54 protein-coding genes, 1 rRNA gene and 2 riboswitches (1 of these 57 only partly in view) are annotated in these 57072 nt (G+C 34.5%); of the genes, 37 read left to right on the top strand and 18 right to left on the bottom strand.

Translation table 11 applies throughout. The annotated features are described in order from the left end of the window. The first annotated feature begins 7 nt into the window (after positions 1-7). The 4 genes from rrf to LT143_RS12440 all read left to right on the top strand — a co-directional run bounded on the left by rrf (position 8) and on the right by LT143_RS12440 (position 4790). A 5S ribosomal RNA gene (gene rrf, locus LT143_RS12455) occupies positions 8-123 on the top strand. A gap of 532 nt (positions 124-655) precedes the next feature. Next, entirely contained in the window at positions 656-1912 is a 1257-nt protein-coding gene (locus tag LT143_RS12450; RefSeq protein ID WP_246943424.1) for a SpoIID/LytB domain-containing protein, read from the top strand. A gap of 308 nt (positions 1913-2220) precedes the next feature. Continuing rightward, entirely contained in the window at positions 2221-3297 is a 1077-nt protein-coding gene (locus LT143_RS12445; RefSeq protein ID WP_246943422.1) for a Gfo/Idh/MocA family protein, read from the top strand. Positions 3298-3419: 122 nt separating this feature from the next. Continuing rightward, the gene (locus LT143_RS12440; RefSeq protein ID WP_246943420.1) at positions 3420-4790 is read left to right on the top strand and encodes a hypothetical protein; all 1371 of its coding nucleotides are present in this window, start codon (positions 3420-3422) and stop codon (positions 4788-4790) included. A gap of 23 nt (positions 4791-4813) precedes the next feature. Here LT143_RS12440 and LT143_RS12435 read toward each other — a convergent pair whose 3' ends face one another. Next, positions 4814-5110: a hypothetical protein gene (locus LT143_RS12435; protein WP_246943417.1), complete on the bottom strand. Its 297-nt coding sequence runs from the start codon at positions 5108-5110 to the stop codon at positions 4814-4816. A gap of 170 nt (positions 5111-5280) precedes the next feature. After that, entirely contained in the window at positions 5281-5916 is a 636-nt protein-coding gene (locus LT143_RS12430; protein ID WP_246943415.1) for a YitT family protein, read from the bottom strand. Between the two features lie 158 nt (positions 5917-6074). Here LT143_RS12430 and LT143_RS12425 point away from each other — a divergent pair, with 158 nt between their 5' ends. Further along, entirely contained in the window at positions 6075-6521 is a 447-nt protein-coding gene (locus tag LT143_RS12425) for an Lrp/AsnC family transcriptional regulator (protein ID WP_246943413.1), read from the top strand. 24 nt (positions 6522-6545) lie between these two features. Here the strand turns inward: LT143_RS12425 and nagA are convergent, their stop codons facing one another. Continuing rightward, positions 6546-7730, bottom strand: a complete 1185-nt coding sequence (gene nagA / locus LT143_RS12420; protein WP_246943411.1) for an N-acetylglucosamine-6-phosphate deacetylase — start codon at positions 7728-7730, stop codon at positions 6546-6548. 114 nt (positions 7731-7844) lie between these two features. Here nagA and LT143_RS12415 point away from each other — a divergent pair, with 114 nt between their 5' ends. The 6 genes from LT143_RS12415 to LT143_RS12390 all read left to right on the top strand — a co-directional run bounded on the left by LT143_RS12415 (position 7845) and on the right by LT143_RS12390 (position 15327). Beyond that, positions 7845-8369, top strand: coding sequence for a type 1 glutamine amidotransferase domain-containing protein (locus LT143_RS12415; protein ID WP_246943409.1), 525 nt, complete (start codon positions 7845-7847; stop codon positions 8367-8369). Positions 8370-8638: 269 nt separating this feature from the next. Further along, a complete protein-coding gene (locus tag LT143_RS12410; protein WP_246943407.1) occupies positions 8639-11488 on the top strand; it encodes a 2-oxoglutarate dehydrogenase E1 component in 2850 nt (949 codons plus the stop codon). Further along, the gene (gene odhB / locus LT143_RS12405) at positions 11475-12734 is read left to right on the top strand and encodes a 2-oxoglutarate dehydrogenase complex dihydrolipoyllysine-residue succinyltransferase (RefSeq protein ID WP_246943405.1); all 1260 of its coding nucleotides are present in this window, start codon (positions 11475-11477) and stop codon (positions 12732-12734) included. The genes LT143_RS12410 and odhB overlap by 14 nt, the downstream gene beginning before the upstream one ends. Before the next feature lie 292 nt (positions 12735-13026). Next, complete coding sequence (locus LT143_RS12400) at positions 13027-13191, top strand: hypothetical protein (protein WP_246943403.1); 165 nt, start codon at positions 13027-13029, stop codon at positions 13189-13191. 278 nt (positions 13192-13469) lie between these two features. Next, positions 13470-14972: a malate:quinone oxidoreductase gene (locus LT143_RS12395; protein WP_246943401.1), complete on the top strand. Its 1503-nt coding sequence runs from the start codon at positions 13470-13472 to the stop codon at positions 14970-14972. Between the two features lie 175 nt (positions 14973-15147). Then, complete coding sequence (locus LT143_RS12390; protein ID WP_246943399.1) at positions 15148-15327, top strand: hypothetical protein; 180 nt, start codon at positions 15148-15150, stop codon at positions 15325-15327. 66 nt (positions 15328-15393) lie between these two features. On the opposite strand, the gene LT143_RS12385 is transcribed toward LT143_RS12390, so the two are convergent. Next, positions 15394-15837, bottom strand: a complete 444-nt coding sequence (locus tag LT143_RS12385; protein ID WP_246943397.1) for a GNAT family N-acetyltransferase — start codon at positions 15835-15837, stop codon at positions 15394-15396. A gap of 157 nt (positions 15838-15994) precedes the next feature. Here LT143_RS12385 and LT143_RS12380 point away from each other — a divergent pair, with 157 nt between their 5' ends. Then, positions 15995-17221 carry an MFS transporter gene (locus tag LT143_RS12380; RefSeq protein WP_246943396.1) on the top strand — a complete coding sequence of 409 codons (1227 nt, stop codon included), beginning with the start codon at positions 15995-15997 and terminating at the stop codon, positions 17219-17221. Between the two features lie 48 nt (positions 17222-17269). Here the strand turns inward: LT143_RS12380 and LT143_RS12375 are convergent, their stop codons facing one another. Together LT143_RS12375 and LT143_RS12370 are read right to left on the bottom strand one after the other, a co-directional pair. Beyond that, positions 17270-18508, bottom strand: coding sequence for an MFS transporter (locus tag LT143_RS12375; RefSeq protein ID WP_246943394.1), 1239 nt, complete (start codon positions 18506-18508; stop codon positions 17270-17272). 207 nt (positions 18509-18715) lie between these two features. Beyond that, positions 18716-19009, bottom strand: a complete 294-nt coding sequence (locus tag LT143_RS12370; protein WP_246943392.1) for a hypothetical protein — start codon at positions 19007-19009, stop codon at positions 18716-18718. Positions 19010-19362: 353 nt separating this feature from the next. Between LT143_RS12370 and LT143_RS12365 the strand changes: the two genes are divergently transcribed. After that, positions 19363-20169 carry a polysaccharide deacetylase family protein gene (locus LT143_RS12365; protein ID WP_246943391.1) on the top strand — a complete coding sequence of 269 codons (807 nt, stop codon included), beginning with the start codon at positions 19363-19365 and terminating at the stop codon, positions 20167-20169. A 79-nt stretch (positions 20170-20248) separates the two neighbouring features. Beyond that, a complete protein-coding gene (locus LT143_RS12360; RefSeq protein ID WP_246943390.1) occupies positions 20249-21055 on the top strand; it encodes a CPBP family intramembrane glutamic endopeptidase in 807 nt (268 codons plus the stop codon). Between the two features lie 350 nt (positions 21056-21405). Here LT143_RS12360 and LT143_RS12355 read toward each other — a convergent pair whose 3' ends face one another. After that, positions 21406-22695, bottom strand: coding sequence for an NCS2 family permease (locus LT143_RS12355; RefSeq protein WP_418909832.1), 1290 nt, complete (start codon positions 22693-22695; stop codon positions 21406-21408). 57 nt (positions 22696-22752) lie between these two features. Continuing rightward, positions 22753-22852: riboswitch (purine riboswitch) on the bottom strand. Between the two features lie 418 nt (positions 22853-23270). On the opposite strand from LT143_RS12355, the gene LT143_RS12350 reads away from it, so the two are divergent. Then, complete coding sequence (locus LT143_RS12350) at positions 23271-24437, top strand: sulfite reductase subunit alpha (protein WP_246943389.1); 1167 nt, start codon at positions 23271-23273, stop codon at positions 24435-24437. A gap of 291 nt (positions 24438-24728) precedes the next feature. Here the strand turns inward: LT143_RS12350 and LT143_RS12345 are convergent, their stop codons facing one another. Beyond that, positions 24729-25106, bottom strand: coding sequence for a VOC family protein (locus tag LT143_RS12345; protein WP_246943388.1), 378 nt, complete (start codon positions 25104-25106; stop codon positions 24729-24731). 323 nt (positions 25107-25429) lie between these two features. On the opposite strand from LT143_RS12345, the gene LT143_RS12340 reads away from it, so the two are divergent. The 6 genes from LT143_RS12340 (at position 25430) to LT143_RS20600 (ending at position 30230) form a co-directional block, all read left to right on the top strand. Beyond that, positions 25430-25621, top strand: coding sequence for a hypothetical protein (locus tag LT143_RS12340; RefSeq protein WP_246943387.1), 192 nt, complete (start codon positions 25430-25432; stop codon positions 25619-25621). 85 nt (positions 25622-25706) lie between these two features. Then, a complete protein-coding gene (locus tag LT143_RS20605) occupies positions 25707-26438 on the top strand; it encodes a DUF2161 domain-containing phosphodiesterase (RefSeq protein ID WP_246943386.1) in 732 nt (243 codons plus the stop codon). A gap of 279 nt (positions 26439-26717) precedes the next feature. Beyond that, complete coding sequence (locus tag LT143_RS12330; RefSeq protein ID WP_418909833.1) at positions 26718-28328, top strand: ribonuclease J; 1611 nt, start codon at positions 26718-26720, stop codon at positions 28326-28328. A gap of 156 nt (positions 28329-28484) precedes the next feature. Beyond that, positions 28485-28937: an SRPBCC family protein gene (locus tag LT143_RS12325; RefSeq protein WP_246943383.1), complete on the top strand. Its 453-nt coding sequence runs from the start codon at positions 28485-28487 to the stop codon at positions 28935-28937. 147 nt (positions 28938-29084) lie between these two features. Then, a complete protein-coding gene (locus LT143_RS12320; protein ID WP_246943382.1) occupies positions 29085-29282 on the top strand; it encodes a hypothetical protein in 198 nt (65 codons plus the stop codon). Between the two features lie 6 nt (positions 29283-29288). Then, on the top strand, positions 29289-30230 hold the full coding sequence (locus tag LT143_RS20600) for a GAF domain-containing sensor histidine kinase (RefSeq protein WP_336296611.1): 942 nt from the start codon (positions 29289-29291) through the stop codon (positions 30228-30230). A 215-nt stretch (positions 30231-30445) separates the two neighbouring features. Here the strand turns inward: LT143_RS20600 and pepF are convergent, their stop codons facing one another. Both pepF and LT143_RS12305 read right to left on the bottom strand, forming a co-directional pair. After that, the gene (pepF, locus tag LT143_RS12310; protein WP_246943378.1) at positions 30446-32260 is read right to left on the bottom strand and encodes an oligoendopeptidase F; all 1815 of its coding nucleotides are present in this window, start codon (positions 32258-32260) and stop codon (positions 30446-30448) included. A gap of 142 nt (positions 32261-32402) precedes the next feature. Further along, positions 32403-32879: a glutathione peroxidase gene (locus tag LT143_RS12305; RefSeq protein ID WP_246943376.1), complete on the bottom strand. Its 477-nt coding sequence runs from the start codon at positions 32877-32879 to the stop codon at positions 32403-32405. A gap of 490 nt (positions 32880-33369) precedes the next feature. Between LT143_RS12305 and LT143_RS12300 the strand changes: the two genes are divergently transcribed. The 5 genes from LT143_RS12300 to LT143_RS12280 all read left to right on the top strand — a co-directional run bounded on the left by LT143_RS12300 (position 33370) and on the right by LT143_RS12280 (position 40509). After that, complete coding sequence (locus tag LT143_RS12300) at positions 33370-34332, top strand: aldolase catalytic domain-containing protein (RefSeq protein WP_246943375.1); 963 nt, start codon at positions 33370-33372, stop codon at positions 34330-34332. A gap of 165 nt (positions 34333-34497) precedes the next feature. Then, on the top strand, positions 34498-37668 hold the full coding sequence (locus LT143_RS12295) for a DEAD/DEAH box helicase (RefSeq protein WP_246943374.1): 3171 nt from the start codon (positions 34498-34500) through the stop codon (positions 37666-37668). A gap of 82 nt (positions 37669-37750) precedes the next feature. Next, positions 37751-37936: riboswitch (Lysine riboswitch) on the top strand. Between the two features lie 113 nt (positions 37937-38049). Further along, positions 38050-38886: a transporter substrate-binding domain-containing protein gene (locus LT143_RS12290; protein ID WP_246943373.1), complete on the top strand. Its 837-nt coding sequence runs from the start codon at positions 38050-38052 to the stop codon at positions 38884-38886. A 123-nt stretch (positions 38887-39009) separates the two neighbouring features. Further along, positions 39010-39765 (top strand): amino acid ABC transporter permease, encoded by a 756-nt coding sequence (locus LT143_RS12285; protein WP_246943372.1) that lies wholly within the window; start codon positions 39010-39012, stop codon positions 39763-39765. A 12-nt stretch (positions 39766-39777) separates the two neighbouring features. Continuing rightward, on the top strand, positions 39778-40509 hold the full coding sequence (locus LT143_RS12280; RefSeq protein ID WP_336296607.1) for an amino acid ABC transporter ATP-binding protein: 732 nt from the start codon (positions 39778-39780) through the stop codon (positions 40507-40509). A gap of 220 nt (positions 40510-40729) precedes the next feature. Here LT143_RS12280 and LT143_RS12275 read toward each other — a convergent pair whose 3' ends face one another. Next, the gene (locus LT143_RS12275) at positions 40730-41203 is read right to left on the bottom strand and encodes a hypothetical protein (protein ID WP_246943371.1); all 474 of its coding nucleotides are present in this window, start codon (positions 41201-41203) and stop codon (positions 40730-40732) included. Positions 41204-41421: 218 nt separating this feature from the next. On the opposite strand from LT143_RS12275, the gene LT143_RS12270 reads away from it, so the two are divergent. Continuing rightward, positions 41422-42282 (top strand): dimethylarginine dimethylaminohydrolase family protein, encoded by an 861-nt coding sequence (locus LT143_RS12270; protein ID WP_246943370.1) that lies wholly within the window; start codon positions 41422-41424, stop codon positions 42280-42282. 45 nt (positions 42283-42327) lie between these two features. On the opposite strand, the gene LT143_RS12265 is transcribed toward LT143_RS12270, so the two are convergent. The 3 genes from LT143_RS12265 to LT143_RS12255 all read right to left on the bottom strand — a co-directional run bounded on the left by LT143_RS12265 (position 42328) and on the right by LT143_RS12255 (position 43705). Next, the gene (locus LT143_RS12265; RefSeq protein ID WP_246943368.1) at positions 42328-43188 is read right to left on the bottom strand and encodes an EamA family transporter; all 861 of its coding nucleotides are present in this window, start codon (positions 43186-43188) and stop codon (positions 42328-42330) included. Positions 43189-43401: 213 nt separating this feature from the next. Continuing rightward, positions 43402-43548 carry a YjcZ family sporulation protein gene (locus LT143_RS12260; protein ID WP_246943366.1) on the bottom strand — a complete coding sequence of 49 codons (147 nt, stop codon included), beginning with the start codon at positions 43546-43548 and terminating at the stop codon, positions 43402-43404. Positions 43549-43609: 61 nt separating this feature from the next. Further along, a complete protein-coding gene (locus tag LT143_RS12255; protein WP_246943364.1) occupies positions 43610-43705 on the bottom strand; it encodes a YjcZ family sporulation protein in 96 nt (31 codons plus the stop codon). Between the two features lie 192 nt (positions 43706-43897). Here LT143_RS12255 and LT143_RS12250 point away from each other — a divergent pair, with 192 nt between their 5' ends. Next, positions 43898-44287, top strand: coding sequence for a VOC family protein (locus LT143_RS12250; protein ID WP_246943362.1), 390 nt, complete (start codon positions 43898-43900; stop codon positions 44285-44287). Positions 44288-44415: 128 nt separating this feature from the next. After that, entirely contained in the window at positions 44416-46311 is a 1896-nt protein-coding gene (locus tag LT143_RS12245; RefSeq protein ID WP_246943360.1) for a SpoIID/LytB domain-containing protein, read from the top strand. Positions 46312-46464: 153 nt separating this feature from the next. Here LT143_RS12245 and LT143_RS12240 read toward each other — a convergent pair whose 3' ends face one another. After that, complete coding sequence (locus LT143_RS12240) at positions 46465-46683, bottom strand: hypothetical protein (protein ID WP_246943358.1); 219 nt, start codon at positions 46681-46683, stop codon at positions 46465-46467. A 415-nt stretch (positions 46684-47098) separates the two neighbouring features. Here LT143_RS12240 and LT143_RS12235 point away from each other — a divergent pair, with 415 nt between their 5' ends. The 3 genes from LT143_RS12235 (at position 47099) to LT143_RS12225 (ending at position 50883) form a co-directional block, all read left to right on the top strand. Further along, positions 47099-48793, top strand: a complete 1695-nt coding sequence (locus tag LT143_RS12235) for a M3 family oligoendopeptidase (protein WP_246943356.1) — start codon at positions 47099-47101, stop codon at positions 48791-48793. Between the two features lie 328 nt (positions 48794-49121). Next, a complete protein-coding gene (locus LT143_RS12230; protein ID WP_246943355.1) occupies positions 49122-49982 on the top strand; it encodes a hypothetical protein in 861 nt (286 codons plus the stop codon). Continuing rightward, complete coding sequence (locus LT143_RS12225; protein ID WP_246943354.1) at positions 49951-50883, top strand: D-2-hydroxyacid dehydrogenase; 933 nt, start codon at positions 49951-49953, stop codon at positions 50881-50883. The genes LT143_RS12230 and LT143_RS12225 overlap by 32 nt, the downstream gene beginning before the upstream one ends. Positions 50884-50896: 13 nt before the next feature. Here the strand turns inward: LT143_RS12225 and LT143_RS12220 are convergent, their stop codons facing one another. Continuing rightward, positions 50897-51757, bottom strand: a complete 861-nt coding sequence (locus LT143_RS12220; RefSeq protein WP_246943353.1) for a VanW family protein — start codon at positions 51755-51757, stop codon at positions 50897-50899. A 277-nt stretch (positions 51758-52034) separates the two neighbouring features. On the opposite strand from LT143_RS12220, the gene LT143_RS12215 reads away from it, so the two are divergent. The 5 genes from LT143_RS12215 to LT143_RS12195 all read left to right on the top strand — a co-directional run bounded on the left by LT143_RS12215 (position 52035) and on the right by LT143_RS12195 (position 55951). Beyond that, entirely contained in the window at positions 52035-52859 is an 825-nt protein-coding gene (locus tag LT143_RS12215; protein WP_246943352.1) for an aldo/keto reductase, read from the top strand. Between the two features lie 142 nt (positions 52860-53001). Continuing rightward, on the top strand, positions 53002-53535 hold the full coding sequence (locus LT143_RS12210) for a GNAT family N-acetyltransferase (protein ID WP_246943351.1): 534 nt from the start codon (positions 53002-53004) through the stop codon (positions 53533-53535). Positions 53536-53604: 69 nt separating this feature from the next. Then, complete coding sequence (locus tag LT143_RS12205; protein WP_246943350.1) at positions 53605-54480, top strand: proline iminopeptidase-family hydrolase; 876 nt, start codon at positions 53605-53607, stop codon at positions 54478-54480. A 167-nt stretch (positions 54481-54647) separates the two neighbouring features. Beyond that, complete coding sequence (locus LT143_RS12200) at positions 54648-55184, top strand: DinB family protein (RefSeq protein WP_246943349.1); 537 nt, start codon at positions 54648-54650, stop codon at positions 55182-55184. Next, positions 55181-55951, top strand: coding sequence for a class I SAM-dependent methyltransferase (locus LT143_RS12195; protein WP_246943348.1), 771 nt, complete (start codon positions 55181-55183; stop codon positions 55949-55951). The genes LT143_RS12200 and LT143_RS12195 overlap by 4 nt, the downstream gene beginning before the upstream one ends. A gap of 52 nt (positions 55952-56003) precedes the next feature. Here the strand turns inward: LT143_RS12195 and LT143_RS12190 are convergent, their stop codons facing one another. Together LT143_RS12190 and LT143_RS12185 are read right to left on the bottom strand one after the other, a co-directional pair. Then, on the bottom strand, positions 56004-56492 hold the full coding sequence (locus LT143_RS12190) for a GNAT family N-acetyltransferase (protein WP_246943347.1): 489 nt from the start codon (positions 56490-56492) through the stop codon (positions 56004-56006). Positions 56493-56670: 178 nt separating this feature from the next. Next, positions 56671-57072, bottom strand: the 3' portion of a protein-coding gene (locus LT143_RS12185; RefSeq protein ID WP_246943346.1) for an HAD family hydrolase. The gene runs 258 nt beyond the window's last position; only the last 402 of its 660 coding nucleotides appear in the window; its start codon lies beyond the right edge, outside the window; it ends in the stop codon at positions 56671-56673.

Here is a 57072-nt window from a genome sequence, read left to right as displayed (position 1 = left end):
GAAGTAGTTTGGTGATGATGGCGAAGAGGACACACCCGTTCCCATTCCGAACACGGAAGTTAAGCTCTTTTGCGCCGATGGTAGTTGGGACTTTGTCCCTGTGAGAGTAGGACGTTGCCAAGCAATGTAAAAACAAGCAGCTAATTATAGCTGTTTTTTTATGTTTTCTTCTTTTTTGTGGAATTACGGTGTAACATTGTGAAATAAACTAGAAAATCGTGAAATAACTAAACATTCCGTGGAAATACTTACCAAAAAGCTTGAATAACTTATATATTCTTAGAAAAAGTAAAAACAGTAAAGAGCGTTGTCTTTTCGTAGGCAATAATTAATTCCCTAACCTAAATGTGCTAAACAAATAGTAATTAGAACTACACAATACATAATAAATTACCTCTAATTGTAATTGATTCTTAATAATTTCAAACTATGAATAGAATAATTTAATTGTTCTTCAAACCTAAAAGTTAACTTCATTTGAAATTCTTCTAGTCGAGGCTTTACCTCTGCCAAAATAAACCCCAGCAGACTAAATAAAACGTGCACTAATTTAATACACCACAAACTTGTTTAGTACTTCTAACAAAATCCCGACTTTATTAGAGTAGGAAATTGATTCAGAATAATATTTATTAATTCTTAGGAATCTAATACTATGAGATATATACTAATTCTTATTATAACTGTATTCGCTTTATTTCCTAATCCTAGCCATACTTCGGCTGCAGAGAGTATTGTAAAAGTAAGACTTGAAAACTATATTAAGGAAACATCAAAAATTACTATACAATTAGAAGGAGATTATATCAGTCTAGATCCAACACTTTGCATCATTGAGGGAACTGCTTATGATTTAATCGTAAAGAATGGAGAGATGTATCTAGTTGGTGGGGGCGAAATTCAAAAAGTTAATGGAACTTTTGTGCTCGTTCCAACTGCTTATGATGAAAGTCATATTTTATCAATAAATGATCGTTCTTATTTAGGTGCATTTGAATTTCAAGTTGAAAATGGAAAATTTATTCGACCAGTTAATCAACTCCCACTTGAAGATTATCTAAAAGGTGTTGTTCCTTATGAGGTGTTTCCAAGCTGGGGGATTGAAACTTTAAAAGCTCAAGCCTTAGCTGCAAGAACTTATGCTGTCTCCCATATGAATGCTGAGATGGATGACACAATACAATACCAAGTTTATGCCGGTTATGATTGGTCACCATCTACTACTCGTGCTGTGGAAGAGACAAAAGGTGAAGTCATTACATATAAAGGAAAGTTAATAGATGCTTTCTATTCAGCAAGTAACGGGGGAGTAACGGAAAGCAATGCTAACGTATGGGGTGGAAAGTCCATATCGTATTACCCCATAAAATCAGACCCATATGATCCAGTAAATCCTTGGGAATATAAGCTACATCGAACCCAAATTGATTTAAGCAATATAGACTGGGACCGATCTTCTTCTTGGGATGAATTAGTAGAAGAAGACAAAGAAATCACAACTACAATGAAAAAATGGCTTGCAAGACAGGGATATGCGGGAAATATAAAGATATTGTCTATTCCCATATTTGATATTTCGGAAGAGCGTTTTGATTCTGACCGTTCAGTTGTAGGCTCTATATCTATTCATTTTTTGCAAAAAATCATTGATGGCTCCGTATTTTATAACGAGGTTAAATTAGAGAATGTAAAGTTAAATAAAATAAGACCTATGATTGGTGGAGCTTTATTTAAAAGTTATCTCATTGATACCTTAAAAGAGGAGAATGACCATTATATTATGAAAGGAAGAGGATATGGTCATGGGGTAGGAATGAGTCAATGGGGTGCCCATATAATGGGGAAAGAAGGAAAAAACTATAAAGAGATTCTTCAATTTTATTTTCCAGGAACAGACATTATAAAGTACTAGAAGCTTGTGACATTTTTTATTTTAGTTATTATCATATACAAAGTCTGCTTTCGCAAAAATCTAAATCCCAAAAGCCTTATTTTTACTAGATGGTACAGGTCTGGTTTTTCAAAAAGAAAGAATTGCTCTTTTCCAACGGTTATCCATTTTAAGTAATAAAATAAAAAAGCCGAACTTTTATAAAAAGTTCGGCTTTTTTTAATAGGTCTAGAGTTTGTTTTAACAATGTAATATTTTTTCTTTTTATATTATGTTATGTCATAATAAAGTTTAAAGTCAAAATATTATTAATATTGAGGTGTTTAAACTTGTTAAATAATAAAATTAGAGTTGGGATTATTGGGACGGGTTTTGGTGCAAAGGTACATGCTCCAATTATGCAAGCTCATCCTGGATATGAGGTCGTCGCTATTTCGAGTGTTCATCGTGGAAATCTTGAAACAGTAGTAAATGAAACGGGAATTACAAAAGTTTATGATAGTTGGCAGAAAATGCTGCAAGAAGAGGAATTAGATTTACTGTCAGTTGTGTCTGCTCCTTACCTACATCATGAGATGGTAGTGGAGGGTTTCAAGAAGAATTTACATATACTCTGTGAAAAGCCAATGGCTTTTGATGCTCATCAATCAAAAGAAATGATGGATGCAAGAGATCAAGCTAAACGATTTGGACTTATTAATTTTGAATTTAGATTCTTACCTGCAAGAATGAAGGTGAAAGAAGTTCTTTCAAGTGGGAAATTAGGTGACATAACCCATGTGTCATACCGAGCTAATTTCTCTTCTTATCAAGGATTATTGAATAACCATAGAGGATGGCTTGGCCAACAAAATTTTGGCGGGGGCATGTTAGGAGCCATTGGTTCACACATGTTTGATTCTCTTACTTGGTGGTTAAATGATGAAGTGAAAGATGTTATGGGACAATTACCAATTCATGTACAAAAAATAAAGAGAGCGAATGAAACTGAAGAAAGAACTGCAGAGGATTCTTTCCAAGTAGTTGGAACCCTTCAAAAAGGTACCTCTTTCACTGTTGAATTATTATCAGCTACTAGACACAAAGAAAGTCAATGGAAACTAGAAGTGTTTGGAACAAATGGCTCACTCATTATGACAGATGATCAAAAAGTAGAAGTTGCTATTGGCGACGAAGCATTGTCGGAAGTTGAATTGTCACCTAAAATTGAAGAACCAACTCATCTTTCTGCAAGAGCGTTATCTTACTATCAAGCATTTTATCCAATGTTAGATCACTTATTTACGACAATTAAACAAAAAGAACATATCCAACCTCTGGCTTCTTTTGAAAATGGTCATCGCGTTCAATTAATATTAGATGCAATTCGTTTATCCGCAAAAGAAGGTAAAAGAGTGTTCCTGTAATGTCGGTATCTAGTAGTACCGACTTTTTGTTAGGCTCTTTTCTAAACTTTAGATTGTAAAAGCCGTATTCTATAGTAAGTAAAAATTCAGTTTTGGGATTTTTGCAGTAAAGGAGAAAAGAGATGGGTAATTTCATCAATCAACATATTTATATCGTTTATACTTTGATATTAGTCACATATACAATTAATGTTTTTTTAGAAAATCCCTTAATTGATTTAACAATAGGGTTACTTGCTATACCGATGTTAGCCCTTTCTTTAGTTGGTGCAAGTAAATTATTTAAGATTTTGGGTAGTATTTTCATTGGAGTTGGAGCAATCTTATACTACATGGAAGGTTTATCTCTAACTAATATCCCAACATTTATGTTAGTCAATATGCCTTTGCTTGCTTTTTTACTAGTCTTGCCTTGGATGAATAGTATTGTAAGAGCAGGTCGATTTGACCGTCGCTTAAAGGAAATGATGGAGGATAACGTATCAAATCTAGGAAAGCTTTACTCTAGAAGTTCATTTACGACCTATATTTTATGTACTTTTATAAATATTTCCGCCTTGTCTTTAGCTCAAGAAATTCTGATGGGAAACCTCTCAAACCTTAAGAAAAAGTTAAGAGATTCCTATATTAGTAGAATTACTTTGCGTGCCTTTGCACTTGCGCTTGCATGGAGTCCTATGGAAATTATGGTAGCCATGACTGTTGACGCAACAGGTGTTAGTTACTTAAGATACCTTCCGTGGCTATTGTTATGTTCAACCATTGTTTTAATGTTAGATTGGTTCAGGGGTAATCGGAGGTTTAAAGAATTTCCTTATCAGCCTAGTGATATGAAACAAGTAAGAAACGTTAATTTTGGTAGAGTAATCTTACAAATATTAAAATTACTTGTAGCATTAATTGTATTTTTATCACTTGTCGTATTCGTTGGAAATGTATTTACATTAAATTTTATTTTGTCCGTTACGTTAGTAATCTTACCTTTCTCTTTCGGGTGGGCATTGCTTATGAGACGATGGAGAAGTTTCATTCATATCGGTTGGCAAACGTGGAAGGTAAGGAGTAATAACATACAGAATTTTGTCGTTTTATTTTTGTCATTATCTTTTTTTACAAGCACATTAAATGCTACTCCATTTTTACAACTTATTCAGCGTCCTTTTTTGGCAGCGGAACATTCACCTATTCTTATCTTGTTATTAATTCAGCTTACTTATTTGCTCATGTGTTTGGTTGGAGTTCATCCTGTCGCAACTTTTGGAATTCTGGCAGAAGTGGTACAACCATTGTATGGTTTAGTAAACCCTCTAAGTATTGGGATTGTGTTAATTATTGGCGCTTTAACTACTGCGACTATAGGAGCTTACGGGGTTACAGTTACACTAACATCAATGAATACGAAGCAAAATCCTTATGGAATTACACTACGAAATATGCCGTTTGCATTATTTTATGGTACGGTAGGAACCTTAATGGCTTATTTACTACTTTAAGAAGAAAAGAAGCTAAACACGACTTAGCTTCTTTTTTCAATCTCCTCTGAAACAATGAAAGCAAGGTCATCGTTACCAAACAGTGACAATACGGCAAGTAAGGTTTGATCAGAAATTTCTCCTGCTTCCTGTTTATCGACAGTTAATTCCATGGCTTCTCGTAAGTATTGATTGTTGACTTGGTTTGGATATGCTTTTAGATAGAGTGCTTCAGGGTCAAGATCGTGGTTTATGCACCATTGTGCAAAAATTAGGATCATCATTTTCTCATCTTTTTGATAGTTCGCAATAATATTTTGTTCAAGTTCTTTCTTATCCATAGAGGGGTGCTCCTTATTGTTTATATCTTTAAGACAGTCTATCAAACTATAATAGGTTACACAAGAATTCATCATCTCTTACTACAGCTTTTACAAATAAGCCAAAAAAGGGTGAAACGTAACAGAAATAGATTAATAAAACGACACTGTCTGGTAACAGTGTCGTTTTATTAATCTGATACAGGAACATGGATTCTAGTTGATGTTCTCGCGTATGTTTCTTTTGGTGCAGGTGCGGTCGTTTTTCTTTTGATATGTTCTTTAAAGTAGCTAATTACTTTTGAAATTACAAAAATAGATAGAATTGAACATAGTCCTTTCACCCAACCAATTACCATAATACTTGATATGACGACAATAAAATCGAAAATAAAATTGACTGTCCCAGGATTAGTATTAAATCGTTTCTGTAGAAATAGTGCTAGAATATTGGCACCGCCCAATGATGCGCCATTCATAAAAATTAGAGTTAAACCTAATCCAATAACTAATCCACCTAAAACAGACCCAACTAACATTGGAATCGTAAAATCAGGAAGGAATTGATCAACTGCTGTCATTAAAGAGAGTAAGGAAACAGCACCTGCAGTCTTCAATGTGAATCTCCAGCCCATGTGGAGAACAGAGAAAATATAGAAAGGTAGATTAATTAAGAAGAATACTATAGCAAAGGGGAGGTTTACTAAATAAGAAACGCTTAAGGCAAGACCTGCGGTTCCACCTGTAACAATATTGGAGTGTTTTAAAAGTATAACACCAAAGGTGACAACTAAACATCCTAATAAAATAAAACCAATCTTTTTCATCTTGTATACACCTCAATTCTTGTCAAAAATATCCTTATATTAAATATAAAAGATAATTGGAGATATTTACATGCAATTATGAAGGTATTATTATAATAAATAAGACAAATTGAATTAAGTTTTATTGTTTTGTATTCATTTTGAAAGAAGGCGTTTTCATGGATAAAATAGATATTAAACTTTTAGAGCTCTTACAGAAAAATGGTCGTATGACAATTAGCGACTTATCATCGGAATTAGCCTTAAGTAGACCGAGTATTACTGAAAGGCTTCACAGGTTACAGGAAAGTAACATAATAGAGGAGTTTACAACACGTGTCTCCTTAACAGGTGTAGGTAGAGAAATCCTCCTTATTATTCTAGTCGGAGGGTTAAAGGTATCCATAGCTGAGTTTGAAAAAATGGCAAAAGAAACGGAGGAGATTATTGAGTGCCATCGAGTAACGGGTGAGGTCAGTTATGTAATCAAAGCTGCTGTTTCTAATATGAATAATATGAGACTTTTAATAGATAGACTTATTCCTTATGGACAGATTAATACGTCAACTGTATTGGCATCACCTGTACCCTACCGTTATATATTACCAATACCTGAACAAAATTAAAGAGGTGTTCACATAGAACTCCTCTTAATATTGCTCTGTTTGATAGGCAATTTTACCACGGCAGCAAGTCATAAATACTTCAAAATTAGAATTGATCAACACAAAATCAGCATCCTTTCCTTCATCAATACTTCCTTTCCGATCAAAGATATTAAGATGCTTAGCTGGGTTTTCGGAGGTAAACTGTATGATCTCTTCAAGACTACAATTGGTAAACCCCAAGAAATTTCTCGCTGCCTCATTCATTTTCAACAGACTTCCTGCGATAGTCCCATCACCCAGAGTAGCTGTCTTTTCATCAACAATTACCTCTTGTTTTCCCAATTTGTAAGTGCCAGGATGTAGACATTTTGCAGAAATGGAGTCTGTAATTAAAATTAACTTATCTTTTGGTTTCATTAGGTAGGCCATTCTAACCATTTCCGGGTGACTATGTATACCATCAGCGATAATTTCTAATGTTAGTTTATCGTTAAGAAGAGCTGCGCCTACTACACCTGGCTCTCGATGATGAAGTCCCCTCATACCGTTGTACATATGTGTGATGTGAGTTGCACCATCCTGAACCGCTTGAAGCACTTGATTATATGTAGCATCAGAATGACCAATTGAAGTAATAACCTGTGCCTTCTTTAAATATTGTATAAGATTATTCCCACCGTCTACTTCAGGTGCAAGTGTGGTAATTTTAATAGTACCCTTGGCCGCCCTTTGCAATTCCTCAAATAAGGGTATGGTTGGAGGAATAATGTGCGTCTTTGACTGAGCACCTGAACGCATGGTTGAAATAAAGGGACCTTCTAAATGGATGCCTAACATCTCGGCCATACCACTTGTTGCCTGTGTGTTTATATAGTCAGCCAAATGATGGAGCGAGTTTTTAATATCTTCTACTTTCTCTGTCATGGTAGTAGCTAAAAAACTGGTAGTTCCTTCTTTAGGAAGGTAAGTAGCCATTGTTTCAAGTGCTTCTTTATGACCATCCATCACATCTACTCCACCAGTACCATGGATGTGAATATCAATCATTCCAGGAATTAGGATTAAATTATTTGGAATAGATAATGTGGTAAATCCTTGTGTATCGGTGAGTGTATTGCTCGTACCAACTTCAATTATTTTTTCATTTTTTACTTTTATATACCCATCTTCTAGTACTCGACCAGATGATTGGTTGATCTTAATACCGTTTATAATGAATTGTTTCATATGTAATTTAACCCCTCTAAAGGAATGTATGTTTGTTAGTCGTTGAACACATGCGTACATCCTTTTTAATTATACTTAATTTGGTATACTATTGGTAATAAAGGAGGGGGTAAGATGAAACTTAAATCTAAACGGATTATTCAATTAGTCAGTCATGATTTTGAGGATTTGGAGCTTTGGTACCCGGTACTTCGCTTACGAGAAGAGGGGGCAACTGTTGATATCGTTGGAGAAAAGGCAGGGGAGAAGTACATAGGAAAATATGGTGTACCTATCATATCAGACCTTTCTTTTGATGAAATTACACCAAACGATTATGATGCATTACTTGTACCAGGTGGTTGGTCACCAGACTTATTAAGAAGGTTTGATCATGTATTAAATATCGTTAAAGTAATGGATGAACATAAGAAGCCAATTGGGCAAATTTGTCATGCAGGGTGGGTGTTAATTTCTGCGAAAATCCTTACAGGTAAGAGAGTTACTAGCACACCAGGAATTAAAGACGATATGGAAAACGCTGGTGCAACGTGGGTAGACGAGCCTGTCGTAGTCGATGGACATATTATATCAAGTCGCAGGCCACCAGATTTACCAGATTATATGAGAGAGTTTATTAAAGTATTGTCACAACACTAATAAAGACAAGCTCTAGAGATATTTTTAGAGCTTGTTTTTTTATACAAGATCCTTTAACACACTAACGCATTGGGGGCCTGGCCCCCAATGCGTTAGTGTGTTAAAGGATATAGTTATAAAATTTATGTGTTAGAAACTTTTGATTTTTGGGTATAGTATGATGAGCAGATAAATACTTTACATAATGTTAATGTATTTAATCATTATGATTGGATTGAAAATCCAACTGTCCTAGAAATTAATCTCTAGACAGAATGGGGGCAAGGGAAATGAATAATAAAGAAGGAATGAAAATGTGGGAATCATTTTATGGACCCAATTTAGGGTATGTGTATGAGGCATATGAAAAGTTTCAAAAGGATCCTACTTCTATTGACGATACACTTAGAACCTTATTTGAGCAAATTGGTCCACCACCTGTAGATGATAAAACAATTGTTACGGAGCAGGAACAATCTATTCAAACAGGATCATTAAGTGCTGTAGTATCGGCAATGAAACTATTACGAAACATTAGGCGGTTTGGTCATTTAGCAGCTTCTATTAATCCACTTGAGGATCCATTTCTAAAGAAAAATTCAAGGTTCAAGGAATTAGAATCCTATAACCTAACAAGACAACAATTAGAACAAATTCCAGTTGATTTACTATGGGAAGATGCTCCTTCATTTATAAAAAATGGATTGGAAGCGTTTGAACATCTCTCTAACGTTTATTCACAAAATATAGCTTATGAGTTTGAACATATACATGATGAAGCCGAACGTAAATGGTTAGATCAATATGTGGAGAGAGAGAAACTTACGGCATCTCTTCCTAATGAAGAAAGGAAAAAGCTTCTAGAACGTCTCGTACAGGTAGAGGGATTCGAGAAATTTCTACAACAGACATTCGTAGGACAAAAACGTTTTTCTATTGAAGGTCTCGATATGCTTGTACCTATGCTGGATAAACTAATTGAAGAAGGGTGTAAAGATCAAACCGAAGATATATTTATTGGGATGGCACACAGAGGTCGCCTAAATGTATTAGCACACGTACTTGGTAAACCTTATGAATTAATATTTTCTGAATTTCACCATTCTCCTAATAAAGAGCTAATCCCATCAGAAGGCTCAAGAGGGATAAACTACGGTTGGTCAGGCGATGTGAAATATCATCTAGGTGCAAATCGAGAAGTACAAGGTGAAGAACGTACAATTAGAATTAACCTTGCTAATAATCCTAGTCATTTAGAGTTCGTTGACCCAGTAGTACTCGGGATGACGCGTGCTGCACAACAGGAACGTCATCAAAGGGGTTTTCCTAATCCAGATAAACAAAAGGCATTTGGAGTTCTAGTTCATGGTGATGCTGCATTTCCAGGTGAAGGAGTTGTAGCAGAAACTCTAAACTTAAGCCGGTTAAAAGGCTATGAGACAGGTGGAACCATTCACATTATAGCCAATAATCAATTAGGCTTTACAACAGATTATGAAGATTCTAGATCAACCACATACGCAAGTGATTTAGCGAAGGGTTTTGAGATACCTATCTTACACGTAAATGCAGATGATCCAGAAAGTTGTATTGCTGTAATGACGTTTGCCTATGAGTACCGTAAACGATTTAACAAAGATATCTTAATTGATCTTGTTGGATACCGTAGATTTGGACACAATGAAATGGATGATCCTTCTGCGACACAGCCACAAATTTATGAAAAAATAAAAAAACATCCGACTGTTGCAAAAATATATATGAATGTTCTGGTATCCAAGCAGTTAATAAAGGAAGCAGAAGGCGAAGAATTGGAAAAGAGCTTTATGAAGAAACTTCAACAAACCTTTGATGGGTTGAAAGAAAAGCAAGTTTCCGAGTTGAAGCAAATACCAAAACCAGTTGCGGAAGGGATTTCACTTGTAGATACTTCAGTTGCCGAGACAACACTTAAATCAATTAATCACAACCTTCTTGATTGGCCAGAGGATTTAAATGTTTATCCTAAACTTGAGAAAATTTTAAAACGCAGGCAACATGCCTTGGAGGATGGTAAGCAAATTGATTGGGCTCACGCAGAAGCACTTGCTTTCGCTACAATTCTTCATGATGGGAAGCCTGTTCGTTTGACCGGTCAAGATAGTGAACGAGGGACATTTGCACACAGACATCTCGTTTTACATGATTATAAAAATAATACTAGGTACTTACCGATGCATCATCTGCCTGAAGCAAGAGCCTCCTTTTCACTATTTAACAGCCCTCTTTCTGAGTCAGCTGTTTTAGGTTTTGAGTATGGATATAGTGTGCAAGCACAAGAAGCATTAGTAGTATGGGAAGCTCAGTTTGGTGATTTTGTTAATGTCGCTCAGCCTATTATTGATCAGTTTATTGCAGCGGGTCGTGCAAAATGGGGACAAAAATCGAGTCTTGTTATGCTTTTGCCACATGGTTACGAAGGCCAAGGTCCGGAACATTCAAGTGGACGGTTAGAGAGATTTTTACAGTCAGCAGCTGAAAATAACTGGACAATTGCAAACTTAACTAGCGCTGCTCAATATTTTCATATTTTACGAAGACAATCTATGATTACTGAAGGGGAAGAGGCAAGACCTCTTATTATTATGACACCGAAGAGCCTTTTACGTCATGGTATGACAGCTTCTTCTGTTACTGACTTAAGTACAGGATTATTTAAACTGTTACTAGAAGAGAAGCGCACCGGTGAAGATCCGGTAAAAGTAAAGAGACTGATCTTATGTAGTGGAAAAATAGCAGTCGACTTAGCCTCTTCTATTGAAAATATGGAGCAGTTTGATAAAGATATGTTACATATTGTTCGTGTTGAACAATTGTATCCTGTACCTAAGCAGGAATTATCTGAAATATTTAGACGCTACCCTAATGTAGAAGAGATATGCTGGGTTCAGGAAGAACCTAAAAATATGGGGGCTTGGCCATTTATACAGGAATATATTCGAGAACTAGCGCCATCAGGGATAGCTGTTGAATATATAGGTCGATATAAACGTTCCAGCCCATCTACAGGAGAACCACATATTCATAAACAAGAGCAAGCGAGCATTATTGAGCAAGCTTTAAATGGTAGAAAAGGGGGAGCAAGAAATGAAGGAAATTAAAGTACCAGAACTAGCTGAATCCCTGACAGAAGGTACGATTGCAGAATGGCTAAAAAAAGAAGGGGACTATATAGAAAAAGGTCAAGCTATCGCTGAGCTTGAGACTGATAAAGTGAACGTGGAAATAAATAGTGAAGATAGCGGCACCATTACGGAATTACTCTTTCAACCAGGAGATTCTGTCGAAGTTGGTCAGGTAATTGCAAGATTAGATGAAGAAGGTAAAGGTACATCAAAGGGTTCTTCTGAAGTAAGTGATGAAAAACCAGTTGAAAATAAAAGTAATCCTGTAGAGGAAAAGAAAGAGAGTGCGCAAAAAGAGGCGTCGATAGAAAAAGGCAAAGAACGAAAACCTATTGCTTCTCCTGCCGCACGGAAAAAGGCACGTGAACTAGGGATTGATTTAAATGAGATCCCATATCAAGATCCACTTGGGAGAATTCGTCCTGAAGATGTTGACGCCTATAAAAGAGATTTATCTATGAAGAAAGATGTAGTGAAAGCATCTCCGCAAGAGAAATCCATTAAACAGCAGGATGATCGGATCGAACGTATAAAAATGTCGAGACGACGTCAAACAATTGCAAAGCGCTTGGTTGAAGCTCAGCAGACAGCGGCAATGCTTACAACCTTTAATGAAGTCGATATGACAGCTGTGTTACAATTACGTAATCGTAGGAAGGATGCTTTTTTAAAGAAGCATAATGTGAAGTTAGGATTCATGTCTTTCTTTACAAAAGCAGTAATTGGAGCTTTAAAGGAATTTCCATTAGTCAATGCTGAAATCCAGGGCGATGAAATACTTCTTAAAAGATTTTATGATATTGGAATTGCAGTCTCTACAGATGACGGCTTAGTTGTTCCGGTTGTACGTGATGCTGACCGTTTGAGTTTTGCAGGAATTGAAAGAGAAATAGGAAGGCTTTCTGAAAAGGCGAGAAACAACACACTTGGATTGTCAGACTTAACTGGTGGTACCTTCACCATAACAAACGGTGGAATATTCGGTTCGTTAAACTCAACACCTATATTAAATACACCTCAAGTAGGGATTTTGGGTATGCATAAGATCCAAAAACGTCCGGTAGTCATTGATGAAGAAAATGACACGGTGGAAGTAAGACCCATGATGCATCTCGCATTGTCCTACGATCATCGAATTATTGATGGAAAAGATGCCGTTCAATTTTTAGTAAGAGTAAAGCAACTATTAGAAGATCCAGAGGATTTATTATTAGAGGGATAATTAAAAATGTAGAGAAGGTATTTCACCTTCTCTACATTTTTTACTTGGGATTAAACAGAAATTTATAACTAACTTACACTAACAATTAAAAAACAGCTATATTTAAATCGATTAAATATAACAATAGTTCTAAGAGTTACTCATGTTATCAACTTTCTAGAGTTCCTATTCTGTACTTAAAGTAAAATTTGAATATAATAAGTAAGATGTTTTATAATCACCTCATTACTATTGATGGAATAAAATAAAAGGAAAAAACAATTCATGAAATACACCATAAGGAGAGACTTAAATGAGATGTGGAACAAGGTGTTTTACTGTAGAAATGGAAGTAAACGGTGAAAAACATGTTAAAATTGTTACAGCTAGGACTCCTGTGGAGGCAAGAAAAACAATAAGAATTGAATACGGTGCTGACGCTAAAATCGTAACAGTCTTAGAAGATAAAAAGAAGTGAAATAAGATGAAAGCTCCTTGTAGCTAAACTATAGTAGGATTATAAAAAGTTCTGAGAAATAAAGAAAATAATTCATATTTGTTCGATATTTTTACTCAAGTTATTGTACTATTGCTCTAGTTATATTAATCTATAATTAAACGTAATTTACTTCAATATGTTATTATTAAAATAGAATAAAGTGTGTGTGTAAAACGGTTGCTTTTCTATTTCAGCAGAATAATGAGATGGGAGCGACACATCCTTACTACAAATCTCAGGGGAAAAGGTTGGTAAAAATGAGCAACAGAGAAACTAGAACAGACGTCATTTTAATTGGCGCCGGAATAATGAGTGCAACATTAGGAACACTCTTAAAAGAATTAGTTCCGGAATGGAAAATTACAGTTTTTGAAAAGCTCGAGAATGCAGGAGAGGAAAGTTCCAATGAATGGAATAATGCAGGAACTGGGCATGCAGCACTATGCGAGCTAAATTACACGGTTGAAAAGCCGGATGGTACTATTGATATAAGTAAAGCAATATCTATCAATGAACAATTCCAGATTTCAATGCAGTTTTGGTCTCATCTTGTCAATCGCAAGCTCATACCTAATCCACAGGGCTTTATCAAGCCATTGCCTCATATGAGTCTTGTACAAGGTGAACAAAATGTTGCTTTCTTAAAAAAACGATATGAAGCGCTTTCAAACAACCCTTTGTTTAAAGGAATGGAATATACAGAGAATCCGGAAGTGTTAAAGGAATGGATTCCCGTTATTATGCAAGACCGTGATCTGAATGAACCCATCGCTGCAACCAAAATCGACACTGGAACTGATGTCAATTTTGGTGCTTTAACACGTAACATGCTTGAACATTTAAAGAGTAAAGATGTAGAGATTAACTACAAACATAGTGTTCAAGATTTAAAACGTACTAGCGACGGCTATTGGCAACTAAAAGTGCAGAACCATGATAGTGGGACTGTAGAAAACCATACTGCTAAATTTGTCTTTATAGGTGGAGGAGGAGGAAGTATACACCTTCTACAAAAATCCGGTATTCCAGAAGGGAAACGTATTGGAGGATTTCCGGTGAGTGGTTTATTTATGGTGTGTAATAATCCTGATGTAATTGAAAAGCACCATGCAAAAGTCTACGGGAAAGCAAAGGTCGGCGCACCACCTATGTCTGTTCCACATCTTGACACGAGATATATTGACAATAAGAAATCATTACTATTTGGACCATTTGCTGGTTTTACACCTAAATTTTTGAAAAATGGCTCCATTTTTGACTTAGTTACTTCTGTAAAACCAGATAATCTTCTAACTATGTTAGCCGCGGGCGCAAAAAACCTTTCACTTACAAAATACTTGATTGAGCAAGTGATGTTATCAAAAGAACAGCGTATGGAGGAATTACGCGACTTTATACCAAACGCTAAAAGTGAAGATTGGGATTTAGTAGTAGCGGGGCAACGAGTCCAAGTTATTAAAGATACAGAGTCCGGTGGAAAAGGGACACTTCAATTTGGGACAGAAGTTATTACTGCTGAAGATGGGTCAATTGCAGCATTACTTGGAGCATCTCCTGGTGCCTCGACTGCTGTACATGTAATGCTTGACGTCATCTCAAAGTGTTTTCCTGAACAAATTAGTGAATGGGAACCAAAGATTAAAGAAATGATTCCTTCTTATGGACTGTCATTAATGGATAATCCTGAACTATTAAACGAAATTCATGCTCAAACTGGGCAAGCACTCGAGCTCTATGAAAAAAATCCTGTGCATTGTTGATTTTAGTAATTTGCTCAAAAAGAACCTTTAATCCATCTATTGGTAAAAGGTTCTTTTTTACTTTTTAATATGTTAAAAACAACTACATAGTAGAATTGAAGAAAAACGAAACCTAGTGGTCAATAAATCGTATAAAGTTTACAACTGCTCAAATAAATGCGAGATGAGGGATGTTATGTATTATTTTATCGGTGTACCTTTACTACTCGTATTAATAATAGCTCTAATTAGTGATGTGAAGAGGAAAAAATTAAAAAGGTCTCTTGATCACGAGTTAAAAGGAGCTCAAGAAGAAGGTGAAGTGCAATTTTACCGAGATATTAATAATGTTATAGACCATTATAAAAATAATTAAAAAAATAAATCCCACATAAAAACACTATTAGCTTTCGTGAAGCCGTAGTGTCTTCTGGTTGATATATTATCTCTGTAGTTCCCAAAATAGCATATCAAGATTCTGATAGGTTTGCTTCATTCCTAGTTTATCAAGTACTCGAATGGAAGGAACGTTTGTAACCAAACACTCCGCAATAATCTTATCCACTTTACCTGTAGTAAAAGACCACCTTATTAATTCTCCTACTGCTTCTGTCGCATATCCTTTTCCTTGAGCAATAGGAATAATCCCATATCCCACTTCAACTGTATTTTCTTGATTTGGTTTGCCTTTAAAACCGATATCTCCAATAAATTGTTCGTTATACATTACAAACCAAGGCCCCCATCCTAAAAGAGTGGGGTCTTTTTTTAGCTGTTCTAGATAGGAACTAATATGAGGACCGACTTGATAATCATTTTTCAAAGCAGTTGTTACTATTTCTTGTGTACAAGACACAATTGTTAATCGATTTGTTTGGATTTTCATGTTTATTCTCCTTTTGAAGTAAAATTACCTCATTATGAATAAAAATTCTTCTTTTCATATACATTAATACTTCCCAATAATCTACCTTTATTTTACAATGTAGTAGATTATAAATATATCAATATTTTACATTTTACTTAGTTTAGGAGACTACTGCATGAAGCAATTAAAAGGTACACTAGCAGGTCATAATATTGGAATTATGTACTGGATTCATTTTTTTGGGGCAATTAGTTTTTTAGCACCTGTTTTAACACTCTTTTATACAGAAAGAGGTTTAACAGCTTCTCAAATTTTAATTGTGTTAATGTTTTGGAGTGGAGCAGTACTTATTGGAGAAGTTCCAACAGGTATCTTTGCGGATCGTTTTGGGGCGAAAGTGTCTTTTTTAACAGGGACAATATTAAAGATGATTAGTTTGGTTATTTTGCTGTTCGCCTATGAACCATGGATGTTCTTTCTGTATAGTTTTGTAAATGGACTATCTGTTACTTTCTTTTCGGGAGCAGATGAAGCACTCATCTACGATTCATTAAAGGAGAGTGGTCATGAAAACCAAATGGACCAAGCAATGGGTCATATACAAGCCGCAGGTTTTATTTCAATGATATTTGCTGTTCTATTTGGAGCTTACTTCGCAAAGGATCTTCAAAACGAACAATTTATTTTGCTAATCATTATGGGGCTTCTATTTTACTTGGTTGAATTATTCCTCGTATTAAAAGTTAAACAGCCAACACAGCTGACTTCGTATCGCGAGAATCCTTTTACTCAAGTAAAAAGTGGCATGAAAGTGATAAAAGACGCGCCACAATTATTAATGATGTTTCTAAACGTGTCTTTAGTGTTTATTCCAGCAGGAGTTGTCTATGAATATTTTGACCAACCTCTCATGCTTGAAGCCGGTTTACCTGTTTATTTAATAGGGATCATGTATGCTATTGCTTCCTTAATCGGTTATGTTGCCTCTAATTCTATCGGATGGTTGACTAGAACATTTTCTAGGATACTTCTAATGAATATTACAGGAGCATTAGCAGTAGTTGGTTTACTACTTTCAGCTCTTGTCTCACATTCTCTACTAGTAATTTTAGGGGCGTTTTTATTATTACGTTTTGTAAAAGCGGTACGTTATCCTATTTATTCGCAATTAAGTAACGATTTAATACCATCCAATGTTAGGGCAACTACACTTTCATTATTGTCAATCATAGACTCAGTCCTAGATTTAGTCGTTTTTGGTGCTATATCTATTGTTGCTATTTCTGGATACAATAATGTATTGATTGGTTCTGCAATTATTGTTCTAATTGGAACATTACTACCAATTAGAAAAGTGGAGAAAGATATAGTTATAGAAAGTGCTGAACAACCAAGTATTTAGCATTAAGACTGAAAAACACCTCCTGAACAGGGGAGGTGTTTTAATTTGTTATTGTTGATTCCATTTCTTTAGCTCTTCGTCTTTTGGTAATAAGAAACCTAGTAATCCGAGTAAAGGAAGAAAGGAGATGGTTACCATAGTAGAAGTAAGACCAAATATATCTATGAAAGCTCCCAGTGCAACTGAACCAATTGCCCCCATGCCAAAAGCAAGACCGACGATTAAACCAGACATTGTTCCAATCTTACCTGGTAATAATTCCTGAGCATATACAACTGTGACGGAGAAACTCGACAATAAGATTAATCCGATGATTGCAAGTAATATGAACGCTAAAATTGGTCCCACAAAAGGTAATACGATAGCAAGTGGCCCCATACCAAGTAATGAGATTAAAATCATTGTTCTTCTACCAAAACGGTCAGCTAGCGGACCACCAAAGAAAGTTCCGATAGCACCAAACAGTAAAAATACAAATATATAAATTTGGGATTCAGCAATAGTTTTTCCATAAGTATCCATAACATAAAAAGTATAGAAATTAGATATAGCACTGCCATACCATGAACGAGCAAAGACAAGGAGAATCAATATTAATAGAGCTAACTTAATGGCCTTTGTAACAGTAGGCTTCTTTTCCTTTTTTTGAGAGGTGTTTGCTATTTTAGAATGAATCTGTAAACGTTCTGCATACCACCTTGATATGAAAAGAAGGAGGATTACCGCAAGTGCTGCAACAAAAGTAAACCATATTGCACCAAATTGTCCAAGTGGAACGAGAATTAGTGCTGTAATAATTTGTGCTAACGCCTGACCTGAATTACCACCAACTTGATAGATCGATTGAGCCAAGCCTCTTTTGTTTCCTGCTGCCATATGAGTGACTCTAGAACCTTCTGGGTGAAAAACAGCGGAACCAAAGCCAATAATCATAACACTAATTAAAATCATCCAAAAATTCGGTGCTAATGCAAGTCCAAATATCCCAACCATACTACAAGCTAAGCCTAGTGGAAGAGCATACGGAAAGGGGCGTTTATCAGTGTACCAACCAACGGCAGGCTGCATGACAGAAGATACAATATTTAATGAAAAGGCGATGAAGCCAAGTTGAGTAAAGGAAAGGCCCATCGACTTCTCTAAAATAGGAAACATAGCGGGTACGACAGATTGAAGGGTGTCATTCAAAAGGTGTCCCAAGCTTAAGATAAATAGAATGCTATAGGTAGTTTTAGATTTTTCACCGGCTTGTATATTAATATTTTGTTTTGTTGAAACAACGCTCATCTTTTTAATTCCTTTCTTATGAAATATACAATTTGTAGACTAATTCTTCTGCCAATAAATTTTTTTCATACTAACAGAGTTTTATTTAGTTGAGAATTCTATTTAACTAATATTCTATAATTTAATACATTAGTTTAATAGGTCACACCCAAAATATTTCTTTCATTCAGAACAAAAAGAGACAGTAACGATGTCCTGTCTCAGATGTTATTCATACATCATTTCTAATTTCTTTAAGTCGTGAAGTAATTGTTTGATTTGGAGTTGCGAAAGTAAGACAGGCATTTGATCATAAAGAGTGATAATCTGCCCATCCCGTTGATTTTCATGGGCCTTTAAATAATGGTAGAGTTTACTAAACTGGTTTTTTGTTAGTACAGAACCTGTTTCAAACCCTTTGACTTGTTGTATGTAAAATTCATTACTTTTCTCATCAAATTCTCCTGAGATAATACTTCCTTGAATATGAATAAAAATCACCTCAACTTTTCGAACTGCCATTCAACCCATCATATACTTATTATGTTTAGGACAGATTAATTTATTTCAAAGTTTTTGCAAAGATTTAATTATTTTCGTTGAACAGTTTATGTTAGTTGAGAAAAAATGAACATATGGAATTTGGTGCAAAAAATATTACAAAAAATTAGATCTTATAAGCTCATGTATTTTCAGATTGAATAATGTGGATATGGAATGGGAAATGGTCGTCCAAAACGTACCAAATATTTAAATGTACTATCTAATTTTAATTTGACCACTTGAAGAATCGTGTGGTTTTTTAGTTGGAATAAGTATAAAGGCATGATTTTTATGAAAACTAACAAAAAAATATTTCTTAGGAGGATAGGGAAATGAAAGGTGGAAAATGTAAAATATTATACTTACTCTCATTTATCATGCTGTTGTTCCTTCCGTGTATACAAAGTGTTAATGCTCAACCTAATATTAATCTTCCTCCTCTAAAAGGTGGTGCGGAAACTGAGAGGGTACGTAATCCTGTTTCTAATGTGGTCCTTCAAAAGAGATATCCTGACACTATTGTACTAAAAGGACCTCAAACTGAAAATAAAGTTGCACTTACATTTGATGATGGGCCGGATCCAAGATTCACTCCTCAAATACTTGATGTTTTAAAAGAATATAATGTCAAGGCTACTTTTTTTTTAATGGGCTCACGTGCAAAAGCATATCCAAATCTTGTACAAAGAATGTTAAACGAAGGCCATATTATTGGTAATCATACCTACTGGCATCCAAACCTTGTCAAAGAAGGGAATCTTGTTACTTTAGAAAGAGAAGTAATAAACACAGAAGATGAGTTGTCCAAACAAATTGGTTATCGAACCAAACTTTTCCGTGCACCCTATGGTTTCCTTTATAATGAATTAGTAGAGAAACTTAAAATATTAAATTACTCCATAGTAGGATGGTCTGTTGATTCGCTGGATTGGCAAGAAGGAGCTCCTGAACAGATTACCTATAATGTTATTTCAAATATCCATCCAGGCGCAGTCATCTTAATGCATGATGGTGCAGAGTGGGATGGGGATCGTACCAATACTATTGAGTCTCTACGTCAAATAATACCTGAAATAAGAAATCTTGGATTAGAGTTTGAGACTGTACCCACTTTGTTAAATTTATCACACAAGAAATAATAAATAGAAATTAATGGTAATTAATAAAGCCTCATGTAATAATGTAATGTAGGTACGTCATGTAATAAGGAGTAAATACATGAAGAGTGAGCTAACATGCTTTATTGTAAAGTACTTACTATTAACTTTGTATTTCAATTTACTACCGATTCTAATAAATATGAATGATATAATAAGGTTTCTTCATATCTTAGCTTTTTTTCCATTAGCTTTCCTAATAGCTAAATTATCTGGAGCGGGTGGAATGAAAAGTTATGGTGTTGTATTTGTGAGCGGATGGAAAAGGAATGTTGGATACGGTTTTACGATTGGAAGTATCACCTGGACGGTATTATTTTTATTCTATATTCTGTTTAATAAACTTCACTTTCAAGGCGTAAAATTTGAAGGAACAAGTTTAGTTACATTACTAATTATTATTTTTGGTTTTGGTACCGGTTCTCTAATTAACGATATGATCACCAGAGGACTTGTCTTTTATCATTTCAAGGATAAGATCTCAGTTATTTCTTTGTTCTTCATCTCTATAATTCTCTATAGTGTTGACGACATCTGGTATGCCGGGTTAAGTTTGCAAAATTGTATATTTTCCGTTATTTTAGGACTAAGCCTGACATATGCTTTGTATAAAACAAACTCAATCTGGTTTACTACTGGGATACATTTCGGACTGAATTTAATTTATGGAAGCTTTTATGGGGTATCTGGTAGTCTAGGAACAGGTATTTTCAATGTAAGGGAAACAACTCCTTACGTAGGCTGGTTAGGATGGCTATCCTCGGTTATTGCTATGGTGATGTTTCTGATAGTTATGTATGTATTTAATAAAAACAATAAGATAGTAATCACTGATTTAAGCAAATTTTCAAGTTTTGGGAGTCGATAGTAAGATAGCCTCATTTCGCGATCTAATTTTCTGTTTTCTCAAGAAGTAAACTAGATAAAACAGATAGATTATTGGTTGTTTAATTAATCTCTTTTAAAGATATAAAATAGAATCAAGATCATATTTATTTCGGTCAATTATGTAAATATATTTTCCATCTATATCTTCACTTTTACGAGTTTATATATCACTTGATTTAATTGTTTGGGCATTTATCTTCAACTTCAGTAGATATCTCATTATTTCAAGTAATATTGAAGAGCAGCTACTAATAAAGAATGACACAGTAATAGAATATGCGAAAAGAGGCATAAAAAAGCCAAGAAAGCAGACGCCCTCTTGGCTTTTTATTAATGAGCAGGAAAGAAAATCATTTGAATTAGAAAGATGATACCAAATACATAAAGTATTGGATGTACGTCTTTCCACTTTCCACTAACAACCTTCATAAGCGGATAAGTGATAATACCGATTGCAATTCCAGTTGCAATACTTGAAGTTAATGGCATGGTCAATATAATCGCGAATGCTGGAAAAGCTTCGTCAAATGTTTTCCAATTTATTCTCGATAAGCCTTCCATCATAAAGCATCCCACAATAATTAAAACGGGCGCAGTAATTGCTGGAAGGGAAGAGATAGCCGATATAGCTGGTGAGAAAAAGATGGATAGTATGAATAAAATAGCAACTACAACGGATGTTAATCCGGTCCGGCCACCAGCTGCTACACCAGACGATGATTCAATATAAGCACTAGATGGACTTGTACCAAACGTTGATCCAACAGTGGTTGCAAGTGCATCGGCCATAAGAGCTGATTTTGCTCTTGGAAATTTACCGTCTTTCGTTAATCCAGCTTGATCAGCAACTCCAATCATTGTTCCTGTCGTATCAAAAATGGTAACCAGTAAGAAAGCAAAAACGACAGTATATAACCCGTTTGAGAAGACACCAGCAATATCCATATCTAGAAATACAGGTACAGGAGGAACGGATGCAACCCCATTAAACTTTAATAATCCTGCGAAAATTCCAATAATGGCGGTAACGAGCATACCAATAAAGAGGGCACTATTTATTTTTCTAGCAATTAGTATGAGTGTTAAAAATAGACCAAATAAAGAAAGTAAAGTTACAGGCTGATGTAAATCACCAAATGTAACCATGGTATTAGGACTTGGTACTACAATTCCAGCCATCTTTAACCCAATAAATGCTATGAAAAGTCCAATACCAGAAGTTATTCCATATTTTAAAGATGGTGGTATTGCACCTATTAATGTTTCTCTTAATTTAGTAAACGTCAAAATAATAAAGATAACCCCTGCTAAAAACACAGTTCCAAATACTACTTGGTATGAAACACCTTGAGTTGCGACTACGCTTGCAAAATAAGCATTCATGCCCATTCCAGGCGCAATAGCAATTGGATACTTAGCAAAAAGCCCCATATATAACGAACCAATTACTGCTGAAATAATGGTAGCCATAAAAACTTGTTCAAATGGTACACCTGCAGAAGAAAGGATAGCGGGATTCACGATAATAATATAGACCATCGTTAAAAATGTCGTGATACCTGCAACCACTTCTGTTTTTACAGTAGTTCCTCGTTCTCTTAGTTGAAAAAACTTCTCCACGATATTACCTCCAAGTCATTTTAATGAGAAAAGACAAAAAAACCTAACTAAAAACGGGTAAGTTAAATACCCGTTCGTAGTTAGGATTTTACGGTTCCTTCTAGAGACCCTCAATCCTTATTATTGAGGATATACGAACATTTTAAAAAAAGTATATTATTCTAATCACCTAATGAATAATAATACAAACAATACTTCGTTGTCAATGATGAATGTTCGGGTTTTTAAAACTCTATAAAAGGTATGAGCCTTTAGAAAGGAGAATCTTCGTTAATGTATTTCATATATCTATAGGAAAAAGAAATATAGATGATGACAGTTTGTTCCGTTCTATTGTGAAGTAATGATGACAAACTGTGTAATTAGGTTATGATAAGTGTATTAACAACTATTATGTGATAGTGCTCACAATTTAATAAGACTTTTCATAAAATAGATTGTAAAAGGAAACGATAAAAAACAAATTGTATTTTTTATAATACCTCCTAACTTTTGTTATGGATTCTGTCAAAAATAACGACAACATTCTCCACCTATGCTATTCTAGCTTTATACAACTTTGTGAGGTGAAGAGTATGCAAAATACTGAACTGAAAGAAGATAAAAATATGACACCCTATTCAAGAACAAATCCATTCCAAGCAAAGGTCCTCAAAAATATAAATCTAAATGAAGAGGGCTCAACTAAAGAAACAAGACATATTGAATTATCATTAAAGGATTCTGGACTTTCGTATGTTCCAGGTGATTGCTTAGGAATTCTACCTGAAAATGATCCCGAACTAGTAAGAGAACTTGTAGACGAAATGAACTGGAATTTGGATGAGACAGTGATTATTAATAAGCAAGGTGACACTCTTCCTCTGATGGAAGCTTTAACCACTCATTTTGAAATCACTTTACTTACTAAGAAGGTGTTACAGCAGGCAGCGGAATTAACCGATCATACAGAGTTAAAAGAGCTAGTAAAACTTGAAAATGCAAACCAACTGAAGGAATATATCGAAGGTCGTGATTTACTTGATATGTTACGTGACTTTGGTCCATGGAATGCAAATACACAAGATATTGTCTCTCTTTTAAGAAAAATGCCTCCACGTCTTTACTCGATTGCAAGCAGTTTTAGAGCTAATCCAGATGAGGTACATTTAACAATTGGAGCAGTTCGATACACAGCCCATAATCGTGTGCGCAAAGGGGTTTGCTCTGTTCAATGTTCAGAGCGTTTAGATGTAGGAGACACGATTCCGGTGTTTATCCAACAAAATAAGCACTTTAACTTACCAGAATCCACGGATATTGATATCATCATGGTTGGACCGGGTACTGGTATTGCACCTTTCCGTTCATTTATTCAAGAACGAGCAGTAGATGGTGGGGATGGAAGAGCGTGGTTATTCTTTGGTGATCAACGATCAACAACTGATTTCCTTTACAAGAACGAGCTTGAAAAATATCAACAAGATGGAGTACTAACGAAATTAGATACAGCTTTCTCCCGCGATACTGATCAAAAAGTGTACGTACAGCATAAAATGCTTGAAAATAGCAAAGAGCTTTTTGCTTGGTTAGAGAAGGGGGCTTATTTCTATGTTTGTGGCGATAAGCAGTATATGGCGAAGGACGTTCATAACACGTTAATCGACATTATTGAAAAAGAAGGAGCCATGAGTAGAGAGGATGCAGAGGCTCATCTAAATGACCTCCAAAAACAGAAACGCTACCAGCGTGATGTCTACTAAAATAAATAGCCTTTATAAGGAGTGTCTTCATTTGAAGCACTCTTTTTTCGTTTTAGGAGAAGTTGAATGGTATGAGGTCGAAGAACGAACCCTACTATATTTATGGCTGCTTCCAATTTTAATAGTAGCTTTACTATGTTTCATTAACTGATTGGGATGGTTCATTTTCTAATTGCAATTATATAGCTCTTTTCTAAATTATATGGTAAACGTTATAGATTTTGCATAATAGAGATAGAAATAAAGCATCTATACAAAAAAGATGCTTTATTTTTAGTATTTTACGTAGCTCTACTTATCTTCTCTTAATAAGTAACTCTTTCCGTCCTGGTCTTTAAAAGTGAACATTGTGCCAAAAGGCATTCTTAGCATTTCTTCGACAACTACGCCATTTTGCTTCATTGATTCATACGCTACTTCTATGTTGGTCGTACTGAAAATAACAGATGGATGTGCAATTGCAGCTGGATTTTGCTTTTCCATCGCTTCTTTAGAATAAAGCACTAAAGTAGTCGATTCATCATCCTTAGGACCAACTTCAATCCATGAAAAATTAGGTCCCATAGGTTGTTCTAGACGTAAAACAAAGCCAATCTTGTTCAACCAGAAATCCTTCGCATGTTCTTGGCTTTCTACATAAACAGTCACTTTTGCGATTTTATTAATCATATTAACTCTCCTTTGTTTGAATATGTATATCATTTTAGGTTTAACTAGAAAAATATGCAATGATACAAAGGCAATTCACGCTGTACATACCTACTTTTCTTTAAGCATAAACACTTTACCCTATAAAAGCTCAAAAAATATTGCTAAAATATATAAGTCTAGTTAATTAAGCTTTATAAACCCTAAGCGGAGACAGTATAAACATAATAAATATTCGACATACAATATTCGAATTATGTTTGGGATTAGGTTCAACGGAACTATTAATTTTATTTCACTAGCTTTAACCCTTTTTTATTTAGGCAGAGTTTAGTGGAGCAGTCTTGCTTGGTGAGATACAAGGTGGAGTAGTAGCTAATCGCACCGGGGCTAAAGCTTCCTTTCTAATTGGAGTCATCGTTAAGATTGGTAGTCTAATCATGTTAATCTACTCAGTAGAGCCTTGGATGTTCTTCTTATTTAGTGCTTTAAATGGGCTTTCTGTTACCTTGAGGCCCTTTTCTATGAATCACTGAAAGAAGACGATAAACACCTCTCGAATTAAAGAGAGATCGTTTGCTAGAAAAGCATAAGACAGCATAGGAATTCGGTGGTGGTAGTGTGACAAAGTCGAAGAAATTACAAGAAGTGGACTTATACAAGCCAATTCAGCGTTTTTTTGTAAAAGAGGGCTATGAAGTTTACGGAGAAGTACATGATTGTGACTTGACAGCCGTAAAGGATGATGAATTAATTGTAGTGGAACTGAAGCTACATTTAACAGTTGACTTACTAGTGCAGGCAACAAAACGTCAACGTTTAACAGATCAAGTGTATATCGCCATTCCAAAGCCAAAATATAAGTTGCGATCCAAACGTTGGTCAGATCTTTGTCAGCTTGTAAAAAGACTGGAACTAGGGTTAATGATCATTACTTTTTCAGGCAATCGGAAAACAGTTGAAGTAGTGTTTCATCCTTCTGAGTATGTTAAGAAAAAAAAACGTAATAATCGTTTTCGCCGTTCACTTCTTAAGGAAATAGATGGACGAAGTGCTGACTATAATATTGGAGGTAGCAGCCGAACGAAGATTATGACGGCTTATAAAGAAAACTGTATCCAAATTGCTAGTTACTTACAACATTATGGACCATTATCACCCAAAGCCCTAAGAGAGCTAGGTACTGGTGATAAAACACCCTCCATTTTATCAAAAAATTACTATCAATGGTTTGAACGTGTGAGTAGGGGAGTATACGTCATTACAGAAAAAGGTATAGAAGATCTAACTGAATTCCCTGATCTAGTTCAATATTACAATCAAAAGATAAGCGAACAACCACATTCTGATTAGGGTGTGGTTTTTATTGATGGCTCTTTTCTCCAATTATCACTCAGGTTTACGATTATAAGGGGTAGGTTTTTAGAGTAAGTTGCCTCAAAAGCAACAACGTTTAAGAAAAGAGCCTTTCTAAAACGTTGTTGTTTTCATTTTTCTCTCTTTCATATGATAAAGAAACATGCATAGGGACATACTACCAACAAGATTATACGTATGGGAGGAATAAATTTGGGAGCGCAGCAGAATATATCTATTTATGCTCTAGGAGGCTTACATGAAGTTGGTAAAAATATGTACGCCATCGAATGTGAGGATGAAATTATCGTCATTGACTGTGGCAATAAGTTTCCGGATGAGAGTTTACTTGGGATAGATCTAATCATTCCTGACATTACCTACTTAGAGAACAATAAAGAGAAGGTAAAGGCACTACTAGTCACACATGGTCATGAGGACCATATCGGGGGAATACCTTATTTTCTCAAGAAACTTAATGTCCCAGTATATGGTACGCGTTTCACGTTGGGACTCATAGAACTAAAATTAATAGAGCACAAGCTCATGAGAGAAACTAAATTAATTGAAATTAACTCAGATTCATCGATACCATTTAATAAAATCAATGTTTCTTTCTTTAAGGTTAACCACAGTATCCCTGATTGTCTAGGGGTGGTCTTTGATACACCTGAGGGAACGATTGTTCATACGGGTGATTTTAAATTTGATCTAACTCCAGTTAATGGACAGCATTCTGATATTCATAAAATGGCTGAAATTGGGAAAAGAGGAGTGTTACTACTTCTTTCTGAAAGCACGAACGCTGAACGGCCAGGAACTACACCTTCTGAAATGATGGTTGGCAAACACATGTATGAAGCTTTTATTAGAGCACCTAGAAAAGTCATCGTTTCAACTTTTGCCTCAAATGTTAATAGAGTTCAACAGGTTGTCGATGCAGCGCTTAAAACAAATCGTAAACTAGTTATATTGGGAAGAAGTATGGTAAATGTAATTGATGTTGCCATAAGTCGAGGTTATTTAGATGTTCCAGAAGGTATGATTATCGAACAGAATGAGATCAATGATTATTCGCCTAATAAAGTTGCCATCCTCTGCACCGGAAGTCAAGGGGAACCAATGGCCGCCTTAGCGAGACTTTCTTCAGGAAATTTTAGAGGAGTTGAAGTTATAGCAGATGATACCGTCATACTTGCTGCTGGTCCAATTCCCGGAAATGAAAAGAATGTTACACGTGTCATTGACAACTTATTTGCTTTAGGTGCTAAAGTTATTTATGGTTCTGGAGTATCGACAGGAATGCATGTTTCCGGGCATGGTTATCAAGAGGACCTAAAGTTAATGCTTACTCTCATGAAACCTAAATACTTTATACCCATCCATGGTGAATACAGAATGCTGTATCATCATCGTGAATTGGCAGAATCGGTAGGAGTTGAAAAAGGAAATACCTTTATTTTAAATAATGGAGATGTTGTTGATCTTACTAATCAAGAAGCTCGTCATACAAGAAAGATACAAGTAGGAAATACATATGTTGACGGTGTAGGTGTTGGGGATGTCGGTGATGTCGTTCTTCGTGATCGTAAACAGCTTGCAGAAGATGGAATGTTAGTTATCGTACTTACAATGAGTAAAACGGAAAGAAAGTTGATTTCAAATCCTGATACAATCTCTAGAGGATTTGTATATGTAAGGGATTCAGAGGAGTTGTTAGGAGAGGTAGATCATATCATTAAGAAGACTGTTAAGGATTTTCAAGCGCAAAATAAAACTCATCATTGGGGTGCTTTGAAGCAGGATTTAAGAAAAGCAGTTGGTGAATTTTTATTTCAGAAGGTAAGAAGAAAACCAATGATTTTACCAATCATTATAGAAGTATAATTTCAGTGTATTAAATATCTTGAATAATGTCCACTTGATGACAATATATATAAATAAATCACATAATTTTAGATTATGTGATTTATTTATTTTACTAAGGCTAGAAATAAAAAGAAAGAGCCTTTACTAAACATCAAGAATAACGAGGTGGACAAATTGAATGGTAACGGTAATATAGTATTAGATGCGAGTGTAAATCAAGCTTGGGAGGGGCTGTTTGACCCTGAAATACTTGAAAAGTGCATGATGGGTTGCAAGAAATTGTCATTGGTAGGTGAAAATACTTACTTAGCTGAATTAAAAATTGGCGTACCCCCCGTTAGCGGAAAATATAATTCAACTATCGTAACTGAAGAAGTAGAGAAACTAAAAACGTATAGATTAACGATAAAAGCTGAGGGTGACTCTGGTGGAGTGGAAGCAATAAGCTTGATTAATCTAGACAGTGAGTCTATAGATAAAACGAATCTAAGCTATTCTTTTGAAGCAACCGTAAGTGGAAAAGCGTCTAAAGTTAGTGATAAGATTTTAAGAGGTGTTGGAAAGTTACTAATCCAAGATTTTTTTAAGAAGTTTGGAAAAGAATTAAAAAAGGCATATACCGTTTAATAGATATACTAGCTTTGGGGATTATTAGCCCCAAAGCTTTTTATCGTGTAACTTATCAGAAATGTGTAATATTATCTTAACAAAAATATGACGAGGTCTAACTTATTCTTCTGTTATACTAAAAGTATGAGGGAGGGATTTGACCTAATGACTATAAATAAAACCTACAATCAATTTGATGACATTGCGAATGATGTACTCCGAATCGCGAATCATGTGATAGGGACTAGGTCCTTCTTTATTAGCCGTATAACCGAGGGGCATTTTTCAGTGTTAAAAACGTTAAATGACAAGGGAAGTTTACTGGAAGAAGGGGATGTACTTCCTTTTGATGATGTAGTTTGAAGTAGAATAAATACTGGTGGTCGGGAACCACTAATTATTCAAAATACATTGAGGGATGAAAGAACGAAAGGAATGTCTGTTATCTATGAAGCTAAAATAGGATCTTATTTAGGATTACCTATTATTTTAGAAGATGGTACATTATTCGGAACATTATGTGCAGTTGACCCAAAACCATACTCTTTTAATGACGAAGAAGTAGAAGTATTAAAAAGTTTATCAAGAATCTTATCTAATTTTCTAAATGAAAATAAAAATATGGTCCAATTCTCAAAAGAAGAAGAAGCACGTCAACTTGAAAAGTTTAATCATATAGGGAGAGTTGCTGCAGGTCTAGCACACGAGATAGGTAATCCTATGCAGACGATAAAAGGTTTGATTCAACATGTATTCGAAGACTCAAACCATCATTCTGATTTTAAAGAAATTGTCATGGCGGAAGTTACTCAAGTGGAGAAAATAATAAGTGAATTTGTATTATCCATCCAACCTACTTCACCAGTAAAGACTCCAACACCAATAATAGAGTTAATTTCTGCTGCAGTTGATAGTATGAAGGAACAAATATTTGAGCAAGAAATACTCTTGGAATATGAGATAGAAGAAAATCTTCCAAATGTACTTGTTGAGGGGAAACAGATAATAAGGGTAATTACAAATCTCTTAAAAAATGCTTTAGAGTCCGTTGCTTATGATGCTAAGATTAAAATCAATGTATCAAAAGATCCTTTTAATTTTGTCGTAATTGATGTGATAGATAATGGTAAGGGTATTCCCACATCAATTATAAAAAAAGTGGGAACTCCATTTTTTACGACTAAAGACTATGGAACAGGACTTGGATTATCAGTCTCCAAAAATATTATTCGTTCACACGGGGGAACTCTTAGTGTGGAAAGTGGTACTAATGGCACAACAGTTTCTATACGTTTACCATCTTTTATTTAATCACGTTTACATAAAAATAGGCTATGTTAACAAAAGGCTGTTTTCGTATGGATTGTTGCTTTCGTAAAAATTCCAAAAGCTTGATTTTTATTTGTTAGTAGTTTAATCGTATTAAATATAGCGAAATTGCTGAATTATAAGATTGAAAAACAACAAAGTTGTAGAAAAGAGCCTAACAAAAACACCAAACTCAATAAAAGAGTTTGGTGTTTTCATTATGAATATGATTCTTCTAAATCATCGATTAATTCACCGACATATGAAACGGCAGTTTGTATGGCATCTGGTTTCGACATATCAACACCGGCATGCTGCATAAGTTCTAGTGGAGTCATTGTTCCACCTGCTCGAAGTACTTCTAACCATTTATCTACAACGGGTTGACCTTCTTTTTGTATCATCTTAGAGACGGCTGTTGAAGCAGTTAAGCCAGCAGAATAGGTATATGGATAAAGACCCATATAATAATGAGGTTGTCGCATCCAAGTAAGTTCTGCTCCCTCATCAATCTTTACAGTATCTCCCCAGAATTCTTTCAGTACATTCCCTTTTATTTCGGTTAAAGTATCTGCTGTTAATGCCTTACCAGCTTCCGCTGTGTGGTATACTCTCCTTTGGAATTCACCTTCTAACACATGTGTTACAAAATTATGATAATAGGTGCCTAAAAGCTGTAGTACAAGCCAACGTCTCATTTGATGATCACTGGTATTTTTGAATAGGTGTTGTGCTAACAACATTTCATTCATCGTTGAAGGTGCTTCAACGAAATAGGTGGAAGGACGTGTGTTAAAGATTCTTTGATTTTTATTAGCTAAATAAAAATGTCCTGCATGTCCAAGTTCATGTGCTAGTGTAAAGACGTTTCGCATTGTGTTTTGCCATGTAATTAGAATATATGGATGTGATCCATATGGACTCGAACAAAATGCACCTGTCGATTTACCGACGTTATCGGATAAGTCAACCCAACGATCCTCTAGTCCTTTTTTCATGATCTCAATATATTCATCCCCCATTATTTGTAGGGAGTCAAGAATCATTTTACTAGCTTCTTCGTATGTTACTTTGGGATTGAAACTTGCATCCATAGGAGCTTTTAAATCACAGAACATCATTTCATCTACGCCTAAAACTTGCTTCTTTAATGCAGCATAACGGCGCATATGAGGCGATAATTCTTTTAAAATCGTATCTAACTGATTATGGTACATTTCTTCAGTAACCTGTTGAGGATGCAACAACATCTCAGTAACGGAACTATAGTTTCTTAGCTTTGATAGGGTAATTTGTTTTTTTACCTCTGTTGCATAGGTGGCTGCGAAGGTATTTTTATATTGTTTTAGTGTAGAGACAAAAGAATCATAGGCTTTTCTTCTTAAGGAAGTTTCCGATGAAAACTCGTACCTTGTTTCAAATAACGAGAAGGACACAGGAAGTTCATTACCTTCTTCATCTTCAATCGGAGAGAATTGCATATCTGTCAATTTACTCATTCCAAATATTTGATAAGGTGCTTGAAGTACATCACCGAGTGCTGCTAGAACTTGTTCTGTTTCAGGGTTAAAACGATGTGCTTTCTTTTTTGATAACAGTTCTAAATGTATTCTAAATGGCTCTAACTCTTCTTCTTCGTGTAAGTATGTTTCGATTAAACCTTCTGGAAATTCTAAAATCTCTGATTCAATAAATGAAAGCTTTGCATCAACTGTTGATGATAGCGAAGAAACCTTAGAAGAATTGGATTGGTTCTCAGAATTTGTACTGTCTGCCGCTTTTTTAAGATAGGCATAAGTAGAAACTTTAACCATACTAATAGCAAGTTCCTCTTGCTCTAGTAGACAATCTAATAACGTTTTAGCACCAGTATGTAATAAACCTTTATATTTTTCTATTTTTGTCGCTTCTTTTTCAATCATCTCTAAAGCTTCTTCCCATTCCTGGCTAGAATTAAGAAGATCTGAAAGATTCCACGTTAATTCTTCGGGCACCTCAGAGCGATTTAATCTTTTTTCTTTTTCTTTTTCCATATTCTGGACTCCTTAACATTAGTAATCTATTATATACTTTTAATAAATTTTAACATAATTTTGCAGATGATTTGGAACTAGTAGGTAAAAAAGCCAGTTTTTGTATTTTTACAAAAAACGGCCATTAAGAGGTATACCATGTTCAAATGAGTTGAAGAAGATCCTTCTCGATCTTACTAGGTGCATAAGAAGGGGAGTATCTTTTTACTACTTCTCCCTTTCGATTAATTAAAAACTTTGTAAAGTTCCACTTGATTTTTTTAGAAAATAGACCCTGCTTTTGGTCTTTAAGAAAAGTATAAAGAGGATCTTCGTTTTTTCCGTTCACATCAATCTTGGCTAAGATAGGGAAGGTGACGCCATAATTAATTTGGCAGAACTGAGTTGTCTCGTTAATATTATCGTATTCTTGGTTATTAAATTGATCGCATGGGAATCCTAAAATTTCAAAGCCTTGTTCTTTGTATACATCATATAATGCTTGAAGATCCTTGAATTGGGGAGTTAATCCACACTTACTTGCCGTATTAACAATTAAAAGGATTTTCCCTTCGTAGTCCTTTAGTGATAAGGGAGTATTCTTGTTAGTTTTTACCACAAAATCATAGACAGTCTTCATTTTATTCCTCCTATGCTTTATGATCTGATTATCTAATTATAGGTTAGATGCATGGTGAATGACAATTTAGAACCATCATTGATATTTGTATTAGTTTATTAATAGAAAAAAATGAACTGTTTCAGTTATAATAAATAAATTCATTTTAATAGGCTCTTTTCTAAAACTTTGTTGCTTTTCAATCTTATATAACAGCAATTTCCCCAAATTTAATATGATTAAACTTTAGAAAAGAACAACTCTCTAAATTTAAAGCAGAGACTTTGTCTTAACATTAAAAAATCCGGCTTTTGGGATTTTTACGAAAGCTACAATCTATACGAAAACAGACTTTTAATAAAAGTTCGTGTAATTTTTAGAAAACGAATTGACACATTTTTACTAAACATGATATAAACTATATAAGACATTTTAGTACATAAAAGCATAAAAGCATAAAAGTGTGAAAGTATCAAAACTAATGTATTTTAATTCAGGAGGAAGTGAAACCATGGAACAACAGCGTAGTAATATTATTGATTGTACCATTCGTGACGGAGGCTTAGTTAACAACTGGGATTTCAGTGTAAAATTTGTTCAAGACCTGTATGAAGGCTTAAGTGAAGCGGGTGTTGAATATATGGAAATTGGCTATAAAAATTCTCCTAAGCTTTTGAATGCGACAGAGCCAAATCCATGGAGATTTCTTGATGATAACTTCCTAAAGGAAATTATTCCTGTAAAAAAAGCAACCAAATTGTCAGCTTTAGTTGATATTGGTCGTGTAGACCCAGAAGATATTCTTCCTCGCTCTGAAAGCCCATTAGACATGATTCGTGTGGCTTGTTATATTCGTGAAGTAGATAAAGGAATAGAACTGGTCGAAATGTTCCACAATTTAGGTTATGAAACATCTTTAAATATTATGGCTTTATCAAGCGTACCAGAAAGTCAGTTAATTGAGGCATTCGAGCTTGTTAAAGAAAGTTCAGTCGATGTTGTTTACATCGTAGACTCGTTTGGTAGCTTAGATCCCGCTGATATTGAACATCAAGTGAAAAAATTTAAAGCGATGGTCCCAAATAAAATGCTTGGCATTCATACTCATAATAATATGCAACTTGCATTTGCGAATACGCTAACTGCATTACGAAATGGAGTAGTTTTCTTAGATGCTTCTGTCTATGGTATGGGGCGCGCTGCAGGGAATTGTCATACTGAACTGTTGGTAAACCATATTCAAAAGCCCAGTTATGAATTAAAACCAATATTACGTGTAATCGAGGATCACATGCTGGAAATGCGTCAAACGTGGGAATGGGGGTATATTATCCCATATATGATTTCTGGTGCCTTAAATGAACACCCTCGTGTAGCAATGGCATATCGTGATAGCGAGGATCGTGATCAGTTTGTTAAATTCTATGATAAAGTAACTTCACCAGAAGCATCTTTAGCACCAGCGAAAAAATAAAAATTGATAATTTGGTAGAAGATGAAATCATTGATTTCATCTTTTTTTGTCTCTTTTCTAAATCTTTTTAAACTAATTTTTCTAATAAACCTCGCTTCTAATACTAAAGAGCCTTTATGGACGTGTTATGTTAAAATGGATGAATGAATTGAAGGAGGGTGCCAGATGAATAGTAAACTTAGTTATAAACAAATAAAAGATATGTGTGGTACTGTCTCCTTCAAAAAGGGAGAAACTTTTTTTCGTACTAATAAAGTAATGATAGAAAAGATGGACGATCATTCATGCGAAGCAATCATAAAGGGGCATGAGGATTTTTATGTAAAAGTAGTACAAGAAAATAATGGTGCAATCCTAACTGATTGTACTTGTCCGAAGCTTCTTTCCTTTCAGAAAGACTGTCAGCACATTGCTGCTGTGCTACTATATTTGTACGAATACCAGCTAAATGGTAAAACGAAATCAGAACAAGCTAATTCTGCTGAGAGCGACATAACAAAAGAGCTTCTAACTATTTTTCAAGAAAAGTCATTACAAACTAGTGGTAAGCAAATCCACTTTGAAAACAGAGAGAAAATCAATTTATCAATCATATGTCAGCTTGTAAAGGGCAATAACGAACAATATTTGTTTGGACTTAAGATAAGTTTGGATGGGATAGAGGTTCAGGACATCCCTTATTTTCTAGAACATGTAAACAAAGGGTTAACTATGAAGTTATCGCCGACCTATTCTTATCAACCAAGTAAACAATACTTTCAAAAAGAACATGATGAAATAATTAAGCAGCTTTATTATGTAGTAATGGATAGCGATGCTCAAGAAACTAGAAACATAATTTTTATTAGTTCGAGTAATTGGATTACTATTTTTCCCTTATTAGTAGAAGCATCCAATATACAACTTCAATATAATAATGAAATCAGTAAATTTGTTTTGTCAAAGGATATCCTTCCCTTGCATTTTAAGTTATATGAGACGGATACTAAAGGTTATCAATTAAAGTTAGAACAATTTAACCAAATTATAGTTATAGAAACCTATCGTTTAGTTTATTTTAATAGGAAACTAGTTACACTTGAAGAGGAAGATTTTAAGAGGCTTAGTGAATTAAATAGATTGTTTCATCAATCGGAAACAAAAGAGATCCCTATACCACGTAACCAAATAGGGTTTTTTATAGAAAAAGTAGTACCTGGATTAAGAAAACTAGGAAGTGTAGATCTAGCGTCAAGTCTTTCTACAAAGATGGTAAAAACTCCCTTAGTTGCAAAGTTGTTTTTAGACAGAGTAAAGGACCGCCTACTTGCGGGTTTAGAATTTCACTATGAAAATATATCAATTAATCCGTTAGACGATAAGAACAATAAAGTAGAATCATTAATACTAAGAGATGTTGAAGGAGAGTCAGAAATTCTTAACCTAATGGATGAGGGGATGTTTAACAGAACTGAAGGCGGATACTATTTGCATAATGAAGAACTTGAATATGAATTTTTGTATTATATATTACCAAAATTGCAAAAACTCGTTCAAGTATATGCAACGACTGCAGTACGCAACCGAGTTGTTCGAGATAAAGTAAAACCTCAAATTAGAGTGAAATTGAGAAAAGAGAGGGTAAATTGGCTTGAGTTTAAATTTGAGCTAAATGGTATTGCAGACTTAGAAATTAAACAAGTACTAACGGCACTTGAAGAAAAAAGAAAATATTACCGAATGAAGGATGGCTCGTTATTATCACTTGAAACAAAAGAATTTCAAGAAGTTCAGCAATTCTTAAAAGGATATCCTATAAGAGCAAACGAACTTGAAAATACCTTAAGCATTCCAATTGTAGAAGCAATGGAGTATTTAGATTCACTAGAAATAAACCCCATCTTCATGCTAGAAGAGTCATTTAAACAGTTCTTAAATCAAATTCGCAATCCAAAGGATATAGAATTTATAGTCCCTACTAGAGTAGAACAAGTATTAAGAGATTATCAAAAAGCGGGATATAAGTGGATGAAGTTACTGGCTAGCTATGGATTTGGTGGCATACTTGCAGATGATATGGGCCTTGGAAAAACGCTACAAACAATAACATATATTTTATCCGAGCTCTCTGAAATTCGGTTACAGAAACAGCCTGTATTAATTGTTTGCCCATCTTCTGTTATGTATAACTGGGTTCATGAATGTATGAAGTTTGCCCCTGAGTTGGAAGTTCTCGTACTTGATGGTGATAAAAAAGAAAGAAAATCCTTACAAACAGATGTTCTAAACAATGATGTGGTTATTACTTCTTATCCATTACTAAGAAGGGATATCGATTGGTTTGAGAAACAAATGTTTCATTGTGTCATCTTTGATGAGGCTCAGTACTTTAAAAATCCGCTGACACAAACAGCAAGAGCAGTAAAAAAGATACAGGCAAACCATAAATTTGCTTTAACAGGAACACCTGTTGAAAACTCTTTAGAGGAGCTTTGGTCAATTTTCCACGTGGTTTTTCCTTCTTTGTTTAGAGGACTTAAAGACTTCAGTCAATTAACAAATACTAAGATTTCAAGACGAGTTCGTCCATTTATGCTTAGAAGATTAAAACAGGATGTAGTCACGGAGCTTCCAGATAAAAGAGAGTTATTGGAAATCGTAGACTTATTGCCAGAACAGAAAAAGTTATATGCAGCTTATCTAGCAAAACTACGCCATGATACATTAAAACATTTGGATAAAGAGACCATACGTAAAAATCGTATAAAGATTCTCGCTGGCATTACTCGATTACGACAAATTTGTTGCCATCCAGGATTATTTGTTAATGGATATAAAGGTAGTTCTGCAAAGTTTGAACAATTAATGCGATTAATTAATGACGCAAAACGTTCTGGTCGAAGAGTGTTAATCTTTTCTCAATTTACAAGTATGCTTCACCTAATTGGTAGTGAAATATCTAAACAAGGATTATCATTCTTTTATCTTGATGGACAAACTCCTGCACAGGAGAGAATTGAATTTTGTAACCAATTTAATGACGGGAATCGGGATTTCTTTCTTATTTCCTTAAAAGCTGGAGGGACTGGTCTAAATCTTACTGGTGCTGATACTGTCATCATGTATGATATCTGGTGGAATCCGGCAGTAGAGGAACAAGCAGCAGATCGTGCTTATCGAATAGGACAAATGAAAGATGTACACGTAATAAAACTGATTTCCAAAGGAACAATAGAGGAAAAAATTAATCAATTGCAAGAAAAGAAAAGAAGTCTAATAGATGAAGTTATTCAACCAAGTGATGTCACTCCTCTAGCGTTAACAGAAGAGGATATTAGGGAGTTACTGTTACATTGAGAGATTTTGGATTTGACAGTTTTTGTCCAAGCTTGTAATATAGAGAATGTTATTTTAATTGAATACTAAGACCTCACTTTACTTGTGAGGTAGAGGTGCGGTACTTAACAGTCTTTAACGGAGCTTTGAGGGGCGAGGATGTTAGGGAGAAGGAAGTGCTGCCGAAGTAATTAGAGAACCTCATTTTCTAGTTGCTGGGTCTGTAGTTAATAACTGCAGGACTGTCTCAGGAAACGTCCTTGTTTATCTGAGTTGTGCTATCTCATCTGAGAAAAGAGAGGAATTACGGGCTACTATGTATAGGCGACCTGAGTTCACTCAGGTCGTCTTTTTGCATGTATGTAATAAGATGCAACAATAAAAGAGGGGAGTAAGAAAAAAATGAGAAAAAAATCAGCTTTTTTATTTGTCACGGTTCTTGCAGCTATGATTCTAGCAACAGGATGTGGAACTTCTAGTAATGGAGGATCTTCTTCGGAAGAAGACAACACATTTAAGGTTGGTCTGGAAGCAGGTTATGCTCCATTCAACTGGACACAAAACGATGATTCTAACGGTGGAGTAAAGATTGAAGGTAGTGCTGAATATGCAGGCGGTTATGATGTTGACATCGCAAAAAAAATTGCGGAAGGTTTAGGTAAAGAACTAGTAATTGTAAAGACGGAATGGGACGGACTTGTTCCATCACTTTCTTCTGGCAAAATTGATGCAATTATTGCGGGTATGTCACCAACTGCAGAGCGCAAAGAAGTTATTGACTTCTCAGATAACTATTATAAATCTGACTTAGTAATGATTGTAAAAAAAGGCAGTCAATATGAGGCAGCAACATCTATCCAGGATTTCAGTGGAGCTAAAATAACTGCTCAATTAAACACTTTCCACTATACAGTTATTGATCAAATTAAAGGTGTAGAGAAGCAAACTGCGATGGATAATTTTCCAGCTATGAGAGTTGCTCTTGAATCTGGTGTTATTGACGGATATGTGTCTGAACGTCCAGAAGGAGTGAGTGCTTCTGCGGCTAATGAAAACTTCGTGATGGTTGAGTTTACTGAAGGATTTGAAACATCCGAAGACGATACAGCAATTGCTGTTGGTTTAGAAAAAGGAAGCGAATATACAGAAAAAATCAATGAAATTTTAGCAGGAATTTCAGAAGAAGATCGTAAAAATATCATGGATGCTGCGATTAAGAACCAACCTGCAGCACAATAATTAAGGTTATTTTCTATCTAAATCATGAGGTAAAGCTTAAAACTAAAACATTAATCAGAAAAAACCTAAAAATGAATCCGGCTGCAACTTTGTAGTCGGTTTCCAATTTGTAGGAGGGGAATTATGAGTTTTGAATGGGTATTAAAAATCCTAGTAGAAAACTGGCCAATGTTCCTTCGAGGAGCAGGAATAACATTATTAATTGCAATAATAGGTACTGGTTTAGGGGCAATAATTGGATTACTAATCGGAATAATCCGTACAATACCTCTTCCTGAACGTGGTATGAAGAGAACAGTCCTAAAAATAGTAAATGCTATCTTAGGTGTATATATTGAAATCTTCCGTGGTACTCCAATGATTGTCCAAGCAATGGTTATTTTTTATGGTACTGCTTTAGCATTTGGTTTAGATATGGATCGTATTTTTGCAGCCATTTTAATTGTTTCTATAAACACTGGTGCTTACATGGCTGAATTTGTTCGTGGAGGTATTGTCTCTATTGACAAAGGTCAGTATGAAGCGGCACAAGCAATCGGTATGAATCATTTCCAAACCATGACGAATGTTATATTACCACAAGTAATTAGAAACATTATTCCGGCTACAGGTAATCAGTTTATTATCAATATTAAAGACACTTCTGTGTTAAACGTCATTTCCGTCACAGAATTATATTTCCAAACAAAATCAATCGCAGGTAATAACTTTAAATATTTTGAGTCTTTCTTTATTGCTTCATTAATTTACTTATTCTTAACACTGACATCAACTATAATTCTACGCTATATAGAGCGAAGACTAGATGGACCAGCTAACTATCAGATGGTAGGGAACTCAGTAAAGGTTACAAATAAAGAAACAAGTACCAATCTTTAGGAGGGAAGGTACGTGGAAAACATAATTGAAATTAGACATTTAAGTAAATCTTTTGGTACACACGAAGTATTAAAAGATATTGACTTCTCAGTTAGAAAAGGAGAAGTTGTTACCATTATTGGATCTTCCGGTTCAGGAAAGTCAACATTACTTCGTTGTGTAAACCTGCTTGAAAAACCAAGTGGGGGTCAAATTATCTATAATGGTGAAAATATTCTGGAAGAAAAACACGATGTTAATGCATATAGAAAACATTTAGGAATGGTTTTTCAACAGTTTAATCTGTTTAACAACTACAATGTTCTGCAGAACTGCGTTGTTGGACAAGTTAAAGTGTTAAAGAGAACGAAAGAAGAAGCCGAGCAGATTGCATTAAAATATCTCAAGGTTGTTGGTATGGATCAATACGTTAATGCGAAGCCAAGTCAGCTATCAGGTGGACAAAAACAGAGAGTTGCGATTGCAAGAGCATTATCAATGGAACCCGATGTATTGCTTTTCGATGAACCTACTTCAGCTCTTGACCCTGAGATGGTAGGAGAAGTATTAAAAGTAATGAAAGAACTTGCTCACTCAGGCTTAACAATGATGATTGTTACGCATGAAATGGAATTTGCTAAGGAAGTATCTGACCGAATTGTATTTATGGAAAAAGGTGTCATTGCTGAAGAAGGGACACCTGATCAAATCTTTAATCATCCAAAAGAAGCGAGAACAAGAGAATTTTTAAAACGTACTTTTTAATAATATATATAATAAAATAATTCCCTTTTTTTGAAACAATTTTTGTTCTTCCTACGTTTCAAAAGTGAAACTAACAATTTTCAGAATTGGTGAACGATGGAATTTCTGAACCTAAAACGAAAGCAATGTTGGATAAAGTATTAAATGATTAGTAATTTAGGTGTAGAGGTAAATTCTCTACACTATATTTTTTTCTAGAACAAATTTGTTGCTTTTTAAACTAATCCTGTTGAACAGAACGACTGTTCTTATCATCGCTAAACATTTGTTTGGACACACGATTTAACTTATCCACAAATCGATTAAATCCAAAACCTACAAAGAATGCAAGGCATATCTGCGCATAAGGTGCATCTTGATGTTGAGTAAATTCAATAAATAGGATGCCACTTTCAATTAATGTTACCGATATGACAGCCGTACCTGTTGCAAAAATGGGGTAGAAGATATACATTACCCATTCTTTATAATTGGTTAGTTCACCCCGCATATAATGGGAACAAAACATGTAAAGGTGCCTTAAAGAACCACCGATTGCTCCGGCAAAAAAGAAATATAAAAAAATCTCAATCTGTGAAATAAAGGGCAAGATCCTTTCAAGATATCCTGTCCAAAGCATTCCCACTGCAATAAAGCTCCCAAAAAACAAAAGTGATAGATAAAATAAAATAATTCCCTTCATCCATCTATTCATCTTCATCACCTCATAATAAGATCTTATATCTTATGTAAAGGTGTTGAAGAATGATTATCCTTATATTATTTTAAAAGCGAACGTTCTTTAACAAAATCAAAAACCATGGATAACAGCGCTAATTGTAATTATGACGTTATATTCCCTTATCCTTAAATAAATATTTTGATGGTAATTAGGAAAACATACAGATTAATTCATTCATTAGGAGTGTAAGTATGGATAAGAATTCAGAGATGTTAACGAAAACATTTTGTAATACGGAATACGATGTGCTAAAACAGGTTGTTTTATGTCAGCCACAATATATGGCCATTCGAGATGTAATAAATGAGACACAGAGAAAATATGAAGTTGAAGGTATACATATAGAAACTGCACTAAGACAACATAATGAATTTGTCCAAGCACTACGTGATAACGGTGTAGAAGTAATTTTATTACCATATCATAAAAAATATCCTGAACAAGTGTTTACTAGAGATATTGGAGTAACAATCGGTCAAACGGTATTTGTTGCACATATGGCTGCAGAGTTAAGAAAAGGTGAAGACAATGTATTAAAGCAATGGTTAGATGACGAGGAAATCTCATATTTTAATTTAATGGAAGACTTAATTGAAGGTGGAGATGTATTCGTTGATCGAGATAAAGTCTTCGTTGGAATAAGTGATCGAACAAATAAAAAGGCTGCTGATCATTTACAGAGTATATTAACCGACCATAAAGTGATAGCTTTAGAATTTCAAAAAAAATACCTCCATTTAGATTGCGTGTTTAACATTATTTCACCAGATACTGCCCTAATATACTCTCCTGCATTTACTTCTGAGAAAGTTGAAATGCTCAGGTCACACTATGAGCTAATAGAGGTTAATGAAGAGGAACAATTTACACTCGGTACGAATGTCTTGGGAATAGGAAATAAAAAAATATTTAGTGTACCTGTTAATAAAAAAGTAAATGAAGAGTTGAGGAATAGAGGGTATGAAGTACTAGAAGTCGATATTACCGAAATTATTAAATCGGGCGGGTCATTTAGATGCTGTACGCTTCCATTATTGAGAGAGCATACTTAAAAGAACAAAAAAAGTGATGACAAAGAGTCATCACTTTTATTGTTGTTAAATAATTAATAATGCTGTTCCTATTGTGATGATGACTCCTCCAACAACAGTAGAAAGTGTTGGTTTTTCCTTTAAGATAATAACGCTTAATACCATCGTAATCACAACACTAAATTTATCAATTGGTGTTACGACACTAACTTTTCCAATTGCAAGTGCACCGAAGTAACATAACCAGGAAAAGCCAGTTGCTGCTCCCGATAAGATAAGAAATATGTAAGAACGTTTAGAAATATTTCTTAGCTGCGAATAAGTTTTCTGAAAATAAACTATTCCCCATGCAAATATAATAATGATTACGGTTCGGATAAACGTGGCAACATTTGAATCCACTTCATTAATACCAATCTTGGCTAATATATTGGTAATTGATGCAAAAACTGCTGAAAGTACAGCAAGTAGGAGGTAATTATTTTTAATTTCTTTATTTTTGGTTTTCTTTATCTTTCCTATTAAGACAAATGTACCGATTGAAATCAAGATACCTCCTGCAACAACAAGAGGTGTAGCAGGTTCTTGTAAAATAACAAAAGATAATAAAATGGTGAGTACTACACTTGACTTATCAATAGGGACAACTTTGGATACATCACCGATTTGTATTGCCTTAAAGAAACATAACCAGGATAATCCTGTTGTAATACCAGAAAGGATTAAAAACAGTAATGGATACAATTCAATCTGGAATATCTCTGACGTTTGACCCGTTATGACCACCATTAGAAACGCCATAATTAAAACAACAATCGTACGAACTGCAGTGGCAAGATTTGAATCCACTTCTTCAATGCCGAGCTTTGCAAGAATGGCCTGAAAAGAAGCAAATAAAGCTGCTAATAGGGCTAATATAATGCTCATCTGATCAACTCTTCTTATAGAATATAGAGGTGTAATTGCATTATATTAGTGTTTGTTTTCATATTAAAATTATACAACTATTGTAAAAACTTATTTGTATATACAATTTTTATAATGGTAGTGCAACGGAACCAAGGAATCTTGTGTAACAGAGCCTATGTAAAATAGAAAACGCCAGGATTTATTTACTGGCGTTTTCTATTTAATATATTATTAAGCCCATGCTGCGCCGACAATAATTAGAAGAATAAATAGAATTACTATTAACGTAAAGGAACTACCTCCTCCGAATCCTGTACCTCCAACGGGTGCAGTATATCCATAACCATAACTTCCACAACCAAATCCAGTACCAAACATGAAAACTCCTCCTTAATAGTAGTAGAAATTTCTCAATTTTGTGTCAACTAGACTAGTTTAGTTAGTAACTAACGTAAGCGGAGCCTACTATGATTAGTAGGATAAATAACACAACAATCAGCGAGAATCCAGTACTATATCCTGTTACAGCACTCATTTGAACACCTCCTAATGTGTTACTTACTTTACCTTATGAGTGATCAGTGTGTCTCGGTTGGGCAACTATCATAATTTATGAAAAACTAGGGAATTCGCCTATATGATGTTTATTATTCTGAAATAAATTAATTAATATCTGGCAAGAATTATGTATAATAATGTTTATATTTGGTGAAAGGAACCATATACAATGAAAAGCGCAAATCCATATGTTTTTATTGAAGATTGTCAAGCTGCATTGGAATATTATCAGTATATCTTAGGTGGTGAAATAAAAAATATTCAATTGGCAGATGAAATGGAAATGTTTAAAGGTCATGAGGGGAAAGTACTTCATGCTGAACTGCACTTAGGAAATAGTATTATTCATTTTTCTGACCTATTTGCTCCTGTCCAAAAAGGAAATCAGATCAGAATAAGTCTTGAATGTGACAGTGAAGAGGAAATAAAGTCTGTATATCAAAAACTTATCACAGACGGTCAAATTTTAATAGAACTGAAAGAAACATTTTGGGGAGCTTTACATGCAAATATAACAGATAAATTTGGTATAAGTTGGCTTTTAAATTTTCAAAAATAATTTAAAACGCTTATCTGCGAACATTAAACAAATAAATACCATTTTGGTAGAAAAATAGAGATTGCTCTGTCGCGTTTTCTAAAGTAAAATACCTCTAAGTATATGAAACTAGCAGGGTGGATGAAGCGATGAAAAGAGTAATTTCTATTTTTTTAGTTTTCCTAATTTTTTTTAGTAGCTTATCAGAAATTCTAACAACAGCATCTACTCTTTCAACGGAGCCAACAGTTCAAGTTAAATTAGTAAATTATCTTGGTAACCAAACACAAATTTCAGTAAAAACAATAGGTGATTATGTAATTGATTCATCTAATGGGCTCAAATTAGAAAGTGGAACACCATACGTACTACGAATTGAACATGGGAAGATGGCAATAATGGAAGGAGTAAATAAAATCTACGAATCTACTGAGATTTCGCTTAATCCAGTGCAGTATTCAAATAACCTTCTAATAAATAATAGATCCTATCATGGATCGTTTCGATTTATTATAGAAAATGGGTATGTCCGTCCCATTAATACTTTGTTTATCGAGGATTATTTAAAGGGTGTTGTACCCCATGAAATGTATAATAGTTGGCCGCGTGAAGCACTAAAAGTACAAGCTGTTGCTGCACGAACGTATGCCATGAACAGCGTTAATAAGGTTATAAATGATACCATTAGCTATCAGGTTTATGGAGGTTACTACTGGTATAACAATTCTAGTGCTGCTGTTGATGAGACAATAGGAGAAATATTAACTTTTAATAACGTCCCGATTGGTACTGCAGCGGTCTACTCTGCTTCTAATGGAGGAATGAGCGAATCAAATAGCAATGCATGGGGAAATGCTCCACTTTCTTATCTTCCAATTCAAGAAGATCCATTTGATTCTAAATCACCTTGGAGTCTATCTATAAGGAAACAACAAATAAATACAACAAATCTTAATCTGAATCAAATTGAGTGGTGGGGACAAATAAGCGAAGAGAATCCCACTATATCCACCTCTATAAAAAAATGGTTAAACCAAAATGGTTATCCTGGGAAAGAACTTAAAATTATAGCAATCCCTAAATTATCTCTTCATACGGTTCGTTCTGGGGGGAGAGTTTCAAGGGGAGATATAACGATTGAATTTTTTGTAAAAGATAAATTTAATGCCGAAGGAAATTTAGAATTACAACGACTCGTTCTCACAAATAAAACAGCATCTACCATTCGATCTATTGTTGGTTTAAGTGTCATGCCAAGCTATCTTATCTCCAATCAATTAGAAACAGATGAATTCATTACCATTTCAGGATATGGAAATGGTCATGGAGTAGGTATGAGTCAATGGGGGGCTAAAAATAGAGCCGATGCAGGTCAAACCTATCAATCTATTTTAGCTTTTTATTATCCCGGTACAGTTAAAGTTAAAAATTATGTTCTTGCCAATCGAGAGTCTATGTCACAGCCCGTCGTAAACCAGCCAGTGGACCAATCTCCTCCACCAGAACAGGAAAAGGTGAATCCACCTACGGCTCAACCGGTTGAACCAATAAAACCAGTTGCTCCACCTGTTCCAGTGATAAAACCCGAAATTTTGAAGCTATCGGTTACGACGAACTACAATACAAATCATGCAACAATCTCTTATTATGTAAATAAAGAGGTGAAAGTTACCTCGAAAGTAATGGACACAAAAGGAAAAGTAGTAGCTACCATTCAGTCGAATCAAGCAATTACTAGGGGAATACAAAATAGAAATTGGAGTTTCTCTAAATTAGGAAATGGAACGTATACGGTGATTGTCCAAGCAGTAGATGGAGCTAACAATCAATATTCGGCGAAAACAAATGTTCATATTAAAAAATATCGAACGGGTACTGTAACGGCTTCTAGTCTAGTTGTTCGATCATCGGCTTCAACAAAAGGAAAGCGCGTAGGAGCTCTAAAAAGAAACCAAAAGGTAACAATTGTTTCAACTTCTGGTGATTGGTATAAAATCCAATTTGGTAAATCATACGGCTTTGTAAGTAAGCGATATATCAAATAATCTCTACTTTTACTTTTTACCCTTTTGCTATAGTCATTCTAGGCCTTTATAATGTAGAAGAATACTAGAGAGTAATGAACTAGATGATACAATCAATATTAAAATAAGAAGAACTGATCACTATAGATCAGTTCTTCTTATTTTATCTTCCTATTAACGTTTCTTCTTCTTGGAATCAATTTCCATTTGTTTGTTCTTTAGAATTGGGTCTAGACTAACTTCTACATAAATTTTTGTATCATCAACTTTTGTGACACTAGTCACCTTACCTTTTCTTCCCTTAATCGTTAATGCTTCACCCTCAGCTGGTATAAGCTTACGAGCTTGATTTAATAATAGATTCCTATTCTCAAAAAAATGAACATTAAACATAGATTCTCACCTTTTTCTTTTAAGTTCTGCTACAGAGCAATCTGTACCTTGATATAAAATATTTAATAATAGTGAGAAATAGACCAAGATAAACTTAAAATTATTGTGAACTATAGTAAAATTTTATGGTTAGGAAATTATAAACTAAATCACTTGTGGATAACTTTGACTTGTATATTTCAATCTAGCTCCAGCACCCAGCCCCTCGAGGTCAAATAACCCTTTGACAAATAAAAGGAAAACACACCTTTTCTTTGTCAAAGGAACATTTGCTTGTCGGGGCTAACCGGGGCGCTTGCGCTTTTTGTTATATTTCGTTGAACGAAATTACTTCTGTAAAAAAGAAGGAGTTTTCGAAATATTTGTCTAATTTAGTAGAGAGAAAATTTAAAAATGGAGAAAAAGGAGATTTATCATGCAGTTTAACGACTATCATTACAGTAGACCAGACTTAGAAAAAATAGAAGCAAGTTTCACTTCTTTACTAGAGAAATTTAAAGCTGCAGAATCCTTCGAGGTTCAAGATACAGTAATGTCTGAAATAAATGAATTGCGTTCAGAATTCGATTCTATGAGTACACTAGTTCAAATTCGTCATACAATTAATACTGTTGACGAATTTTATAAAGTAGAGAAGGACTTCTTTAATGAAGTTGGTCCAGCTTATAAAGGGTTAATTACCCAATATTATAAAGCACTGACAGAATCAAATTTTCGCCCTCAATTAGAAGAGAAGTGGGGGAAGCAACTATTCTTATTAGCTGATAGTGAGCTGAAGACATTTTCACCTGAGGTGTTAAAGGACCTTCAAGAAGAAAATAAATTAACTAGTGATTATGTTTCTTTACTTGCGGCAGCTAAAATTCAATTTGATGGAGAAGAGAAAAATCTTTCTCAGCTCGTTCCATATCAACAATCAGAAAATCGTACGGTTCGAAAAGAATCTAACGAAGCAAAATATCAGTTTTTTGTCGAGAATGCTAAAAAATTAGATGAACTATATGATCAACTTGTAAAAGTAAGAACAAGAATTGCCAAGAAACTAGGGTTTTCCTCATTTACTGAGTTAGCATATGCTCGTCTAAGTCGCACAGATTATAATGCTGAGATGGTAGCTAAATTTCGTGACCAAGTAAAAGAATACATTGTTCCCCTTGCCTCCAAATTAAAGCAAAAGCAAAAAGAGCGTATAGGTGTAGATACATTTAGATACTATGATAATAGTTTTAGCTTTAAGACAGGTAACCCTGATCCAAAAGGTGATGCCGAGTGGATTGTTGAGCAAGCAAAGAAAATGTATGAAGAAATGTCTCCAGAAACAAATGATTTTTATACTTTTATGTTAGATAACAACTTAATGGATTTATTGAGTAAGTCTGGTAAGGCGGGAGGTGGATACTGTACTTATATTAGTAAGTATCAATCACCATATATCTTTGCTAATTTTAATGGAACAAATGGGGATGTTCGTGTTTTAAAACATGAAGTAGGACATGCTTTCCAAGTATATGAAAGCCGTGGCTTCCAAGTTCCTGAGTATGGGTTCCCAACCTTAGAAGCCTGTGAAATTCACTCCATGAGTATGGAATTTTTTGCTTGGCCATGGATGGAGCTTTTCTTTAAGGAAGATACAGAGAAGTATAAGTTCTCACATTTAAGTGAGGCCGTATTATTTATTCCTTATGGAGTAGCAGTTGATGAATTTCAACATTTTGTGTATGCAAACCCGGAAATTACTCCACAAGAGCGTAAGCAAGCTTGGCGAGAAATTGAGAAGAAGTATTTACCACATCTTAATTATGAAGGCAATGACTTCTTAGAAGACGGTGGTTTTTGGCAGCAGCAGGGCCATATCTACAGAGTGCCATTCTACTATATTGATTATACACTTGCACAAATTTGCGCACTTCAATTCTGGAAGAGAAATCAAGAAAACCCTGAGAATGCTTGGCAGGATTATTTACATTTGTGTAAACAGGGAGGAAGCAAATCCTTTACTGAACTTGTAAAAGAAGCTAACTTAAACTCACCGTTTGAAGACGGATGCGTTAAATCTGTAATTGATGAAATAGAAGTTTACCTTGATTCTATTGATGACAAAGCACTATAAAACAATTATCTAAAGATTAAGTAAAACTGTACTTACCATACAAAAAGTTTTTAATAAAACATTTTAAAAAGAAGTAGTACTGGCTATAACAGATAGTCAGAAGACTACTTCTTTTATATTGGATCTTCTAATAAATGTTACAATCGTAAAAATCCCAAATGCGTTAGAGAAAGCTTAACAACAGATAAAGTAGGCTAAAAAGCAACAAAATTTTAGAAAAATGTCAGTAGGATGAACGTAAGAATGGATGAAAAATGACATTGACTTTAAGTGGAGTTACTATTGTTATAATGTAGAAATAGTTCAATAGCTAGAAAGGAAGGAAATGTTGATACCCAACATCTTTTATTTAGTACTAGATAGTATTTTCGAATTATTTTACTTTTTGGGTGTAATTATTGCTGTTGGATTTCTTATTGCGTTCATTGAAAAATATATTCACACGTATTTATTTCGTGCTTTTGGAAGAAGAGGAATCCTTATCACTGCATGGATAGGTACACCCATTCATGAGATTGGACATCTAATACAATGCTTGCTTTGGGGACATCGTGTAACTTGTGTCAAACTTTTAATGATTAATGAACCAAATGCAGTCTTGGGATTCGTTGAACATCAATATAATCGTAATAGCTTGTATCAGCAAATTGGCAACTTCTTTATAGGAATTGGTCCAGTCCTTAGTGGAATTGGAACTCTTATACTTGGGATGTATGTATTGATTCCAAATTCTTATGGCTCGTTTATTTTCTATGTTCAACAGATAGAGTCTTTTAATTATTTTAGTGTAGAAGGGTTGTTAACAGTGGGGAGTGTAGTATCTCAATTACTAAAGGTTCTTTTTACCATTGAGAATTTATTAAACCCGCTATTCTGGATCTATACATTTATAGGTATTTGTATCAGTTCACATATTGCTCTAAGCAAACAGGATTTAAAAGGTTCACTTCGTGGAGTGTTTGCACTTTTTATCTTTTATTTTATTATTAAACTTGTTGGTATAATTATAGACGTTTCTACTAGATCAATTGTACAAATTTTTACAGAGATTAATGCATTTTTACTTATTTATTCCGTAATTGGAATTATATTTTCTCTGATTGCACTATTCATCAGCTATTGTCTGTATTTCTTTAATTATAGGAGAGGGATTTACTATGGACATAAAAAATATCCTTATAGCAGGTAGATATGAAGAAGAATTTAATAGACAAGGTGCAAATCAATACCCCTATCATTTCTTATTTAAAAAACTTGAAGATATTAATGAAGAAGACCTAAATTGGGCTGATGTATATGTTGGCTCTAAACCTTGTTCCGGCATGAATATTTCAACGTTAAAATGGGTTCACTCTTTTAATGCAGGTGTAAATAATTTCTTAGAAATAAGTGGATGGTTGGATCAAGATATACTTCTTACAAGAACCATCTGTACGTTTGGAAAAAGAATAAGTGAGTATTGTCTCAGTTATGTGTTAAAAGATTTACAATACCATCAAGAATTTCAGGAAAAACAAAGGGAGAAGAAATGGCAGCCGAAAACACCTAAAATGGTAAAGGATCAAACGGTTGTCATCTATGGTACAGGTGAGATAGGACTAGAATTAGCTAAAACATTTACTTTCTTTGGAGCTACTGTATTTGGTGTGTCCAGAAGTGGGAATGACAAACCATATTTCAAAAAAGTTGTCGATCTATCACAATCTCATACTATTAAGGAAAAGGCGAACTATATTATCAGTACACTACCACTCACTATAGAAACAAATAATTTCTTTAACAGTGCATTTTTTTGTGATTTACATGATACTGTTTTTTTAAATGTAGGGAGAGGTTTAACTGTTAATGAATCAGCCCTTATTAACGCTTTAGATAACGGAAATGTACGACACGCTGTACTTGATGTCGTGAATGTTGAGCCACTTTCTGAGCATTCAAAACTTTGGAGTAGGCCTGAAGTGATTATTACTCCCCATATATCTGCAGTAACAGAGATAGATGAGGCAGTTTCGTGTTTTTTTGATACTTTAAACAAAATAGAAAAAGAAGAAGTATTAGATAATAAGGTTGATTTAGTAAAGGGTTACTAGAACACAGCGATGGTCATTTTTTTACATTAACCACTTCAGAGGAGTAAATACGAATATTGACCTGACCTCGCTGCGCTTTTGCACGAATTAAAATCGGTTGATTCAAGTTATTCTTAAAGGTAAAGTCCGGTCCATACCAACTGACGGTTGCATCTCTTCCTGGAGGTACATAAGGAACTCGACGACTGTGGGAATACCGTTCCATAATTTTAACCCCTACGCGGTCAACCGCGTTATAGAGGGTTGAAGATACTTGACAAATTCCACCACCAACACCGTCGTATAATTCACCTTTTATGATAATAGGGGCAGATAGATAACCTTTTTCAACGGTCCTCTTTCCAACAGATTGGTTAAACGAAAACACTTCACCCTGAAAAACAACTTGGTTATTAATAGCCTCAGTGGCGAGATAGATATTATGAGATCGTTCGGATTTACTTTGATTATAATAGGTGACGTAACTACCTATTAGCTTTACGTGGAGGTCAGCTAATAGCTCACTACTCACTCTTGGATAAACTGTCATGGTTGGAACTTCAAGTGTCGATGAATGATGATTAATAAAATAGGAATATAACTCATTTGTAAGTCTATCTCGGTCTACCATGATGCCAACTACACCTGAGACAATTTCATTTTGATCATTTATATAGGCACTAATAGGTTCAGTATTAATTTGTTGTTCAAGTTTATCAAGGAGTTCGGCTACCATTGACTCCTTTATAATTGGTACGTCTGTCAGTGAAGAAGTAAAGGCATCGTGGTTGATGGTTGCAATGGGCACACTTTTATATGTTAATTCTAGATCATCATATTCTTGGTGTTGGATCGTTGTAGTTATTAGAAACATGCACATAATTAAGTTCTTCATAAGCATTCCTCCTACTACTCCTAGTATTCCCATTTCACTTTGAAAATGTAAGAAGAAGGCAACTATGTGTTCTTCAAGCTTGACGTTTTGTTTTCAAACGTGCTAACTTCTTATTATATAAGAATTTCGTTTGACGAAATAAATGGCAAAATACAAAATATAACACTGTAGATTGTAGTAAACTAGTAGAATACCATAAAGTTAGCGGGTATAAATATGGATTTTCTTATCTAACATAGATGTATAAATCAAATCAATCGTAAAGGGGAAAAAATAAATGAACTTTGTAACTTTAAACAATGGAGTCAAAATGCCTCAGCTTGGATTTGGAGTTTGGCAAGTTACAGATGAAGAAGCGACTACAGCGGTTGCTAAAGCGATTGAAGTGGGCTACAGATCCATTGATACAGCAATGATTTATAAAAATGAAAAAGGTGTCGGAGAAGCTATTAAGAATTCTTCTGTGCCACGTGAAGACTTATTTATTACCACGAAAGTATGGAATAGTGATCAAGGGTACGAAAATACATTACGTGCTTTTGACGAAAGTCTAGAAAGATTAGGACTTGACTATGTGGACCTTTATTTGGTGCATTGGCCAACTCCGCAGTTTGATGAATATGTAGATACATATAAGGCATTAGAAAAACTTTATCATGATGGAAAAGTTAAAGCTATTGGAGTTTGTAATTTTGAAATAGAGCATTTAGAACGTCTGCTTAAAGAGTGTGAAGTAGTTCCAGTATTAAACCAAATCGAATGTCATCCTTACCTTTCGCAGAAAGAACTAAAAGAATATTGTGCAAGTCATAATATTTTTGTTGAAGCTTGGAGTCCACTAGAACAAGGTGGAGAAGTTTTACAAAATGAAGAGATAAAACTAATGGCCAATGCTCATAAAAAATCTCCTGCACAAGTCATTCTTCGTTGGCATATACAAAATAACACGATTGTTATACCAAAGTCGGTTACACCATCAAGAATTGAAGAAAACTTTAATGTGTTTGATTTTGAATTATCTGGTGATGAAATGGCACAAATAGATAATCTTAATAAAAATAGACGTCGTGGAAAACACCCGAATGAGATGAATTTCAGATAAGAAACTGAGCACCTATTATGTCTCTAAAATGGCATAACGGGTGTTTTTTCTATTTACTTAATTTTCGAATATTAAAAATATACGTTATAATTATCATAAGCACTTATCACTATTTAATAAAATGAGAGAGAAGGGAATTGTATTGAAATTAACATTCGAAGTAATTGGTGAGAGCCAGATTGAATACTGTAAGGATTTATGCAATGAATTAATGTCTTTTCAAAAATCAAGAGCATACATAACCCCCAACTTGTTTGATAACATGAACTTTGAAACAAGGATGATTCCTTCTGTTCAAAATGCTACTCATAATTATATTGTAATTGTCAAGGATGAAGATAAGCCAGTAGCTTATGTTTATTCCAACATATCACCTAAAGAAGTATATTCAAGCCCCTTTGCTACTTTTTTTGATCTAAATTCAGTTGAAGGAACCCATGTTGGCTGCTTGTCTCAATTCTATATTAAAGAAGAATACAGAAATTACGGGATTGGGTCAAAGTTATTTAACATGTCCATGGATTGGCTAAAGCAATATGAAGAGGTCGAAGATTATTTTATTTATGTATCAAATGGAAATGATGCGGCCTTAAATTTCTATTTAAGTAAAGGGTTTACAAAGAGTCATGATATCCTAGATGGCTTTATTACGGTCTTACGTAGTAAAAGATTGTAAATTTATACAAGGTAAAGCAAGAGGTATTTTTTCTTCCTACCATATATACAACTAAAGGAGAAATAGTTTATGAGTGAAGTAGAGGGATTTATAGATGTAATAGGTGGTAAGGTATGGTATCAAATTCATAACCACAAATCAGAAAACACACCAGTAATAGTTTTACATGGTGGTCCTGGATCTTCTCATTATTCCATGCAAGGGTTACGCACACTTTCTGAAGAACGTCCAGTTATTTTCTATGATCAACTAGGGTGCGGTAAATCTGAACGTCCAAATGATGCTTCATTATGGAAAATTGAACGGTTTGTGGAGGAATTACGACAAGTCGTAGAAACCCTTGCTCTCAAAGAGTTTCATATCCTCGGTCATTCATGGGGAACAACATTAGCGGCTGCCTATTACTTTACTAATCCTAATGGAGTGAAGAGTATTATTTTTTCTAGTCCATGCTTAAGTGCTCCAAGATGGGCGAGAGATCAAGAACGCAACAGAGAGTTACTCCCGGAAGATGTACAAGTGATACTAAAAAGATGTGAAGACAATGGAGCAACAGATTCTGAAGAATACAAAGAGGCAACGAAAATATTTAATCAGCATTTCGTATTAAGATTAGACCCTGTACCTCTATTTTTAAAAGAAGGGAAACAATATCAAAATCCTGAAGTCTATCATACGATGTGGGGACCTTCAGAATTTTATGTAACTGGTAATTTAAAAGACTTTGACTGTACATCACAATTAGAAACAATTACGATACCAACTCTATTCACATGTGGTCGTTACGATGAAGCTACACCAACTTCAACTAAATTTTTTAATTCAATTACACCCGGTAGTGAATTTCACGTTTTTGAAGAAAGTGCGCATTTGCCATATGTAGAAGAACCAGAGGAGTTCGAGAAGGTAATGAAGAAGTTTCTAAGTAATGTAGATAAAAACTAGGGAATTACGAATCAGGCCAATTAGTGGTCTGTTTTTTTTATGTATAAGCTTTGCTTACATAGGTATTATAACAAACTATATTATACCATATTTAACCAATTTGTATAAGTCTTTTTCTTTTCTATTTAACTGTTAGTCTAGGATTATATTGGTATGGAGGTAAGCTCATGATTGATTATAATATTAGACAAAAAGAAGGCTTCTCAAGCAAGATTGGAGACTTAGTCTCTATGCTAGAGCATACAAGGGAAGTAACATTAAGTGAACTGCAAAATCTTACTATAACTGAATTAGACTTTTTACCTGACCAAACTGCAAATCCTATTGGTGCCCTTTTAATGCATATTGCTTCCGTTGAGTTTGTATATCAACGAATTTCATTTGAATCGCGGGACATTAATGACAAAGAACGTGAGCAATGGATCATTGCGTTAGAGCTTGGAGAAAAGGCAAGGAGTATGTTTAATAATAAGCCGTTACAATACTATGTTTCTGTTTTAAATAATCTAAGAGAGAAAACTATATCTGAACTAAAATTAAAGAACGATACATGGTTATATGAGGAAAAAACATGGGGTTATAACAATTATTGGATCTGGTATCACGTAATGGAAGATGAAATAAGTCATCGTGGTCAAATTAGAACAATTAAGCGTCAACTAAGACAATACACAAGCAATAATTCTGAAGGGATACATTTATGAATCATTTAGAGAATTTTGCAGAATATCATAACCCAACACTGTACGATCTAGAAAATAATAGTTACTTGCAAGATGTAAAATTTTTATTAGAGTATGCTTCTAAAGTAAATGGAAAAATCATTGATTTGGCATGCGGGACTGGCAGAGCAACCATTCCTTTAGCTAAGGGAGGCTACCAAATGATTGGAGTTGACCTTCATAGTGGGATGTTGAACGAAGCTAAAAACAAATCAGAAAGTCTAGATCTACAAATTGAATGGATTCAACAAGATTGCTTAAAATTAAATCTTAATGTTAAAAGTAATCTAATTTTTTGTGTTGGTAATTCATTTCAGCATTTTATGACCAATGAAGAACAGGATCAGTTCCTTACCTCTGTAAACAATCATCTAAATTATGATGGAACTTTTATTTTTGGAACAAGGTATCCAACTATAGAAGAACAATTTTGCTCATCTGAAGAAGAGTATTGGAAAACTTATACGGATAGCGAAAAACAGCATGTGATTGATGTGTATCTGACTAGTACTTATGATTCACTTCATCAAATTCAACATAATACAACTATTAGACGAATAAAAAACGAACGGAAAGAACTAATAGGAGAACTAAAAACGAACATAAAACTGCGCTATGTGTTTCCAAAAGAAATGGAGAGGCTATTACTTAAGAATGGGTTCGTTGTCGAAAATGCTTATAAAGATTGGGATGGAAGCCCATTGGATAAGGACAGTAAACAAATGATATATGTGTGCAGGAAGAGATAGAAAAACCAGTATTTTGCTCTAAGCAAGATACTGGTTTTTCTCGAATAAAAGATCAAATGTTAAAAGTTTGGATAAGACAATTCTCACTATCTACTTCTTGACTTATTTCATTATATTCTATAGATAGCTGGCCATAAACTTTTTTCCAAAATTGTACAGCTGCTTTATTAACTGCAAGCTCTATCACAAAATAGCTACCTGAATGATTACTAAAAACCTCTTTTAGAGCAGGGATTCCATAACCCTTTCCTCTATATTTATTCAATATAAAGATATCATTTATGGCGAAATCAAATTCCTTCTTCAAGAATGGTCGTTTAAGTAACGTAATAAATCCAATTAACGTATCACCATCTTTAATAAAATAAGGTTCAACACCTTGTCCGGTCCAAAATAGATGATGAGAATCAAACACGAAATCACCCTTTTGAGAAATGTTTAGTTCATTCGTAAAAGCCGAAAGATCATGCAAATAGAGAGAATACAAATTTTGAAGTATAACCTCATTGTTTTTTGATACAGGTTCTAGTAGAATCTTCATAAATTACTTCCTTTATATATATTTATTTGTTATTTATGTAGTAACATGTACTTTTCTATGAAATATATCCATAAGTCTATAGAATATTAACTTACTAGTTTTCAATCGTTAGATAGAAGAACGAACAGCAGAACCCAACTCTGCTGTTCTTTTCGTTAGGTTATTATGATAGTAATTGTCATGTAGCAAAAATAACCCAATTATTCTGCTCTGCTATTTTAACCATGTTTTCCTTAGGATTTACTACAATAGGATGTGTGACATACTGTAATAATGGTATATCACTTTCACTGTCGGCATAGGCCCAAATCTCGTTAGATTGCTGTTCTTGATGGTCAAGCCATTTCTTCAAACCTTCTACCTTCATGTCTCCGTTCATAATTGTGCCTATTTCCCCTGAGCAACGACCTAATGAATTATAAAGTAATTCAGTACTAATTATATGAACATCTAATTTCTGATCTTTTACAAACGCTTTTAAAAAAGGTTTTAATGCTCCTGAAATTACAATAATTGTATCCCCATTGTTTTTGTGTTCACGAATTTTAGTTACGAGTTCATCATTAATTTCGTTTTTTCC

Origin of the sequence: Bacillus pinisoli (genome assembly GCF_023036475.1) — a bacterium.
Lineage (GTDB): Bacteria > Bacillota > Bacilli > Bacillales > SA4 > Bacillus_BS > Bacillus_BS pinisoli.
This window is presented reverse-complemented; position numbering and strand designations above follow the sequence as displayed.

What these genes read in the sequence shown, in the direction of transcription:
- LT143_RS12450 (WP_246943424.1), top strand. Translation starts at nt 656, where the DNA reads ATGAGATATATACTAATTCTTATTATAACTGTATTCGCTTTATTTCCT.
- LT143_RS12440 (WP_246943420.1), top strand. Translation starts at nt 3,420, where the DNA reads ATGGGTAATTTCATCAATCAACATATTTATATCGTTTATACTTTGATA.
- LT143_RS12435 (WP_246943417.1), bottom strand. Translation starts at nt 5,110, where the DNA reads ATGGATAAGAAAGAACTTGAACAAAATATTATTGCGAACTATCAAAAA.
- LT143_RS12430 (WP_246943415.1), bottom strand. Translation starts at nt 5,916, where the DNA reads ATGAAAAAGATTGGTTTTATTTTATTAGGATGTTTAGTTGTCACCTTT.
- LT143_RS12425 (WP_246943413.1), top strand. Translation starts at nt 6,075, where the DNA reads ATGGATAAAATAGATATTAAACTTTTAGAGCTCTTACAGAAAAATGGT.
- nagA (WP_246943411.1), bottom strand. Translation starts at nt 7,730, where the DNA reads ATGAAACAATTCATTATAAACGGTATTAAGATCAACCAATCATCTGGT.
- LT143_RS12415 (WP_246943409.1), top strand. Translation starts at nt 7,845, where the DNA reads ATGAAACTTAAATCTAAACGGATTATTCAATTAGTCAGTCATGATTTT.
- LT143_RS12410 (WP_246943407.1), top strand. Translation starts at nt 8,639, where the DNA reads ATGAATAATAAAGAAGGAATGAAAATGTGGGAATCATTTTATGGACCC.
- odhB (WP_246943405.1), top strand. Translation starts at nt 11,475, where the DNA reads ATGAAGGAAATTAAAGTACCAGAACTAGCTGAATCCCTGACAGAAGGT.
- LT143_RS12400 (WP_246943403.1), top strand. Translation starts at nt 13,027, where the DNA reads ATGAGATGTGGAACAAGGTGTTTTACTGTAGAAATGGAAGTAAACGGT.
- LT143_RS12395 (WP_246943401.1), top strand. Translation starts at nt 13,470, where the DNA reads ATGAGCAACAGAGAAACTAGAACAGACGTCATTTTAATTGGCGCCGGA.
- LT143_RS12390 (WP_246943399.1), top strand. Translation starts at nt 15,148, where the DNA reads ATGTATTATTTTATCGGTGTACCTTTACTACTCGTATTAATAATAGCT.
- LT143_RS12385 (WP_246943397.1), bottom strand. Translation starts at nt 15,837, where the DNA reads ATGAAAATCCAAACAAATCGATTAACAATTGTGTCTTGTACACAAGAA.
- LT143_RS12380 (WP_246943396.1), top strand. Translation starts at nt 15,995, where the DNA reads ATGAAGCAATTAAAAGGTACACTAGCAGGTCATAATATTGGAATTATG.
- LT143_RS12375 (WP_246943394.1), bottom strand. Translation starts at nt 18,508, where the DNA reads ATGAGCGTTGTTTCAACAAAACAAAATATTAATATACAAGCCGGTGAA.
- LT143_RS12370 (WP_246943392.1), bottom strand. Translation starts at nt 19,009, where the DNA reads ATGGCAGTTCGAAAAGTTGAGGTGATTTTTATTCATATTCAAGGAAGT.
- LT143_RS12365 (WP_246943391.1), top strand. Translation starts at nt 19,363, where the DNA reads ATGAAAGGTGGAAAATGTAAAATATTATACTTACTCTCATTTATCATG.
- LT143_RS12360 (WP_246943390.1), top strand. Translation starts at nt 20,249, where the DNA reads ATGAAGAGTGAGCTAACATGCTTTATTGTAAAGTACTTACTATTAACT.
- LT143_RS12350 (WP_246943389.1), top strand. Translation starts at nt 23,271, where the DNA reads ATGCAAAATACTGAACTGAAAGAAGATAAAAATATGACACCCTATTCA.
- LT143_RS12345 (WP_246943388.1), bottom strand. Translation starts at nt 25,106, where the DNA reads ATGATTAATAAAATCGCAAAAGTGACTGTTTATGTAGAAAGCCAAGAA.
- LT143_RS12330 (WP_418909833.1), top strand. Translation starts at nt 26,718, where the DNA reads ATGTACGCCATCGAATGTGAGGATGAAATTATCGTCATTGACTGTGGC.
- LT143_RS12320 (WP_246943382.1), top strand. Translation starts at nt 29,085, where the DNA reads ATGACTATAAATAAAACCTACAATCAATTTGATGACATTGCGAATGAT.
- pepF (WP_246943378.1), bottom strand. Translation starts at nt 32,260, where the DNA reads ATGGAAAAAGAAAAAGAAAAAAGATTAAATCGCTCTGAGGTGCCCGAA.
- LT143_RS12305 (WP_246943376.1), bottom strand. Translation starts at nt 32,879, where the DNA reads ATGAAGACTGTCTATGATTTTGTGGTAAAAACTAACAAGAATACTCCC.
- LT143_RS12300 (WP_246943375.1), top strand. Translation starts at nt 33,370, where the DNA reads ATGGAACAACAGCGTAGTAATATTATTGATTGTACCATTCGTGACGGA.
- LT143_RS12295 (WP_246943374.1), top strand. Translation starts at nt 34,498, where the DNA reads ATGAATAGTAAACTTAGTTATAAACAAATAAAAGATATGTGTGGTACT.
- LT143_RS12290 (WP_246943373.1), top strand. Translation starts at nt 38,050, where the DNA reads ATGAGAAAAAAATCAGCTTTTTTATTTGTCACGGTTCTTGCAGCTATG.
- LT143_RS12285 (WP_246943372.1), top strand. Translation starts at nt 39,010, where the DNA reads ATGAGTTTTGAATGGGTATTAAAAATCCTAGTAGAAAACTGGCCAATG.
- LT143_RS12275 (WP_246943371.1), bottom strand. Translation starts at nt 41,203, where the DNA reads ATGAATAGATGGATGAAGGGAATTATTTTATTTTATCTATCACTTTTG.
- LT143_RS12270 (WP_246943370.1), top strand. Translation starts at nt 41,422, where the DNA reads ATGGATAAGAATTCAGAGATGTTAACGAAAACATTTTGTAATACGGAA.
- LT143_RS12265 (WP_246943368.1), bottom strand. Translation starts at nt 43,188, where the DNA reads ATGAGCATTATATTAGCCCTATTAGCAGCTTTATTTGCTTCTTTTCAG.
- LT143_RS12260 (WP_246943366.1), bottom strand. Translation starts at nt 43,548, where the DNA reads ATGTTTGGTACTGGATTTGGTTGTGGAAGTTATGGTTATGGATATACT.
- LT143_RS12255 (WP_246943364.1), bottom strand. Translation starts at nt 43,705, where the DNA reads ATGAGTGCTGTAACAGGATATAGTACTGGATTCTCGCTGATTGTTGTG.
- LT143_RS12250 (WP_246943362.1), top strand. Translation starts at nt 43,898, where the DNA reads ATGAAAAGCGCAAATCCATATGTTTTTATTGAAGATTGTCAAGCTGCA.
- LT143_RS12245 (WP_246943360.1), top strand. Translation starts at nt 44,416, where the DNA reads ATGAAAAGAGTAATTTCTATTTTTTTAGTTTTCCTAATTTTTTTTAGT.
- LT143_RS12240 (WP_246943358.1), bottom strand. Translation starts at nt 46,683, where the DNA reads ATGTTTAATGTTCATTTTTTTGAGAATAGGAATCTATTATTAAATCAA.
- LT143_RS12235 (WP_246943356.1), top strand. Translation starts at nt 47,099, where the DNA reads ATGCAGTTTAACGACTATCATTACAGTAGACCAGACTTAGAAAAAATA.
- LT143_RS12225 (WP_246943354.1), top strand. Translation starts at nt 49,951, where the DNA reads ATGGACATAAAAAATATCCTTATAGCAGGTAGATATGAAGAAGAATTT.
- LT143_RS12220 (WP_246943353.1), bottom strand. Translation starts at nt 51,757, where the DNA reads ATGAAGAACTTAATTATGTGCATGTTTCTAATAACTACAACGATCCAA.
- LT143_RS12215 (WP_246943352.1), top strand. Translation starts at nt 52,035, where the DNA reads ATGAACTTTGTAACTTTAAACAATGGAGTCAAAATGCCTCAGCTTGGA.
- LT143_RS12205 (WP_246943350.1), top strand. Translation starts at nt 53,605, where the DNA reads ATGAGTGAAGTAGAGGGATTTATAGATGTAATAGGTGGTAAGGTATGG.
- LT143_RS12200 (WP_246943349.1), top strand. Translation starts at nt 54,648, where the DNA reads ATGATTGATTATAATATTAGACAAAAAGAAGGCTTCTCAAGCAAGATT.
- LT143_RS12195 (WP_246943348.1), top strand. Translation starts at nt 55,181, where the DNA reads ATGAATCATTTAGAGAATTTTGCAGAATATCATAACCCAACACTGTAC.
- LT143_RS12190 (WP_246943347.1), bottom strand. Translation starts at nt 56,492, where the DNA reads ATGAAGATTCTACTAGAACCTGTATCAAAAAACAATGAGGTTATACTT.